This is a genomic window from Tardiphaga sp. 172_B4_N1_3 (assembly GCF_052076035.1).
Classification (GTDB): Bacteria; Pseudomonadota; Alphaproteobacteria; order Rhizobiales; family Xanthobacteraceae; genus Tardiphaga; species Tardiphaga robiniae.
In genome coordinates this window covers 401,812-459,482 of the sequence record NZ_CP197238.1, presented here as the reverse complement: position 1 = coordinate 459,482, position 57,671 = coordinate 401,812, and the positions used below count along the sequence as shown (strand labels likewise).

General features: G+C 61.6%; 51 protein-coding genes, 2 tRNA genes and 1 pseudogene (2 of these 54 only partly in view). 32 read left to right on the top strand and 22 right to left on the bottom strand.

Annotated elements, in window-relative coordinates:
- The 5 genes in view from treS to treY are tightly spaced (at most 3 nt apart) and all read left to right on the top strand, a layout consistent with a single transcriptional unit that may run on beyond the window.
- Window positions 1–675, top strand: partial view of a maltose alpha-D-glucosyltransferase gene (gene treS / locus AB7783_RS02020; protein ID WP_089267454.1) — the 3' end only. The gene continues 2,625 nt to the left of window position 1, outside the view; the window shows 675 of its 3,300 coding nt (coding positions 2,626–3,300); its start codon lies off the left edge, out of view; it ends in the stop codon at window positions 673–675.
- Window positions 672–2,813: a 1,4-alpha-glucan branching protein GlgB gene (gene glgB, locus AB7783_RS02015; protein ID WP_441276670.1), complete on the top strand. Its 2,142-nt coding sequence runs from the start codon at window positions 672–674 to the stop codon at window positions 2,811–2,813. Before treS ends, glgB begins: the two co-directional genes overlap by 4 nt.
- Window positions 2,814–2,816: 3 nt before the next feature.
- Entirely contained in the window at window positions 2,817–4,895 is a 2,079-nt protein-coding gene (gene glgX, locus AB7783_RS02010; RefSeq protein WP_093760720.1) for a glycogen debranching protein GlgX, read from the top strand.
- Window positions 4,892–6,658 (top strand): malto-oligosyltrehalose trehalohydrolase, encoded by a 1,767-nt coding sequence (gene treZ, locus AB7783_RS02005; RefSeq protein ID WP_441276669.1) that lies wholly within the window; start codon window positions 4,892–4,894, stop codon window positions 6,656–6,658. Before glgX ends, treZ begins: the two co-directional genes overlap by 4 nt.
- A complete protein-coding gene (treY, locus tag AB7783_RS02000) occupies window positions 6,658–9,450 on the top strand; it encodes a malto-oligosyltrehalose synthase (protein WP_441276668.1) in 2,793 nt (930 codons plus the stop codon). Before treZ ends, treY begins: the two co-directional genes overlap by 1 nt.
- A gap of 324 nt (window positions 9,451–9,774) precedes the next feature.
- Here treY and AB7783_RS01995 read toward each other — a convergent pair whose 3' ends face one another.
- A complete protein-coding gene (locus AB7783_RS01995) occupies window positions 9,775–10,086 on the bottom strand; it encodes a polyhydroxyalkanoic acid system family protein (protein WP_441232141.1) in 312 nt (103 codons plus the stop codon).
- 155 nt (window positions 10,087–10,241) lie between these two features.
- Between AB7783_RS01995 and AB7783_RS01990 the strand changes: the two genes are divergently transcribed.
- Window positions 10,242–10,406 carry a DUF3309 family protein gene (locus AB7783_RS01990; protein ID WP_081422059.1) on the top strand — a complete coding sequence of 55 codons (165 nt, stop codon included), beginning with the start codon at window positions 10,242–10,244 and terminating at the stop codon, window positions 10,404–10,406.
- 107 nt (window positions 10,407–10,513) lie between these two features.
- On the opposite strand, the gene ligD is transcribed toward AB7783_RS01990, so the two are convergent.
- On the bottom strand, window positions 10,514–13,237 hold the full coding sequence (gene ligD, locus AB7783_RS01985) for a DNA ligase D (protein ID WP_441276667.1): 2,724 nt from the start codon (window positions 13,235–13,237) through the stop codon (window positions 10,514–10,516).
- A gap of 144 nt (window positions 13,238–13,381) precedes the next feature.
- Here ligD and ku point away from each other — a divergent pair, with 144 nt between their 5' ends.
- Both ku and AB7783_RS01975 read left to right on the top strand, forming a co-directional pair.
- Window positions 13,382–14,269 carry a non-homologous end joining protein Ku gene (gene ku, locus AB7783_RS01980; RefSeq protein ID WP_441276666.1) on the top strand — a complete coding sequence of 296 codons (888 nt, stop codon included), beginning with the start codon at window positions 13,382–13,384 and terminating at the stop codon, window positions 14,267–14,269.
- 19 nt (window positions 14,270–14,288) lie between these two features.
- Window positions 14,289–14,525, top strand: coding sequence for a hypothetical protein (locus AB7783_RS01975; RefSeq protein WP_441276665.1), 237 nt, complete (start codon window positions 14,289–14,291; stop codon window positions 14,523–14,525).
- 139 nt (window positions 14,526–14,664) lie between these two features.
- Here AB7783_RS01975 and AB7783_RS01970 read toward each other — a convergent pair.
- Window positions 14,665–14,919, bottom strand: a pseudogene (locus AB7783_RS01970) (DUF6496 domain-containing protein); the annotation flags it as partial.
- Between the two features lie 166 nt (window positions 14,920–15,085).
- On the opposite strand from AB7783_RS01970, the gene AB7783_RS01965 reads away from it, so the two are divergent.
- Window positions 15,086–15,373 (top strand): hypothetical protein, encoded by a 288-nt coding sequence (locus tag AB7783_RS01965; protein ID WP_441276664.1) that lies wholly within the window; start codon window positions 15,086–15,088, stop codon window positions 15,371–15,373.
- A 10-nt stretch (window positions 15,374–15,383) separates the two neighbouring features.
- Window positions 15,384–16,358 carry a 4-hydroxy-tetrahydrodipicolinate synthase gene (gene dapA / locus AB7783_RS01960; RefSeq protein WP_441276663.1) on the top strand — a complete coding sequence of 325 codons (975 nt, stop codon included), beginning with the start codon at window positions 15,384–15,386 and terminating at the stop codon, window positions 16,356–16,358.
- A 175-nt stretch (window positions 16,359–16,533) separates the two neighbouring features.
- Here dapA and AB7783_RS01955 read toward each other — a convergent pair whose 3' ends face one another.
- From AB7783_RS01955 to AB7783_RS01940, 4 genes are all read right to left on the bottom strand, one after another.
- Entirely contained in the window at window positions 16,534–16,836 is a 303-nt protein-coding gene (locus AB7783_RS01955) for a hypothetical protein (RefSeq protein ID WP_441276662.1), read from the bottom strand.
- 153 nt (window positions 16,837–16,989) lie between these two features.
- Entirely contained in the window at window positions 16,990–17,253 is a 264-nt protein-coding gene (locus AB7783_RS01950) for a hypothetical protein (protein WP_441232136.1), read from the bottom strand.
- An 87-nt stretch (window positions 17,254–17,340) separates the two neighbouring features.
- Window positions 17,341–18,999: an OFA family MFS transporter gene (locus AB7783_RS01945; protein WP_439063252.1), complete on the bottom strand. Its 1,659-nt coding sequence runs from the start codon at window positions 18,997–18,999 to the stop codon at window positions 17,341–17,343.
- A gap of 200 nt (window positions 19,000–19,199) precedes the next feature.
- Complete coding sequence (locus AB7783_RS01940) at window positions 19,200–19,448, bottom strand: sulfurtransferase TusA family protein (protein WP_093760742.1); 249 nt, start codon at window positions 19,446–19,448, stop codon at window positions 19,200–19,202.
- 70 nt (window positions 19,449–19,518) lie between these two features.
- On the opposite strand from AB7783_RS01940, the gene mobA reads away from it, so the two are divergent.
- Window positions 19,519–20,151, top strand: coding sequence for a molybdenum cofactor guanylyltransferase MobA (mobA, locus tag AB7783_RS01935; protein ID WP_441276661.1), 633 nt, complete (start codon window positions 19,519–19,521; stop codon window positions 20,149–20,151).
- A gap of 54 nt (window positions 20,152–20,205) precedes the next feature.
- Window positions 20,206–21,414, top strand: a complete 1,209-nt coding sequence (locus tag AB7783_RS01930; RefSeq protein WP_441276660.1) for an ABC transporter substrate-binding protein — start codon at window positions 20,206–20,208, stop codon at window positions 21,412–21,414.
- A gap of 98 nt (window positions 21,415–21,512) precedes the next feature.
- Here the strand turns inward: AB7783_RS01930 and AB7783_RS01925 are convergent, their stop codons facing one another.
- A complete protein-coding gene (locus tag AB7783_RS01925; RefSeq protein ID WP_441276659.1) occupies window positions 21,513–22,484 on the bottom strand; it encodes a TAXI family TRAP transporter solute-binding subunit in 972 nt (323 codons plus the stop codon).
- 148 nt (window positions 22,485–22,632) lie between these two features.
- Here AB7783_RS01925 and AB7783_RS01920 point away from each other — a divergent pair, with 148 nt between their 5' ends.
- Complete coding sequence (locus AB7783_RS01920; protein ID WP_170849793.1) at window positions 22,633–23,610, top strand: Bug family tripartite tricarboxylate transporter substrate binding protein; 978 nt, start codon at window positions 22,633–22,635, stop codon at window positions 23,608–23,610.
- A gap of 31 nt (window positions 23,611–23,641) precedes the next feature.
- Here AB7783_RS01920 and AB7783_RS01915 read toward each other — a convergent pair whose 3' ends face one another.
- The gene (locus tag AB7783_RS01915; RefSeq protein ID WP_441276658.1) at window positions 23,642–23,854 is read right to left on the bottom strand and encodes a DUF1328 domain-containing protein; all 213 of its coding nucleotides are present in this window, start codon (window positions 23,852–23,854) and stop codon (window positions 23,642–23,644) included.
- Window positions 23,855–24,005: 151 nt separating this feature from the next.
- Between AB7783_RS01915 and AB7783_RS01910 the strand changes: the two genes are divergently transcribed.
- From AB7783_RS01910 to AB7783_RS01890, 5 genes are all read left to right on the top strand, one after another.
- Window positions 24,006–24,081 (top strand) — tRNA-Ile (locus AB7783_RS01910).
- 487 nt (window positions 24,082–24,568) lie between these two features.
- A complete protein-coding gene (locus AB7783_RS01905; protein ID WP_441276657.1) occupies window positions 24,569–24,871 on the top strand; it encodes a hypothetical protein in 303 nt (100 codons plus the stop codon).
- An 89-nt stretch (window positions 24,872–24,960) separates the two neighbouring features.
- Window positions 24,961–26,286: an amidohydrolase family protein gene (locus AB7783_RS01900; protein ID WP_441276656.1), complete on the top strand. Its 1,326-nt coding sequence runs from the start codon at window positions 24,961–24,963 to the stop codon at window positions 26,284–26,286.
- A gap of 4 nt (window positions 26,287–26,290) precedes the next feature.
- The gene (locus AB7783_RS01895; protein ID WP_441276655.1) at window positions 26,291–26,698 is read left to right on the top strand and encodes a DUF4864 domain-containing protein; all 408 of its coding nucleotides are present in this window, start codon (window positions 26,291–26,293) and stop codon (window positions 26,696–26,698) included.
- A gap of 170 nt (window positions 26,699–26,868) precedes the next feature.
- Entirely contained in the window at window positions 26,869–27,246 is a 378-nt protein-coding gene (locus AB7783_RS01890) for a hypothetical protein (protein WP_175367293.1), read from the top strand.
- On the opposite strand, the gene AB7783_RS01885 is transcribed toward AB7783_RS01890, so the two are convergent.
- A complete protein-coding gene (locus AB7783_RS01885; protein ID WP_231081174.1) occupies window positions 27,243–28,487 on the bottom strand; it encodes an MFS transporter in 1,245 nt (414 codons plus the stop codon). The two genes, AB7783_RS01890 and AB7783_RS01885, sit on opposite strands and share 4 nt — an antisense overlap.
- Before the next feature lie 218 nt (window positions 28,488–28,705).
- On the opposite strand from AB7783_RS01885, the gene flhA reads away from it, so the two are divergent.
- The gene (gene flhA / locus AB7783_RS01880; protein ID WP_441276654.1) at window positions 28,706–30,943 is read left to right on the top strand and encodes a flagellar biosynthesis protein FlhA; all 2,238 of its coding nucleotides are present in this window, start codon (window positions 28,706–28,708) and stop codon (window positions 30,941–30,943) included.
- 329 nt (window positions 30,944–31,272) lie between these two features.
- The gene (locus tag AB7783_RS01875; RefSeq protein ID WP_068737106.1) at window positions 31,273–31,479 is read left to right on the top strand and encodes a hypothetical protein; all 207 of its coding nucleotides are present in this window, start codon (window positions 31,273–31,275) and stop codon (window positions 31,477–31,479) included.
- 970 nt (window positions 31,480–32,449) lie between these two features.
- Here the strand turns inward: AB7783_RS01875 and AB7783_RS01870 are convergent.
- From AB7783_RS01870 to fliI, 4 genes are all read right to left on the bottom strand, one after another.
- Window positions 32,450–33,340, bottom strand: a complete 891-nt coding sequence (locus tag AB7783_RS01870) for an anti-sigma factor (protein ID WP_441279623.1) — start codon at window positions 33,338–33,340, stop codon at window positions 32,450–32,452.
- On the bottom strand, window positions 33,340–33,888 hold the full coding sequence (locus tag AB7783_RS01865; RefSeq protein ID WP_089267514.1) for a sigma-70 family RNA polymerase sigma factor: 549 nt from the start codon (window positions 33,886–33,888) through the stop codon (window positions 33,340–33,342). The genes AB7783_RS01870 and AB7783_RS01865 overlap by 1 nt, the downstream gene beginning before the upstream one ends.
- Before the next feature lie 199 nt (window positions 33,889–34,087).
- Window positions 34,088–34,507: a flagellar export protein FliJ gene (gene fliJ / locus AB7783_RS01860; protein ID WP_068737112.1), complete on the bottom strand. Its 420-nt coding sequence runs from the start codon at window positions 34,505–34,507 to the stop codon at window positions 34,088–34,090.
- A gap of 109 nt (window positions 34,508–34,616) precedes the next feature.
- Window positions 34,617–35,942, bottom strand: coding sequence for a flagellar protein export ATPase FliI (fliI, locus tag AB7783_RS01855; RefSeq protein WP_089267515.1), 1,326 nt, complete (start codon window positions 35,940–35,942; stop codon window positions 34,617–34,619).
- Between the two features lie 372 nt (window positions 35,943–36,314).
- Between fliI and ctrA the strand changes: the two genes are divergently transcribed.
- The 4 genes from ctrA to AB7783_RS01835 all read left to right on the top strand — a co-directional run bounded on the left by ctrA (window position 36,315) and on the right by AB7783_RS01835 (window position 39,146).
- Window positions 36,315–37,016 (top strand): response regulator transcription factor CtrA, encoded by a 702-nt coding sequence (gene ctrA / locus AB7783_RS01850; RefSeq protein ID WP_068737116.1) that lies wholly within the window; start codon window positions 36,315–36,317, stop codon window positions 37,014–37,016.
- A 160-nt stretch (window positions 37,017–37,176) separates the two neighbouring features.
- The gene (locus AB7783_RS01845; RefSeq protein ID WP_068737118.1) at window positions 37,177–37,587 is read left to right on the top strand and encodes a DUF350 domain-containing protein; all 411 of its coding nucleotides are present in this window, start codon (window positions 37,177–37,179) and stop codon (window positions 37,585–37,587) included.
- A complete protein-coding gene (locus tag AB7783_RS01840) occupies window positions 37,584–37,982 on the top strand; it encodes a hypothetical protein (protein ID WP_441276653.1) in 399 nt (132 codons plus the stop codon). Before AB7783_RS01845 ends, AB7783_RS01840 begins: the two co-directional genes overlap by 4 nt.
- A gap of 6 nt (window positions 37,983–37,988) precedes the next feature.
- On the top strand, window positions 37,989–39,146 hold the full coding sequence (locus AB7783_RS01835) for a glutathionylspermidine synthase family protein (RefSeq protein ID WP_441276652.1): 1,158 nt from the start codon (window positions 37,989–37,991) through the stop codon (window positions 39,144–39,146).
- A 6-nt stretch (window positions 39,147–39,152) separates the two neighbouring features.
- On the opposite strand, the gene AB7783_RS01830 is transcribed toward AB7783_RS01835, so the two are convergent.
- From AB7783_RS01830 to chpT, 6 genes are all read right to left on the bottom strand, one after another.
- Entirely contained in the window at window positions 39,153–40,034 is an 882-nt protein-coding gene (locus AB7783_RS01830) for a CheR family methyltransferase (RefSeq protein ID WP_441276651.1), read from the bottom strand.
- Entirely contained in the window at window positions 40,031–41,197 is a 1,167-nt protein-coding gene (locus AB7783_RS01825) for a protein-glutamate methylesterase/protein-glutamine glutaminase (protein ID WP_093760980.1), read from the bottom strand. Before AB7783_RS01825 ends, AB7783_RS01830 begins: the two co-directional genes overlap by 4 nt.
- A gap of 103 nt (window positions 41,198–41,300) precedes the next feature.
- Window positions 41,301–41,666 carry a response regulator gene (locus AB7783_RS01820; RefSeq protein WP_068737128.1) on the bottom strand — a complete coding sequence of 122 codons (366 nt, stop codon included), beginning with the start codon at window positions 41,664–41,666 and terminating at the stop codon, window positions 41,301–41,303.
- 45 nt (window positions 41,667–41,711) lie between these two features.
- Complete coding sequence (locus AB7783_RS01815) at window positions 41,712–42,206, bottom strand: chemotaxis protein CheW (RefSeq protein ID WP_093760982.1); 495 nt, start codon at window positions 42,204–42,206, stop codon at window positions 41,712–41,714.
- Window positions 42,207–42,217: 11 nt separating this feature from the next.
- Entirely contained in the window at window positions 42,218–44,947 is a 2,730-nt protein-coding gene (locus tag AB7783_RS01810) for a hybrid sensor histidine kinase/response regulator (protein ID WP_441276650.1), read from the bottom strand.
- A gap of 200 nt (window positions 44,948–45,147) precedes the next feature.
- A complete protein-coding gene (gene chpT / locus AB7783_RS01805) occupies window positions 45,148–45,795 on the bottom strand; it encodes a histidine phosphotransferase ChpT (protein ID WP_068737134.1) in 648 nt (215 codons plus the stop codon).
- A gap of 170 nt (window positions 45,796–45,965) precedes the next feature.
- Here chpT and cysQ point away from each other — a divergent pair, with 170 nt between their 5' ends.
- Window positions 45,966–46,802, top strand: coding sequence for a 3'(2'),5'-bisphosphate nucleotidase CysQ (gene cysQ / locus AB7783_RS01800; protein WP_441276649.1), 837 nt, complete (start codon window positions 45,966–45,968; stop codon window positions 46,800–46,802).
- 7 nt (window positions 46,803–46,809) lie between these two features.
- Here the strand turns inward: cysQ and AB7783_RS01795 are convergent, their stop codons facing one another.
- Window positions 46,810–47,304: a YHS domain-containing (seleno)protein gene (locus tag AB7783_RS01795; protein WP_176454721.1), complete on the bottom strand. Its 495-nt coding sequence runs from the start codon at window positions 47,302–47,304 to the stop codon at window positions 46,810–46,812.
- A gap of 113 nt (window positions 47,305–47,417) precedes the next feature.
- Between AB7783_RS01795 and AB7783_RS01790 the strand changes: the two genes are divergently transcribed.
- The 7 genes from AB7783_RS01790 to nadC all read left to right on the top strand — a co-directional run bounded on the left by AB7783_RS01790 (window position 47,418) and on the right by nadC (window position 54,405).
- Window positions 47,418–48,002 carry a DUF1134 domain-containing protein gene (locus AB7783_RS01790; protein WP_089267524.1) on the top strand — a complete coding sequence of 195 codons (585 nt, stop codon included), beginning with the start codon at window positions 47,418–47,420 and terminating at the stop codon, window positions 48,000–48,002.
- Between the two features lie 134 nt (window positions 48,003–48,136).
- A complete protein-coding gene (locus tag AB7783_RS01785; protein ID WP_441276648.1) occupies window positions 48,137–49,399 on the top strand; it encodes a hypothetical protein in 1,263 nt (420 codons plus the stop codon).
- Window positions 49,400–49,569: 170 nt separating this feature from the next.
- Window positions 49,570–49,644: transfer RNA gene (locus AB7783_RS01780), tRNA-Val, on the top strand.
- A gap of 322 nt (window positions 49,645–49,966) precedes the next feature.
- Entirely contained in the window at window positions 49,967–50,962 is a 996-nt protein-coding gene (locus tag AB7783_RS01775) for an NUDIX hydrolase (protein WP_441276647.1), read from the top strand.
- A 52-nt stretch (window positions 50,963–51,014) separates the two neighbouring features.
- On the top strand, window positions 51,015–51,998 hold the full coding sequence (nadA, locus tag AB7783_RS01770; RefSeq protein ID WP_441279622.1) for a quinolinate synthase NadA: 984 nt from the start codon (window positions 51,015–51,017) through the stop codon (window positions 51,996–51,998).
- A complete protein-coding gene (locus AB7783_RS01765; RefSeq protein WP_441276646.1) occupies window positions 51,995–53,524 on the top strand; it encodes an L-aspartate oxidase in 1,530 nt (509 codons plus the stop codon). The genes nadA and AB7783_RS01765 overlap by 4 nt, the downstream gene beginning before the upstream one ends.
- A 14-nt stretch (window positions 53,525–53,538) precedes the next feature.
- Window positions 53,539–54,405: a carboxylating nicotinate-nucleotide diphosphorylase gene (gene nadC, locus AB7783_RS01760; protein ID WP_441276645.1), complete on the top strand. Its 867-nt coding sequence runs from the start codon at window positions 53,539–53,541 to the stop codon at window positions 54,403–54,405.
- A gap of 234 nt (window positions 54,406–54,639) precedes the next feature.
- Here the strand turns inward: nadC and AB7783_RS01755 are convergent, their stop codons facing one another.
- Window positions 54,640–57,671, bottom strand: the 3' end of a protein-coding gene (locus AB7783_RS01755; RefSeq protein WP_441276644.1) for a filamentous haemagglutinin family protein. It continues 8,380 nt past the right edge of the window; the window shows 3,032 of its 11,412 coding nt (coding positions 8,381–11,412); the start codon falls outside the window, past its right edge; the stop codon is at window positions 54,640–54,642.

Here is a 57,671-nt window from a genome sequence, read left to right as displayed (position 1 = left end):
CCGGAGCCGACGTCACCTGACGATATCAGGCTCTGGATCAATGAAATCGTCACGCGTGCGGAGCCGGTATTTAGCGCGCTCGCCCAACGTCGTAATGCCGCCAAGGATTCGGATCGCGCGCTGATCGATCAGGTGCTGGAACTGCGCCACGGCTTGCGGGGGTGGCTGACCGAACTGCTGCCGGAAAATATCGACGGACTGAAGATCCGCCACCACGGAGATTTCCATCTCGGCCAGATGCTGATCGTCAAGGATGATATCTTCATCATCGACTTCGAAGGTGAACCGCGCAGGTCAATCGATGAGCGCCGCCGCAAGGCGCCCGCTGCACGTGATATCGCCGGGCTCATTCGCTCGATCGATTATTCGGCAACGGCAGCGCTGGAACGCGCGCTCAAGGTCACTTCGGACGACACCGGCAAGCTGGCTGCGGCACTGGACGCCTGGCGGGAACGTGCCACCACGGCTTTCGTTGACGCCTATCGCGAGACCATGACTGATGCGCGGCTGTGGCCGGCAGACGCGGGAGCCACCAAGGAAATGCTGAACTTCTTCCTTCTGGAAAAGGCGCTCTACGAAATCGAATACGAACTTGCGCATCGGCCAGATTGGCTGCGGGTGCCACTGACTGGCATTCTGCGCATTCTGAACCAGTATTCTGAGGAAGCCGTATGACAAATTTGCCCGCCGAGGCTTACGCAATCGTCGAAGGCCGCCACTCCGATCCATTTCACTATCTCGGCCCCCACAAGGAAGCCGATAAGACGGTCGTGCGCGCTTTCCTGCCGGAAGCCGTGAAGGTCGATGCCATTGATGATCACGGTGCGACGACCGCGTTGGAGCGCGTGCATGACGCCGGGCTATTTGTCGGCGCGCTGGCCAATGGCTCGACCAAGTATCAACTGCGGGCGCGCTATGGCGACAGATCCGTCGATCTTGACGATCCTTATCGCTTTCCGCCGATCCTCACCGAATTCGATCTCTATCTGCTCGGCGAAGGTACCCATCAGCGGCTCTATGACAAGCTCGGCGCCCATCCGATGGTGCTTGAAGGCGTCAGCGGCGTCGGATTTGTGGTGCTCGCGCCCAATGCGAAGCGTGTCAGCGTGGTCGGCGATTTCAATTTCTGGGACGCGCGGCGTCATCCCATGCGCGTGCGCGGCCCCGGCTACTGGGAGCTGTTCATCCCGGGCGCGATGCCCGGCGATCACTACAAGTTCGACATCATCGGCCCGCATGGACAGTTGACGCAAAAATCCGACCCGATGGCCTTCGCCGCCGAACTGCGGCCGTCAACAGCGTCCATCGTGCTCGACGAAACCAGGATTCCGCATCCGCGCCCTGCCCCAGATCACATCAATGCGCTGAACAAGCCGATGTCGATCTATGAGGTGCATCTGGGCTCATGGCGTCGCAAGGGTGACAATGAATGGCTGACCTATCGTGACCTCGCGGAGACGCTGCCGCGCTATGCTCGCGATCTTGGCTTCACCCATGTCGAATTCCTGCCGGTCAACGAGCATCCGTTTGACGGCTCCTGGGGCTATCAGCCGACCGGCATGTTTGCGCCGACGAGCCGCTTCGGCACGCCGGCAGAATTCGCATTGCTGATCGACGCTTGCCACGCCGAAGGGCTCGGCGTGCTGCTCGACTGGGTGCCCGGGCACTTCCCGGATGATCCGCATGGCCTCGGCAATTTCGACGGCACGGCCCTCTATGAACATGCCAACCCGCTGCAGGGCCGGCACATGGACTGGGGCACGCTGATCTACAATTACGGCCGCACCGAAGTCGTGAACTTCCTCGTCTCCAACGCGCTGTTCTGGCTCGAGCGTTACAATGTGGATGGGCTGCGCGTCGATGCCGTCGCCTCGATGCTGTATCTCGATTACAGCCGCGAAGCCGGCGCCTGGATTCCGAACAAATATGGCGGTCGCGAGAATATCGAGGCCGTTAGCTTCCTGCGCCGCTTCAACACCGAAGTCTTCGCCAAATTTCCGAATGCGACCACGGCGGCGGAGGAATCCACTGCATGGCCGCAAGTATCGCGTCCCGTGGAATTCGGCGGACTGGGCTTCGGCTACAAGTGGAACATGGGCTGGATGCATGACACGCTGAATTACATCAGCAAGGATCCGATCTATCGCCGCTTCCAGCACGGCGACATTCTATTCGGGCTGCAATACGCCTTCTCGGAAAATTTCGTGTTGCCGCTCTCCCACGACGAAGTGGTGCACGGCAAGCGCTCGATCCTTGGCCGCATGCCCGGCGACGACTGGCAGCGCTTTGCGAACCTGCGCGCGTATTATTCCTTCATGTTCGGCCACCCCGGCAAGAAGCTGATGTTCATGGGCTGCGAGTTCGCCCAGGAGCGCGAATGGAATCATGACACATCGCTGGACTGGCACCTGCTCGAGCAGGACAAGCATGCCGGCATCCACTCGCTGATCCGCGATCTCAACGAGCTGTATCGCAACCAGCCGGCACTGCATGAACTCGATTGCGATCCGGCCGGCTTCGAATGGATGATCACCGACGATGCCGGCAAGAACGTCTTCGCCTGGCTGCGCAAGGGCGCCAACCCGCGCACGCAGTGCCTCGTGGTCGTGAACTTCTCGCCAAACGTCTATCACGATTACCGCGTCCGCGTGCCGTTCACCGGCACCTGGCGCGAGGTGTTGAATTCCGACGCCGCGCATTATGGCGGCAGCAATGTCGGCAATTCGGGCGAAGTCATTGCCAAGGGGCTTGTCCCCGAACTCAGTCTAACCCTTCCACCGCTGGCCGCACTCTTTCTCGTACCGGAATTCTAGAGCATGAGACTATCTGCCGGCATGCCCTCCCGCCTCGGCGCAAGCTGGGACGGACGGGGGACCAACTTTGCCTTGTTCTCTGCGAACGCCACCAAGGTCGAACTGTGTCTGTTCGACAGCCAGGGGCGGCGCGAGCTCGAGCGCATCGAACTGCCGGAGTATAACGAGCACGTCTTTCACGGCTATCTCAACGATGTCTCACCGGGCCAACTCTATGGCTATCGCGTGCACGGGCCCTATGAACCGGAGCATGGGCATCGCTTCAATGCGCACAAGCTGCTGCTCGACCCCTATGCCAAGAAACTGGCCGGGCGTCTCGTCTGGAGCGATGCACATTTCGGCTATCGCACTGGCTCATCGCGCGAGGACCTGTCCTTCGATCGCCGCGACAATGCGCGCGGCATGCCGAAGGCCGTGGTGGTCGACGAAACCTTCAACTGGGGCCGCAAGGAAGCACGTCCCAGCGTACCCTGGGAAGACACCATCATTTATGAGGCGCATGTCAAAGGCCTGACGCAGACCCGCAAGGACGTGCCGCCAGGGCTGCGCGGGACCTATCGCGGCCTGTCGTCGCCGTCGATGATCGAGCATCTCAAACGGCTTGGCGTTACCACCATCGAGCTGCTGCCGGTGCACAGCTTTGTCGATGACCGCCGGCTGGTGGAAATGAAGCTGGTGAATTACTGGGGTTACAATACCCTCTCCTTCTTCGCCCCGGAAGCGCGCTACGGCACCGACAATCCGCTCGATGCGTTCCGCACGACGGTCGCCCGGCTGCATGATGCGGGCATCGAGGTGATGCTCGACGTGGTCTATAACCACACCGCCGAAGGCAATCATCTCGGCCCGACGCTGAGCTATCGCGGCATCGACAACGCCTCCTATTACTGGCTGATGCCGGACAATCCGCGATTCTATGACGACTTCACGGGCTGTGGCAGCTCGATGAACCTTACGCATCCGCGCGTGTTGCAGATGGTGATGGATTCATTGCGCTACTGGGTCGAGGTGTGTCACGTGGATGGTTTTCGTTTCGACCTTGCAACCACGCTGGCGCGCGGGCCGAATGGCTTCGATCGCAATAGCGGTTTCCTCACGGCCATCCGGCAGGACCCTGTGCTCGCGAACGTCAAAATGGTCGCCGAGCCCTGGGATCTCGGCATGGGCGGTTATCAAGTTGGCGCGTTTCCGTCGCAGTGGTCGGAATGGAACGACAAATATCGCAGCGCCATGCGCCGCTACTGGAGCGGCGAGGGTTCGCTGATCGGCGAAGTCTCCAGCCGCATGACCGGCTCGTCAGACGTGTTCAATCATGACGGCCGCAAGCAGCGCGCCGGGATCAACCACGTCACCGTGCATGACGGTTTCCCGCTGGCCGATCTGTTTGCCTATAACGAGAAGCACAACGAGGCCAATGGCGAGGACAATCGCGACGGCTCCAGCGACAATCTGAGCAACAATTTCGGCGTCGAGGGCCCGACCGACGATCCCGAGCTGCTGGCGCTGCGCCGACAGCTGCGCAAGAACCAGCTCGCCTGTCTGTTCCTCGCGCAGGGCGTGCCGCTGCTGCTGGCCGGCGATGAGGTCGGCAATACCCAGGGCGGTAACAACAATGCCTATTGCCAGGACAACGAGATCGGCTGGGTCGGCTGGGACAATCTCGGCGACAAGGACGACGATCTCACCGACTTCATCGGCCATATGGCGCAGCTGCGACAGCGCTTTCCGCAGATCACCACGCAACGCTGGCTCGACGGCCGCCGTGCCGACGGCAGCTATGGGGTACTGTGGCTGACGCCCTCGGCCGACGAGATGACCGAGACGGACTGGGCTTTTCCAGACGGGCGCTTCCTGTCCTATGTGCTTAGCGCTTCCGGCGACAACACCAATCCGATCTTCATCGTGCTGAATGCGGCGCCTGAGGGCATTCCTTTCAAGCTGCCGAAGATGCTGGAATACAAGAACTGGCGGCAGGTGCTGAACACCGCCGACGAGAAGCTCTCCATCGCGATCCTGCCCCCCGGTAGCGATATCGATGCGCCACCGCGCTCGGTACTGGCCTTTGCGGGGACGCCAGCATGAGCGCGCATTCGTTCGGACCACGGCTGACTGAGAAAGGCGCGATCTTCCGCCTCTGGGCGCCGGCTGCGCAACGCGTCGACGTGGTGCTTAACGATCAATCCCATCCCTTGAAGCGCGGCGATGACGGCTGGTTTACCGCGGAGGTCGCAGGTGTCGAGGCTGGCGACACCTATCGCTTCAGGATCGACGGCAAGACCGACGTGCCCGACCCCGGCTCACGCTTTCAGCCGAACGATATCGCCGGCCCCTCCGAAGTGATCAACCACAAGGCCTATCCGTGGCGCGCGACCGACTGGCGCGGGCGGCCGTGGGAAGAGACCGTGCTGATTGAAACCCATGTCGGTACCTTTACGCCGCAGGGCACCTATCGCGCGATGATCGACAAGCTCGATCATCTCGTCGCCATCGGGATCACCGCACTCGAGCTGATGCCGCTCGCCGATTTCGCCGGCAAGCGCAACTGGGGCTATGACGGCGTATTGTGGTACGCGCCGGATGCGATGTTCGGCCGCCCGGACGATCTGAAGGCGCTGATCGACGAGGCGCATCTGCGTGGGCTGACGGTGTTTCTGGACGTCGTCTATAACCACTTCGGCCCGGAAGGGAATTACATCGGGCAATATGCGCCGTCCTTCTTCGGCGATGCGCATACGCCGTGGGGCTCGGCGATCAACTATCACCTGCCGGAGGTGCGGGCCTACGCGATCGAGAATGCCGTGGCGTGGCTGCGCGACTATCGCTTCGATGGGCTCAGGCTCGATGCCGTGCATGCGATCCCCGAACAGGGCGAGATCCCGATGCTGCACGAGCTGAGCCGCGAGGTCGGCAAGCTAGCCGCCGACACCGGCCGACTGATCCATCTGGTGCTCGAGAACGACGACAACCGCGCCACTCTGCTCGATCCCGCCACCAACCCGCCGCGCGGCAAATATCGCGCGCAGTGGAACGACGACTATCACCATGCCTGGCACGTGCTGCTCACCGGCGAGGACAAGGGCTATTACAGCGACTACGCACCGAAACCGCTCGATCATATCGTACGGGCGCTGGGCTCGGGCTTCGCCTATCAGGGCCAGTCGTCGGCGCATCGCGACGGCGCACCGCGCGGCGAACCATCAGGCGAACTCGCACCGGCCGCCTTCGTGAATTTCCTGCAAAACCACGACCAGATCGGTAATCGTGCGCTTGGCGATCGGCTGGAGACCTTGGCCAAGCCCGAGGCCATCGAAGCTGCGCTGGCCGTTACATTGCTGGCGCCGATGGTGCCGATGCTGTTTCAGGGCGAGGAATGGGGCTCGAAAGTACCGTTTCCGTTCTTCTGCGATTTCGAGGGCGATCTCGCCAATGCCGTGCGCAATGGCCGCAAGAAGGAATTCGCCAGCGCGTACGAAAAGTATGGCGACGAGATCCCCGACCCGCTGGACGAGAGCTCGTTCCGCTCGGCCTTCGTCGATTGGGACAATCGCGAAACGACCACGGGCAAGACGCGGCTGACGCTGGTTCGCGAGCTGCTCGCATTGCGCAATCAGCACATCGTGCCGCGCCTTGCTGGCGCACGGTTCGGCCAGGCTGAGGCGAGCGACGACGGTTTGCTCACGGCCTTCTGGACAATGGGTGACGGCAGCAGGCTGCATCTCACGGCCAATCTTTCCGACAAGACCGTCAACGCGGCATCGCCGAGCACAGGTACAACAATTTGGGGCAACACTACCACCGGCGTGGGGACGCCGTGGTCCGTCGTTTGGCGGATCGGAGATAGATAATGGCTCCTGCGATTCCCGTCGCGACCTACCGTATTCAACTCACCAAGGATTTCGATTTCGATGCCACCGCGGGCATCGTCCCCTATCTGAAGGCGCTTGGCATCACCCATCTCTATGCCTCACCGTTCATGAAATCGCGCGCCGGCTCGACCCATGGCTATGACATTGTCGATCACACCAAGCTCAATCCAGAACTGGGCGGCGACGAAGGTTTCGAGCGCCTGAGTGCCGCGCTGAAGGCCAACGATATCGGCCTGATCCTCGACTTTGTGCCCAATCATGTGGGCGTGCATTTCGCAGACAATCCGTGGTGGCTCGACGTGCTGGAATGGGGACAGGCCTCGCCGCACGCCGTCTCCTTCGACATCGACTGGGACACCCTGCCCTATCGCGCACGCGGCGGCCTGCTGCTACCGATCATCGGTAGCTCTTATGGCCAGGCACTGGACAACGGCGAGATCGAGCTGAAATACGACGCCGAGGAAGGCAGCTTCTCGGCCTGGTATTTCGAGCATAGGCTGCCGATCGCGCCGGAGCGCTACAGCGAGATGCTGCGCACCATCGTCAAGGAAGCCGACGCCGGCAACACGCCAGCCGGCCGCGCAATCCTGACACTGGCGGCCAAGCACAAGGGCCTCCGCCATCCCAACCGGCGGGAAGCGCCGGCTTTCAAGCAGCAGCTGGCGTCGATCGACGGCGCTGCCGAGGTTATCACGCGCGGCCTCGACGCCTATCGCGCCGGGCTGGATCGGCCCGCCCAGATTCAGGCCATGCACATGCTGCTGGAGCGCCAGCACTATAAGCTCGGTCAGTGGCGCCTGGCATCGAGCGAGATCAATTACCGCCGCTTCTTCGACGTCAATACGCTGGCTGGTCTACGTATCGAGGACGCCGATACGTTCGAGGCGATCCATTCGCTCGTCAAACGGCTGATTACCGAAGACAAGCTGCAGGGGTTGCGGCTGGACCACATCGACGGCCTTCACGATCCCTCGCAATATTTCCAACGGCTGCGCCGGCTGATCCGCGAGGCGCATGGCAACAGCACCAAACCGTTCTATGTCGTGGTCGAGAAGATTCTCGGCGAGCACGAGAAGCTGGTGCCCTTCGCCGGCGTACATGGCACCACCGGCTATGAATGGCTCAATGTGATCACGCAGGTACTGGTCGAAGAAAAAGGCCTGGAACCACTGGGCGAAACCTGGCGTCAGGTGAGCAACGTCTCGCCGAAATTCGAACCGCAACTGGTGGAAGCCAAGCGCCGCGTGCTCGATACGCTGCTGCTCAGCGAATTCACCGTGCTGACGCGTCTGCTGGCACGGATCGCCAACGGGCATTATTCGACGCGCGACTTCTCCGCCGACACGCTGCGTCAGGCTTTCGAACTTTACGTGCTGCATTTCCCGGTCTATCGCACCTATCTCTCCACCGCCAGTCCATCTGCCCTCGACCGGCAACTGATCGCCACGACCATCGAGAAAGCTCGCGCCGACTGGTTCGGCGCCGATGAAGGCTTGTTCGACTTCTTGCGCGACGCTCTGACGCTGGACCTGCTGAAGCCTGGCCGCCCCGCACATAGCAAGCCGCGGGTGCGACGCTTTGCATTGAAGGTGCAGCAGTTCACCGGGCCGACGATGGCGAAGTCGCTCGAAGACACCGCCTTCTATCGCTATCATCGCCTGCTGGCGTTCAACGAAGTTGGCGGCGAGCCGGCAGCGGAAGCGATACCTGTCGCCACGTTCCACGAGATAATGATCACACGCGCGCTCGAGCGGCCGCATGGCATGACTTCGACCGCCACCCACGATACCAAGCGCGGCGAGGATGCCCGCGCGCGTTTGCTGGCGCTGGCCGAAATGCCCGGTGAATGGGCCAGTGCTGTCAGCCGCTGGAAGTTGCTGAACGCGCCGCATCTGGTTGTTGACGGCGAGATGCGCGCGCCCTCCGCAGCGTTCGAGTATATGTTGTATCAGGCGCTTATCGGCGCCTGGCCGCTCGGCGGGCAGGACAATTCCTTCCTCGAGCGGATGCAGGCCTATGCGCTGAAGGCGGCGCGCGAGGGCAAGCAGGAAACGAGCTGGCTCAACCCCAACGACACCTATGAGAAGGGTCTGCGCACGTTTCTGGAGCGCATTCTCGACCCGGCCCAGTCGCCGGAATTTCTTGCAGCGCTTGAGACCTTTGCCAAACGCACATCGCTGATCGGCGCGTTGAATTCACTCAGCCAGATCACGCTGAAGGCGACCATTCCCGGCATGCCGGACTTCTATCAGGGCACCGAATTCTGGGATTTCTCACTGGTCGATCCCGATAACCGCCGCCCGGTGGATTTCGCCGAACGCGCGAAAGTGCTGAAGGCACTGCAGCAACCGGATTGGGCGGCACTGGCGCAGCACTGGGATGATGGCCACATCAAGCTCGCCTGGACGCGCGAGCTTTTGAAACGCCGCACCGAGATGGCAGCCGTCTTCACCGATGGCGATTACGAACCACTTGAAGTGACCGGACCTCATGCCGCGCACATCATCGCCTTTGCTCGGCGGCATCAGCGCGACGCGGCAATCGTCGTGATCCCACGCGCTTTTTCCGAAGCGACACAAGGCGGGCGGCATTGGCCGGAGGCGACGGCCTTCGACGCGACAGTGATCGCGCCCGGCTACCTCGTTGAAGGTTCTGCGCAGAAGAACGGCGCGATCCAGCTCTCCGTTGCCAAGCTCTTCAGGCAGATTCCGATGGCGATCGTGAAGGCACATGCCGCGCCGAAACGCATTCGCTCGACGCGTTTGCGATAGCACACACGACAAGGCCGCCCGGGATCAACGGCCGGACGGCCTGGCGGATGTCGTGCCGACTCGAGAAAGGTCGGTTCCCTTCCTCCGCGTGCTTAAAGCTTTTCATCAAATTGTTTGCGAGTGGTTTACGGGATGCGGAGTGTGCAACGCACGCACAATTGCTGCTTATTATGCTGCGAAGCACCATTCGCTGAGGCGTCATTGCCAGCGCAGCAAAGCAATCCAGTCCTTCTTCGTCGCGACCGCTGGATTGCCGCGTCACTTCGCTAAGGGGAAAGCCGAAGGCTTTCCCTGACCTCGCAATGACAAATGAAAGAGCGTCGCCTAGCTCTTTTTCGTGAGCAGCAGATTTCCGCGCGATTTGATCGCTGCCTGCGCCACCTCGGCGAAGCGCTGCAGCAGCCAGGGCAGCACCACTTCGACGGTGACATGATCCTCGGCAACATCGACATGACCGGACGCCGCCTGCCCCATGGCACGGACGCGGAAGATCATCCGATCGCCGTCCCAGCGCTCCTCGTCAACTTTCAACATTGGTACATTCGTTGCTGCGCGTGTCAGTCCTGTCTTGAGCCGGCGCGCAGCTTCCTCGCGGCCGAGACTGTGCGGAATGGAAACGACGAGCGGTGCAGACATCTCATGATCCTTTGTTAGCTCACACGGATGTAAGCGCGATTTCGCCCGACGGTAGTCGTAATCGAAGTTTCACTCATGGAACCTTGGGGATGCCGGCGCGTTTTTATCGCATGAAGGCAGCAGGCTTGTCCGTCTGCCAGGCTGAGGAGAAATCCATGTCCATTGGTACTATCATTCTGATCATTCTGATTATCGCCTTGCTTGGTGGTTTCAGCGGTATCGGCGGCGGTCCGTTCTACGGCACCGGCTATTACGGCGGCGGCGGTCTTGGCCTCATCGTGGTAATTCTGCTGATCCTCCTGCTGCTTGGTAAGCTGTAAGAGCGGATATTGATTTCAAGGCGCGCGATCCGGAAGGATCGCGCGCTTTTCCATGTGCGTACGCTCTCACCGTCATCACCCGCGAAGGCAAGTAATGACGGTGAGAGTCATTTCATTTTCCCGATCGCCGACTTGATCGACGACGCAGCATCCTCGTAACCCGCCCACGCCTTGCTCTTCGCCATTAGCGACGGGACGCTGCGCACAGTGAAATTCTTCGGATCCAGATCTTTGCGCAGCTGTGGCCATGTCAGCGGCATCGACACCGTGGCCCCCTTTCGCGCCCGCGGCGACAACACCGAGACCGCAGTCGACATCCGGTCGTTGCGCAGATAATCGAGAAAAATCTTTCCACCACGCAGCTTCTTCGACATGTTGAGCAGATAGCGCTCGGGGTCGTCACTGGCCATGTGCTGGCACACGGCCTGCGCAAATGTCTTCGCCGTTTTCCAGTCGACCTTGTCCTTCGCGCCGTGCAGCAGCGGTGCCACCACATGCAGGCCCTTGCCGCCGGTCGTCTTGCAGAAACTCTCCATGCCGAGGCGCGCGAGCCGTTCGCGCATCTCGCGTGCCGCATCCATGACGGCAATGAACTCCACATCAGGCGCCGGATCGAGATCGAACACTAAACGTCCCGGTGTATCCGGCGCATCAGGCGCACAATTCCACGGATGCAGTTCGAGCCCGCCGATCTGCGCGACGGCCGCGAGACCCTCGACGCGATCGATCTGCAGGTAAGGCTTGCGGTCACCGGAGACTTTCACGAGTTCGAGCAGGTTCGATGTCCCCGGCATTGCGTGGCGCTGGAAGAACTGCTGCCCGTCGATGCCGTCGGGTGCGCGCACGATCGAACATGGGCGACCCTTGAGATAATCCATCATCCAGTCGCCGACGGCTTCGAAATACGCCGCGAGATCGCGTTTGGTGACCGGCTCGCCATCGCCGGCATCCGGCCACAGCTCCTTGTCGGGTTTGGAGATCGATACGCCCATGACAACGGCATTGCCGGCCGCAGCTTTTGCGGGCGCGGCTTTTCTTGCGGAGCTTTTGGCAGTCTTCTTCGCGCTGCGCTTCGGCGTCGGCTCGGCAAGTTCGGTCTTCTTGGGAGTTTCGGCCTCGACCTCATCGGCCGGCTTGTCCTGCCGCAGCCCCTTGAACGACGCCTGACGCACCATGCCGGCGCCGGTAAAGCCTGCGAATTCAATCTCGGCCACCAGCTCCGGCTTGAGCCAGTGCACATCCCGGCCACCCGGCGGCGTCTCCTTGCCGCCGAACGGGCTGGTCTTCGCCGCCGCTTTCTTCAATGCCGGCATGATGCGCGTGACCTTGTCCTGGCCGAAGCCGGTGCCGACGATCCCGACATAGGTTAGATGATCGCCCCTGTTGACGCCGACCATCAGCGAACGGAATTTCCCCGCATTGCTCTTCCATCCGCCGATCACGACCTCATGGCCGGCCCGGCACTTGGCCTTGGTCCAGTTTTGCGAGCGGCCGGACACATAGGGCTCCGACAGCTTTTTGGAGACGATGCCTTCCAGTGACAGTTTGCAGGCCGACTGCAGAATGGTGTCACCACCAGTCTCGAAATGATCGACATAGCGAATGAGGCTTTCCTTGCGACGGCCGCGGGCTTTGTCGAGTAGCACCTTCAATCGCTCCTTGCGCTCGCCGAGCGGCAGCTTCCGCAGATCTTCGCCTTCAGCGAACAGAAGGTCGAACACGAAAAAAATAAGCGTATCGGTCTCGCCATCCGACAACGCCGCCTGCAGCGCCGCGAAATCCGGCGCGCCATGGGCATCGAGGCCGACAATCTCGCCATCGATGATCGCGTCCGGCAGGCCGGTGGCTTCCTTGGCGATGGCCTGAAACTTATCGGTCCAGTCGAGCCCCTTGCGTGTCTTCAGCGTGGCCTCGCCGTCTTCGACGCGGAGTTGCACGCGGTAGCCGTCGAACTTGATTTCATGCGCCCAGCCATCCGCGGAGGGCGGCCGATCCACGATGGTACAAAGTTGAGGCACGACGAAGCCAGGCATCTTTGCGACCTTGACCGGCTTCACGGAGGTTTTGGCCGCCTTCCTTGTCACGGCTTTTTTGCCTGCAGCTTTCTCGGTCCTCGTCTCCCCTACATCAGCCTTGGTCTTGCCGCCCTTCTTCGCACGCGCGTCAGCAGCACTGCCCTCGCTGGAATCCCAGATAGCATCGGGTTTGATCTTCGCCGTTTTGGCTATCATGAACGGTTTCGGCGCTTTCCCTTTTCCTGAGGCGATGGCGCTCATGGTCCGGCCGGACGCCACTGACTTGTCATCATCGAGAATCTTGTTGGCCTTGCCCTCCATCACGAAGTCGTCGCGATGCTTGATCAGCAGCCAGTTGGTGCGCTTGCCGCCATTGCGGTCATGCTTCATGCGCACCAGCACGAAGCCGCCATGCAGCTTCTCGCCGTCCAGCGTGAATTTCAGGTCGCCCTTCTTGAGGCCCTTGTCCGGATCGTCGCTCTCCCAATAACCACGGTCCCAGAGCTGCACGGTGCCGCCGCCATATTGTCCCCGGGGAATCGTACCTTCGAAATCGCCATAGTCGAGCGGATGGTCCTCGACCTCGACAGCGAGGCGCTTGTCGGCGGGGTCCATCGACGGCCCGCGCGTGACGGCCCAAGACTTGAACACCCCGTCCATCTCCAGCCGCAGATCGTAATGAAGCCGCGTGGCATCGTGTTTCTGGATCACGAAGCGGCGGCGCTTCGCCGGCGCGACCACGATCTGGCCGGAGGGCTCCTTGGTGAGCGCGAAATCGCGTTTCCGGCGGTAGATCTGAAGCTGCTTGTCGGCCACACCGTCCCCCACTCACCGCATTGGGCGCATGATTCGGCCCGGAACCAAAACCGGCAACTGCCGTTGAAGTTCCTGGAAATTCACGCCAGCGCAATACTTTGCGGCCTGTGCGCTTCATTCTGTAGATCGAGTTGGAGGACGAGTATGGCCCCGCCCCGCGCCTATTGGAAAGGCTCTCTCAAGCTGTCGCTCGTCACCTGCCCGGTGGTGCTGTATCCGGCCGCGACCTCGGTGGAGAAAACCAAATTCCACATGATCAACCGTGAGACCGGCAACCGGCTGAAGCAGCAGATGGTGGACGTCGAGACCGGCGATGTCGTGGAGAAGGAACAGAAGGGCCGCGGCTACGAGATCAGCAAGGGCGAATATGTCGAGATCGAGAAGGAAGAACTCGAGGCCGTGCAGATCGAGAGCAATCACACCATAGATATCGACAACTTCGTGCCGCGCGACGAGATCGATCGGCGCTATCTGAACAATCCCTATTACATCGCGCCCGACGGCAAGGCCGGCGCCGATGCGTTCGCCGTGATCCGCGATGCCATGAAGGACAAGGACCGCGTGGCGCTGGCGCGCATCGTGCTCACCAATCGCGAGCACATCATCGCCATCGAGCCGCTCGGCAAGGGCCTGCTCGGCACCACGCTGCGCTTCCCCTATGAAGTGCGCGACCAGGAGGACTATTTCGACGATATCAAGTCGCCGAAGATCTCGAAGGACATGATCGACCTTGCAGTGCATATCCTCGATAGCAAAGCGTCGCATTTCGATCCCAGCAAGTTCAAGGATGAATATGAGACCGCGCTGAAGACGCTGGTGAAGCGCAAGGCCGCAGGCAAGCCGGTGAAGGTCGTCGAGAAGGAGGAGAAGCCGGACAACGTCATCAACCTGATGGATGCGCTGAAGGCGAGCCTCAAGGGTGGCAAGGGCAAGTCGACCAAACGCGCTTCGTCGTCACGACCACATGTAGCACGCAAGCGTCCGGCCAAGAAGGCCGCGCGGTCATCGGCGCGGCACCGCAAGGCAAGCTGAGCGCATGAAGATTTTGGGAATGATCATAGGCATCGCGGTGATGCCAACCATGGCAGCGCAGGCCCAGCAACTGCAGACACGGGAATGCAACGCCTCGAATATCGCCTTCGTCGCCGAAGCCATCGCCAAGATGGCCGAAGGCAAGCAAAAGAAGACCGCTTCCGACGAGATCGGCCTGGCCAGCGAAGCAATGGCAGAGGGCAAGGACGATGAATGCAAGGACCACCTGCTGAAGGCGACGCTGCAGACTAAGTGAGCAGATACAGTCATGGCCGGGCTTGTCCCGGCCATCTACGTCTTTTCTCCCGCCAAGACGTGGATGCCCGGGACAAGCCCGGGCATGACGAAGATTGGTTCATATGCGTCGATCAACGTACATCGGCGCAGCCTCAGGCCTTCGTCGACTTCCGGGATTTTTTGGCCGCTTTCTTTTTCCCCGCCGTCTTCTTGCTGGCTTTCTTCACCGTCTTTTTCTTCGGCGCCTTCGGCACCTTCTTGCCCTCGGCGCGAGCTTCCGACAAGCCGATGGCGATCGCTTGTTTGCGGCTGGTCACCTTCTTTTTCGAACGACCACTTCTCAGCGTGCCGGCCTTCGCCTTCTTCACCGCTCGCGCGACCTTCGCTGCCGCCTTCTTGGAATATTTCGCCATTCCATGCTCCCGTTGTGATCGAAACGATCAATCGCCGCTGCGGGTGATGGTTCCACGCGGACGATTGGCGAACGAACGCACTTATGAAATCCCTATAACGCGGCACCGCCGCTCATCTCGTTTTCAAACGGGCAGCCGATCATCTTGCAGCCATTCGCTCAAGCGAATGAACTGGAGACTGCAAGTGATCACCATCGAACCTCCCTCGTGTAGCTCATCCCTCGTTTTCATCGGCAAGAACGGCCGCGGCCAGTGGGTCGCGCAGGAACAAAACGGCCTATTCGGCGGATTTTTTGTCAGCCGCGCGAATGCCGTGCGTTATGCACTGTTCGAGAACGGCCATCGCCCCGAAGCTATCATCGAGACGGCGGGCCTCATCGAACTCGATATGAACGCCCTGCCTTTCACGGCAGCAACCTCTGTCGAACGGTTACAACAACGGCGCGTCGCCTGAGCTTCCCGCCATGTCCACAGTCGCTCTTCGGGCTCCCGCCCTCCCGCAAGCTCATGCCTCCCATCACGCCAACGACTGGCTGCACGGCATCATCGCCGACGTGCCGACGCCGTTCGACACGCATGGCGCGCTCGATCTCCTCACTTTCGCGCGGTTGTGCGAGCGTCAGGTCTGTGCCGGCGCCAGTGCCATCGTCGTCGGCGCGACCACCGGCGAAGCCGACACGCTCGCCTCGAACGAGCGCGCCATGCTGATCCGCACTGCCGCCGGCGTCGCCCGCGGGCGCATCCACGTCATTGCCGGCGCGGGATCGAACTGCACCAGCCGCGCCATTGAATCGACGCGGCTGGCATGGGCCGCCGGCGCCGATGCCGTGATCTCGGTCGTGCCGTATTACAACCGCCCGACGGCAGATGGCATCGCAGCGCATTTCCGTGCGATCCTGGAGGCGACATTGCTGCCGGTCATTGTGCATGACGCACCGTCGCGTTGTGCCCGTGCGCTGACCGACGAGACGCTCATCGGTCTCGCCGCCTCGCCACGATTGATCGGCCTGCGCGACGACACCGGCGACGCCGGCCGGCTGGCGCGATTGCGGCCGCTGCTGCCGGCGAGTTTCCGGATGCTGACGGGACAGGACACGGCAGCCCTGCCCTATCTGCTGCTCGGCGGAGACGGCGTTGTCTCCGCGATGGCCAATGTGGCGCCGCAGCTCTGCCGCGGCATGTATTACGCGGCCCGCCAGGGATGCCCGCGCTATGCGACGACCATCTCCGACATGCTGGCGCCGCTCGCAGCAGCTCTGCCGCCGGACCAGGTTACATCGGCAGTGAAATATGCATTGACCTTGCGGGGCCTGGGGAGTGCCGCCGTGCGCCTTCCGCTGATCGAGCTTACAGATGCCGAGCAGCAGCAGGTACACACCGCGATGGACGCGATCTGGGCACAGCCCGACGACGCGCCGCCCCTGTGCCGCGCCCGCTAGGCTTGCGGGCGCTCGTTCTTCTCACGACATTTCGGGCCGGGTCCGCGCATATAATGCGCAGCCGGCCGATAGACAGCAGGTCCTATGACGAAACGCCATAGCCGGGCGAGAACGCCCGGCATGATGGTCGCATAGGAGCCAATGCGCGCAAATAGCGCTGCAGAACGGTCCTCCCTCATGGCACGCTCCGGCGATCCGGAAGCACCGGCGTATCGGCGGCGCGCACACGGACGCGCGCCAGTTCACGCCGCGCGCGGCGCATCTTGTCGGCCACCAGGGCCATGTGGATGGCGGCGAAGAAGCCCTTGATGTGGTTACGCGTCAGCCTGATGGCTACGCAAAGCCGTTTCCATTGGATATCGCCTGAGTGATGGACGATCGGCGGCTGATTGCGGCTGATGAGGTAGCTGCGATAGGCGCTGTCGGCCGAGAAATCGTGCAGCTGCGTATCGCGATTGTAGAACATCGTCATGGTCATTGTCCGTCTTCTCAAATCCCTGGCGCATGAGCGCGTCGGGATGATGAGAAGATGCGGACATCGCCATATGAAATCGAGACGGGCAGCCGCGCCTGTTCATAGGCGCGGCATAAAGATCAGGAGGCTGGAACTGCCGGAAAGACCAGCGCTCGCTCAGCTCTTGGCCATGCAATCTTCGATGTAGAACCAGCGGTCGTCGCCGGCGAGGCCCTTGACCTTGACGTCCTTGCGGCAGGCCTTGAGCTTGCCCTTGTTGGCGCTCCACTTCGCCTTCATGTCCTTCAGACTCTGCTTATTCAGCTTCATCTTGGCGGGCGCAGCAGGGGTTGCCGGCGTCGCAGGCGCCTGTGCCGAAGCAGCGCCCATTGAAGTCGCAACGAACAGTGCAGCCAAGAGGCCCGTAGTGATGCGTGTCATCGTTATCCCCGAATGTGCTTGTTTTGAAGATTGTTCGTCAGATGTGAAATGGGACCGGAAGCTTTCGCTGCCGGTCCCGCGCAGGTTTTACTGGAAGATGCGCGCGGCGCTCTGTAGCGTCAGCCAGACGCCCCAGCACAGCGGGACACCGACAAAAGCCCAGAAGGCAATGGCGGCGCCGTCGAAACCGCCCTTGCCGATACCATAGGAGCCTCCACCGGCCGACGCCGCCTCGGCGCCCTTGGCCTGCAACTTCGCGACTTCCTCCGGCTTCATGAACCAGTGCGGCGCCAGTGGCTTCACCAGCATGTTGCAGATCAGTCCCAGCACCAGCATGCCGGCGAGGATATACATCGTGAAGTCATAGACCTGCGCCCGCGGCACGCCGGCAGCGATCTGGAATTCACGAATGTAGTTCACCACCACCGGACCGACGATGCCCGCAGTCGCCCAGGCCGTCAGCAACCGGCCGTGGATCGCACCCACGAACTGGGTGCCGAAGATATCGGCGAGATAGGCCGGGATGGTCGCGAAGCCGCCGCCATACATCGAGAGGATGATGCCGAAGGCCAGCACGAACAGAACCTTGCTGCCCATCGCCGCGAAGGTCGGCACCAGTGCATAGAGCACGATGCCGAGAATAAAGAACGTGTAGTAGGTGTTCTTGCGGCCGAGCTTGTCCGACAAAGACGCCCAGAAGAAGCGGCCGCCGATGTTGAACAGCGAGATCAGACCCGCGAAGCCGGCGGCGATGCCGGCAATCGCCGTCTTCTGCGCTGCCGAGAGCTGGCTGAAGGAGAGATCCGGCGCGCCGATCAGCTTGCCCGCGAAGATTTCCTGCAGCATCGGCGAGGCCATGCCGATGACGCCGATGCCGGCGGACACGTTCAAGCAGAGCACGCCCCAGATCAGCCAGAACTGCTTGGTCTTGTGCGCATTGTCGAGATGCACGTGGCCGGTGGTGATCATCGCATTCGCCGTAGCCGGCGGGGTCCAGCCTTCCGGCTTCCAGTTCGGGGGCGTGATGCGATAGGAGAACGCGCCAATGGTCATGAACACGAAGTAGATGACGCCCATGGCGAGGAAGGTCTGCCAGACGCCGACATCGGTCGGGGTCTTGAAATAATTCATCAAGAGGTTAGCCAGCGGCGAGCCGATCATCGCGCCGCCGCCGAAGCCCATGATCGCCATGCCCGTCGCCATGCCGCGACGATCCGGGAACCACTTCACCAGCGTCGACACCGGCGAGATGTAGCCGAGACCGAGACCGATGCCGCCGATCACGCCGGAGCCAATCCACAGCAGCCAGAGCTGATGCGTGTAGACGCCGATCGAACCGAGCACGAGACCGCCGCACCAGCACATCGCCGAGACGAAGCCGGCCTTGCGCGGCCCGACGCGCTCGAGCCAGCCGCCCCAGATGGCAGCGGAAACGCCCAGCAACACGAAGAACAGCGTGTACATCCAGCCGAGGCTGGCGACCTTCCAATTACAGGTGGTGGTGAACAGCTCGGTGGCGAGGCTCATGCCCTCGCACACTTCCTTCGAGGCAGGTGTCGTGATCGCTTGCGACAGCGGCAGCCAGAACACGCTGAAGCCGTAGGCCATGCCGATACAGAGATGAATACAGAGTGCAGCAGGTGGAACCAGCCACCGGTTGAAGCCGGCGGTCGCAATGATGCGTTCGCGTTCCAGCAATCCTGGCTTGGTGCCAGACAGTGTTCCGGCGTTGCCCACACTTGTCATGAAAGTTCTCCCCTGCAGCCGACCCTTCTGAGCCGGTCTGCGATTTGAAAAAGTCGCTTCGTCAATTCCCCTGCGGCGCGCGGACAAAGATTCACGCACGCTCGCACTTTAGAACAGGGCCAGAAGCGACTGCGGGAGTCGATAGTCCAAAGGTATCAGGAGCGAAAATTTATCAATGATTTCCACTGCATCGCAGCAATTCAATCGCGATTTGCAATCGCAGCATTTCGTTTTTCGATGAAGAAAACGATCACATCGCCACTGCGTTCGGAGGCTTCGATCTGATCGCCGCTTTGCTGAATCAACGCAGGGATGTCGATCACCGCGAGGGGGTCCGTGCAGTGGACTTCAAGTCGATCGCCCACCGACAGTGCCTTCATCGCCTTGCGCGTCATCAGCGCCGGCAACGGGCATTTCAATCCGGTCAGGTCGAGCTTGGTCACAGGCATCGCGCGGTTCCACTTGGTGCAACTGCGTTATATCGGGCTGGCGTCAAATGTCATATGCAGCGGTATGACGATGACGAACACATATCCGGCCACGCTGGGCGTGCTTCTCGCGGGCGGTCTCGCGCGCCGGATGGGCGGCGGCGACAAGCCGATGCGCGAAATCGGCGGCCGCAGCATCCTGGCCCGCGTGATCGCGCGCATCGCGCCGCAATGCGACGGGCTGGTGCTGAACGCCAATGGTGATCCCGCGCGATTTGCGTCCTTCGGTCTGCCGGTGATTGCCGACGACGTCGCGGATTTTCCCGGCCCCCTCGCCGGCATCCTTGCGGGTCTGGAATGGACAGCTGCCAACCGACCGGACGTCACATGGATGCTCAGCGTCGCCGGCGACTGCCCGTTCCTGCCGCGCGATCTCGTCTCGCGTTTGCATCACGCCCGCAGCGCGGAGAATGCGCAGCTTGCTGTCGCGTCATCGGCCGGACAGTCGCACCCCGTCGTCGGACTGTGGGACGTCGCCCTCCGCCATGAGTTACGGCACGGACTCGTCAACGAGGACATCCGCAAGGTCGGCCGCTGGACGTCCCGCTACGGGCTCGCAACCGTGGAATGGCCGACCGATCCTATTGATCCGTTCTTCAATGCCAATACGATGGACGACATCGCCGAAGCCGAACGGCTTGCATTGCTCGACGACAAAGCCTGACCTAAGCTTCTCCCAACACGCGACCGAAGTGTCGCGACAAATGGGAGGACCTTCATGCGCGGCACATCTTTGTCCGTGATCTCAAGCATTGCACTTGCTCTCCTCGCCTCAACCGCCTCGGCCCAGGTCTCCGACGACGTCGTCAAGATCGGCGTGCTCACCGATATGAACGGCCCAGCCTCGACGCCATCCGGCCAGGGTTCGGTGACGGCCGCGCAAATGGCCGTGGACGATTTCGGCGGGACCGTGCTGGGCAAGCCTATCAGCATCATCATTGGCGATCATCAGTTGAAGCCCGATGTCGGCGCCAGTCTCGCGCGGCGCTGGTACGATGTCGATCAGGTCGATCTCATCGTCGACGTGCCGGTGTCTGCCGTCGGCCTCGCGGTGCAGAACGTCGCCAACGATCGCAAGCGGCTGTTCATCACCCATTCGACCGGCGCCGCGGACTTCCACGGCAAATTCTGTTCGCCCTATACGATGCAATGGGTGTTCGACACCCGTGCGCTCGCCGTCGGCACCGCGCAGGAAGTCGTGAAGCGCGGCGGCGACACGTGGTTCTTCATCACCGACGATTTCGCCTTCGGCCATGCGCTGGAGCGCGACGCTGCAGCTGTGGTCACGAAAACGGGCGGTAAGGTGATCGGCTCGGTGCGCCCGCCGTTCGGCGCATCGGACCTGTCGTCCTTCGTGCTGCAGGCGCAGGCCTCGAAAGCCAAGATCATTGGCATCGCCGGCGGGCCGCCGAACAACATCAACGAGATCAAGACCGCCGGCGAATTCGGCGTGTTCAAGGGCGGCCAGCAGATGGCGGCGCTGCTGGCGCTGATCACCGACATCGACTCGCTGGGGCTACAGACCGCACAGGGTCTGCTGCTGACCACCGCCTTCTACTGGGACATGGACGACAAAACTCGCGCCTGGTCGAAGCGCTTCTTCGAGAAGACCAAGCGGATGCCCACCATGTGGCAGGCTGGCGTCTATTCCTCCACCATGGTCTATCTCAATGCCATCAAGGAAGCCGGCACCGACGAGCCGCTGAAAGTCGCCGCCAAGATGCGCGAGAAGCCCATCGAGGATTTCTTCGCCCGCAACGGCAAACTACGCGAGGATGGGTTGATGGTGCACGACCTGATGCTGGTACAGGTCAAGTCGCCCGAAGATTCCAAGTATCCGTGGGACTACTACAAGATCCTCGCGAAGATTTCCGGTGAGGAAGCATTCGGGCCGCCGGACCCGGCTTGTGCATTGGGGAAAAAGTAGCAGAAGAAAAACTATCGGTGGCGCTCCACCTTCCCTCTCCCGCCCAGCGAAGCTGCGCTTCGCCTGGGGGAGAGGGGAAGCAAGAGCGATCCACTACGCTACTTCACCACCCCAATCTCTCTGAAATACTTCAGCACCCCGGGATGGATCAGCGCCACATCGGGCGCTGACGCCACCGTATTCGATGCTGTCGTCTCCTTCGCCTGTGCGAGCCGCGCGCCGAGCGTGGCCTCGGCGCCGTGCAGCGTCTTCGCCAGCCGATAGGCGACATCATCCGGCAGCGTTTCGCGCGCGAGGATGTAGCTCCACGAGCCCACCGACGCGATCGGCATCGGCTGGTTCGGATAGCTGTTGGCGCCCACCAGCATCGGCTTGAGGAATGCATGCTTGGCGCGGATCTGCGCGATCTCCGCCGCATCGGGCGCAATGAAGCGCGCGCCGCCGGGGCTTTCGCTCATGGCCTTGAAGCCGGGCCAGCCCAGGCCTGCGCCCCACAATGCGGCCACGCGGCCGCTCTGCACCATCGCCGGACCGTCACCGGCGCGGTCGAGATAGACCGCCTGAAAATCCTTGTCCTGATCGAGGCCGATCCCGTCCAGTACATAGCGCGACAGGAACACGAGGCCGGAGCCCTTGGCACCGAAGGCGATCGGCTTGCCGACAAGATCGCGGATCGTTTTGTAAGGACTGTCGGCGCGCACCACGAACATGCCCGGATTGGAATACAGCGCGGTGATGATCTTGAGCTTCGTCGGCGCCCGGCCGATGCCCTTGAACGCTTCATAAGCGGGCTCGCCGGCTACCAGCGCGAGATCGAGCTGACCGGCCTCGAGCAACGGGATGTTCTCGGTCGAGCCTTTGGTGTTGCGCGTCGCCAGCGTCAGTGACGGATCGGCCTTGTTCATCACCTCGGCAAAGGCGTCGCCATAGAGCGGGAAGCCGCCGCCGGGCGTCGCCGTGCCGAGACTCAAGCTGAGAGGCATGGTGGTCGACATCGGTTTGGCTCCCTCCTGCGCAATGGCCGTCGTGACAGTCAGGAATGCTGCGCAAACAAGCGGCATCATTTTCATGGGGCACCTCGACGTCGATCGGCCTGCATCGTTCGACCAAGCTTGTAGGCAAAATCCGAATTCTATGAAAGCATGGAGGTAACGGGCGGCAAGCCCGATCGAACGACGTCGCGCATCAGCGCTGCGATTTTCATGTCTGGGAGGAACTATGATCGCGTTTCTGCGTGCTGCTGTGCTGTGTCTCGTCGGCTTCGCCAGCCTCGCCACGACAACCCTCCCCGCCTCCGCCGCCGGTTATCCCGATCGCCCCGTGCGCTGGCTGATCGGCTTCGCTGCCGGCGGCCCCGTCGATATCGTGGCGCGCATCATGGCCCAGTGGCTGTCGGATCATTTCGGCCAGCAATTCGTCGTCGAAAACCGCGCTGGATCGGGCGGCAATCTGGCCGCCGCCGCGGCCGTGACCTCGGCGCCGGACGGCTATACGCTGCTGTTCGTCGCACCGAACAACGCAATCTCGGCCTCGCTCTACAAGAAGCTGCCTTACGATTTCATCCGCGACACCGTGCCGGTCGCCAGCATCATGCAGCTCACCAATATGCTGGTGGTGTCGAATGGCATGCCCGTGAAAACGGTCCAGGAGTTCATCGACTACTGCAAGGCCAATCCGGGCAAGATCTCCTATGCGTCCTCGGGCAATGGCACCTCGGTGCATATGTCGGCCGAATTGTTCAAGGCAATGACCAAATGCGACATGATCCACGTGCCCTATCGCGGCTCGGCGATCGCCTTTCCCGACATCATCTCCAACAAGGTGCAGTTGATCTTCGACAACCTGCCCACGGCGCTCGAACAGTCGCGGGGCGGCACCGTCCGCGCGCTCGGCGTCACCTCGCCGCAACGCTGGCCCATCGTGCCGGATGTCCCGGCCATTGCCGAGACCGTGCCGGGCTTTGAATCCATCGGCTTCTACGGCATCTCCGCGCCGAAGGGCACGCCGCCGGAGGTCATTGCCACCCTCAACAAGGCTGTGGGCGAAGCGCTGAAGGATCCGAAGCTGATCGCGCGGCTCGCCGAGACCGGCGGCGTGCCCAAGCCCATGACGCCCGAGGAATTCGGCAAACTGGTTGCCGCCGAAACCGAGAAATGGCGCAAGGTGGTGGAATTCGCCGGCGTCTCGGTCGACTGAGCCAGGGGCGATTGATCCGGGAGCGATTGAGCTAGACGCTCACGGCGACCATGGCGGGCAGCAGCTCAGAACTGCTGACCGCCCCGGCCACGAGATAGGCGAAGCCCAGCAAAGCCAGGAAGCCGAGGAAGAACAGCGCAAAGAAGATCATCGAGAGCTTCTTGGCGAAAGCCGAGATGTTGGTGAGGCCGAGGCCGCCGGCAATCAGGGAAATGATCAGACAGATGACAGCCCAGCGAAACACCCGCGCCTCCCTACGTTGAAATTGCGCGGGCCAACGCCACCGCCCGGCCAAAGTTCCGCCCCCGGGAACGCGGCATTGCCCACAGGCGATGGCCGATATAAGGAATGCCTGCACCGCCGTCCCCGGCTCTCACGCCCGCTGGACGCCGGCGGGGCCTGTAGCTCAATGGTTAGAGCCGACCGCTCATAACGGTCTGGTTGCAGGTTCGAGTCCTGCCGGGCCCACCAATGATTTAGTGTTTTAGAGCCAGTCTGTGAGGGTCTGCTTTTTGCAGCCAAGCCATTCGGTACGCGTTCTGTCCTCTGAATCGCTTCCTGATCGCCGCATGAGCCAGACCTCAAGCCCGGTGAGACAATCGTCGTCGACGGCGACACTTTGGCGATGCCAATTCCGGAGATTTTCGTCAGTAGCGGAGAGGGTTGGATCGACGTGCCAAGACTTTGCGCCTGCAATCTCGCGGCCGGTCGAGATGAACCGGACCGTCACTTCCAAGTAGCCATAGCTAGTGCAGCATCATTGATTGACCGGTTCCAGAGCTGTCCCTAGTTCTGAAATCGCATCTCAGAGTCGGCCAGCGCATCCAGAACGATGATCGCGCGCTGGATCACGGCCTTCAGGGCGACGTGCAATTGCTGCGTGTCATGCCGGCACCCATTGCGTATTGCCGGCTCTGTGGCACGATAAAGCGAATTTCAGCAGTCGGTTTGTGTGCAAATGATCTTTGAACCAATTCGATTGATGCCAGAGGCGCCCGGGCAAACCCTGGCGAAGAACCGCACGATCTTTTCTCTCCTGGCGGCGATTAGATGGGTCCAGCGTTACGTTGACAGCGAAGCCAAGACAACGCCGCGGTGGACGAAGCTGATCGCTGTTCTTGATGAGGCGACTGTCGGGAAAATTGAGCCGCCCGAGGTTCGAACCGCGCTCCATGTCGCTTTGATGGCTGAGGGATGGGCGATGCCGGACGAGCTTGAGCAACCAGATATATTCACGTCCGGCCGAGCGGACTCCCCGTAACATCAGCCGGGGTCCACAGGTAGCGGCGCCACCTTCAAGTGGACGCCGGTATCTGCCATAGTGCAAGCTTTACTGCTCGGAGAACGCTCATGTTGTTCCCTGCCGGTAGTCGATGGCTAGCAATTCTCGCGCTGACATTTTGCACCAGCGCGAACGCCGGCGATGTGCTCTTCGAAAATGTTCGAATCTTCGACGGGAGAAGCGCCACTCTTTCCGCTCCGTCACATGTGCTGGTCAAGGGCAACCTCATCGAGCGTATTTCCACGGCACCGATAGCAGCCGCAGACGCTCAGCGTGTTGCAGGAAACGGGCATACGCTGATGCCTGGCCTGATCGACAATCATTGGCATGCGATGTTGATACGAGTGACGCCGGCACAAGCTTTCGGTGACGTCGGCTACAACAATCTGCTGGCCGGCAACGAAGCGACTGACACTCTGATGCGCGGCTTCACAACCGTTCGCGATGTTGGCGGGCCAGTGTTCGGCCTCAAGCATGCCATCGACGAGGGCATCGTCAAGGGCCCGCGCATCTATCCGTCCGGAGCCATGATCACTATCACGAGCGGGCATGGGGATTTCCGTCAGCTGACCGATCTCCCACGCACGATTGGTGGCATGCTCACTCGCATGGAGCAGGTCGGTGGCGCCATCGTCGCGGACAGCCCCGACGAGGTGCGCGTACGCACGCGAGAACAACTCATGCAGGGCGCCTCCCAGATCAAGTTGACGGCGGGCGGCGGAGTGTCATCCCCCTTCAGTCCGGTCGACGTGACCACTTTCACCGAGGCCGAACTACGCGCCGCCGTTGAAGCGGCCGAGAATTGGGGCACATATGTCGTCGCGCACGCCTTCACTCCGGCTGCGATCCAGAGAGCCGTCGCCGCTGGCGTGAAGTGCATCGAACACGGCATGCTGATGGACGAGGCAACCGCCAGGCTGCTTGCCGAGAAGAACATCTGGTTGAGCTTGCAGCCCCTCCCCGAGGGCTTGAGGCTTGGCTTTCCGGAGGGGTCCGTCCAGCGAGCCAAGGCGGATGAGGTCTGGCCCGGCATAGCCAGGTCCTACGAGTTTGCAAGGAAGTACAAGATCAAGACGGCGTGGGGCACCGACGTGCTGTTCTCGCGCGCGCTCGCGCAGCAACAGGGCGCAATTCTGGCCTCGCTCACGCGCTGGTACACGCCCGCCGAAGCGCTGGTCATGGCGACATCGACAAACGCCGAACTGCTGGCGCTGTCCGGCAAGCGCAATCCCTATCCCGGCAAGCTCGGTGTCGTGGAACAGGGCGCGCTCGCGGATTTATTGCTTGTCGACGGCAATCCGCTGGACAACATCAACCTGATTGCCGATCCCGCGAATAACTTCAAAATCATCATGAAAGACGGCGTCATCTACAAGAACACTTTGAGCAAGTGAGCCTATGCGCAGCCTCCTCTTTCTTGTCGTCATAATGATCGGCCTCGCATCGCCTGTCCGTGCTGCGGAGGATGTAGCGGCGGCGCAGAAGATCATCAGCTCCCAAGCCGATGCGCTGGCGCGCGACGACGCTGTGACTACCTATGGATTCGCGGCCCCCGGCATCCAGAGCATTTTCACCGATCCCGACAGCTTCATGGACATGGTGCGCAACGCCTATGCACCCATCTATCGCCATCGCAGCTTCGAATTCACCGAGAGCAATACGTCCGGTGGCACCATCGAGCAGAAGGTCCATATCGTCGATGCCGATGGTGTGCCGTGGGATGCGCTCTATACGCTGGAGCCGCAGCCGGATGGCACCCTGAAGATCAGCGGCTGCATGCTGCTGAAAGTCGGCCAGGCTGTGTGACACCTCACAGCGGCATTCACATTCGCACCTCACATCATCTATAATAGGTCCTGCACGTCTCTCGTCCTACGGTTGCTTCCCGGGTGAATTTGTTGCGGTACCTGTCCCTCAGCACACTGTCTCCCATTGTCCTGGGCAGCCTGTTGGCGTGCGGGGTGTCGACCATCGCGATGGCAGACACGCGTCGCCTATCCCTGATGCCCGATCCGCGCGGCGAGTTCATCCGGCTTTGCGCGCCCTTCATGGTGTCGCGCTATGCGCATCCCGAAGCGATCTGCGACTGCGTCCGCACCGCGCTGATCGGCGAGATCGGCGATCGCGATATCCTCGACGCTATCCTCTACGGAGTCACCGAGCGCGGCGTCCCCACGCTGAACGAGAACTGGCTGCCGCCGGACAAACGAAGCTTGATCCCGCGGACCATGACGGCGATTGCGGAGCCGACGCTTGATTGCATGTTCGGTAGCGGCCCGGCCAAACGCGCGCTCGAAAACGTGCCGATCGATGGATTTCCGGCGATGCCGCCGGTGCAGGATCTGACGCCTTAGGCGACTGACGTCCCCGACGAGAAAATCAACCTGCGGCGCGCCCGCAGCATCAGCGCCGTGATGATCGTGACGTTGAGTGCATTCCAGGCGAGGCCGTTCATGAACGCTGCCGCGTAGGAGCCCGTAGCGTCGAAGATGACGCCCGACATCCAGCCGCCAAGTGACATGCCTCCTACCGTGCCCAATATGACAATACCGACACGCGTAGCCGCCTGCGATGCCGGCATCGCCTCGCGGATGATGATGGCATAGGCCGGCACCAGACCGCCCTGGAACAGGCCGAACATCGCCGAGATGATGTAAAGCGAGGCCAGGCTGTCGAAGAACAAATAGAACAGCAGTGCGAATCCCTGCAGCAATGAGCCAATCAGCAGTGTGCGAATGCCACCAATACGATCGGCCAGAAAACCCGAGCCAACACGGCTGACAATCCCGCAGGCCAGCATCAGCGACAACATCTCGGCGCCGCGCGTCACGCCGTAGCCGAGATCTCCGCAATAAGCGACGATATGCACCTGCGGCATCGCCATGGCGACACAGCAACCAATGCCGGCCACAAAGAGAAGCGTCGTCAGCGTGTTGTTGCTAAGCTGGAGATCGACCTTGGGCGGCGGCGCATTGACGTGACTACGTCGTGTGACCGTGCCCATCTGCGCGCGCAGAACCACAAGCATCAGGAGCATCAGGACGGTTGTGACGACCCCGACACTGATATGCGTCGAGCGCCAACCAAAAGTCAGAATGCCCCAGCTGACAATCGGCGGCCAGAGCGTGCCGCCGATATAGCTGCCGGTTGCAGCGACAGTCACCGCGATGCCGCGCCGGCGTTCGAACCAGTGCGACGCCTCCGCCATCAGCGGCCCGAAGGTTGCCGACGATCCTGCCCCGATCACCACGTGAATAAGATTGAACTGCCAGAGCGCCGTGGACTGCGACGCGAGAAGATAACCGGCCCCCATCAGGACGGTCGCAAGCGCAATCGTGGCCACGATGCCAAACCGGTCCGTGAGCCTGCCGGCCACCACGCCGCCGAGACCGAAGCCGACCATGGTCAGGGTAAAGGCCAGCGACGCCGCGCCGCGGCTGGCGGCGAAATCGGCCTGCACGGCCGGGAGCGCCACCACCACCGACCACATGCCCACTGACCCCAGTGAGCCGATGATCAAGGCAAGCGACAGCCTGATCCAGGCCTGACGGGAGTCAGGCAGGAACGGCGTCGAATCTGAAATGGGGGTCGCGATGGTCACGGCGGCAACATCCTCGGCGTGTGCCCACGGGTCAAGCGATATGCCGAAGGATTAGGCATGCAGAAACAGTGCAACAGACCGTTTCGGCCAAAACTGGCTCCGGGCTTGTGGCAAAGCCGCGCAGTAACGCCTCGTTAACCCTTTGCTAACCATACACACGGCAAAAATTGCCGAGTGGAGTCGCGTCTCGTCAGCTGACCGGGGGAATGCCCGTGGATGCCAGTGCGGTGCCTCACTTGCGGATCGGCGGCCCTTCGGCCGCCGCGCAGACGTTCGGCAGTCGCGAACGACATTCGCGCGGGGAAGCGGCATCGATGACGGATTTGATCGCGGGTCAGGGTCTGGGCGCACCCAAGAGCGGCGGTTTCGACTTCGCCAGCATCAGGACGAACGTCTTGCGCGGCGATATCGGCCTCGCATTCGGCGTTCTGATCATCCTTGTCGTCCTGATCATGCCGTTGCCAGCCATCGTGATGGATTTGTTCCTCGCGATCTCGATCACCATGTCGGTGTTGATCCTGATGACGGCGCTGTTCACCCAGACGCCGCTGGAATTCTCGTCATTCCCCACCGTGCTGCTGATCTCGACCATGTTGCGGTTGTCGCTGAACCTGGCCTCGACCCGCCTGATCCTGTCGCATGGCCACGAAGGCACCGCCGCCGCCGGCCACGTCATCGAGGCGTTCGGCAATTTCGTGATGGGCGGCAATTTCGTCATCGGCATCGTCGTGTTCGCGATCCTGGTGATCGTGAACTTCATCGTCATCACCAAGGGTTCGGGCCGTATCGCCGAAGTCGCGGCGCGCTTCCAGCTGGACTCGATGCCCGGCAAGCAGATGGCGATCGACGCCGATCTGTCGGCTGGCCTGATCGACGAGGCCACCGCCAAGGCGCGCCGCAAGGATCTCGAAGACGAAAGTGGCTTCTTCGGCGCCATGGACGGTGCTTCCAAGTTCGTCCGCGGCGATGCCATTGCCGGCCTGCTCATCACCGCCATCAACGTCATCGGCGGGATCATCATCGGCGTCGCGCAGCAGGACCTGTCGTTCTCGGAAGCCGGCCGCACTTATACGCTGCTGACCGTCGGCGACGGCCTGGTCACCCAGGTTCCGGCGCTGATCGTCTCGACCGCCGCAGGCCTGCTCGTCTCGAAGGCGGGCATTACCGGCGCCGCCGACAAGACGCTGATCAAGCAATTCTCTGGCTATCCGCAGGCGCTGGGCATGTCGGCCGGCGTCATGCTGACGCTGGCGCTGCTGCCGGGCATTCCGATGCTGCCGTTCCTCGCACTCGGCGGCGGCGCAGCCTATCTCGCCGTCACCGCCAACAAGCGCAACAAGGTTGCGCGTGCCGAAGTCGCGCATCAGGCTGCAGCGCCCGCCGCCGCCGCAGCAGCACAAGCTGCCGCCGCGGACGAGCCGATCTCCGCATCGCTGAAGATCGACGATCTCAAGATCGAACTCGGCTACGCGCTGCTGCCACTGGTCAACGGGCCGGACGGCACCGATCGCCTCACCGAGCAGATCAAGGCGCTGCGCAAATCGCTCGCCGTCGAAATGGGTTTCGTGATGCCGTCGGTCAGAATCCTGGACAACGTGCAGCTCGAAGCCAATACCTACATCATCAAGATCAAGGAAGTGGACGCCGGCACCGGCCGCATCTGGCCGAACCAGTTCATGGTCATGGATCCCGGTGGTAATCAGGTCAACGTCCCGGGCATTCACACGACAGAGCCGACCTTCGGCCTGCCCGCGACCTGGGTCGATGCCGGCCTGAAGGAAGAAGCCTCGCTCAAGGGCTACACCGTGGTCGATGCCGCCACGGTCTTGTCGACGCATCTGACAGAGCTGCTGAAGGGCAATATGTCGGACCTGTTGTCCTACGGCGAAGTGCAGAAGCTGCTGAAGGACCTGCCGAAAGAACAAGGCGAACTGGTCAAGGATATCGTCCCGTCGCTCATCACCGTGTCGGGCATCCAGCGCGTACTGCAATTGCTGCTCACCGAACGTATTTCGGTGCGCGATCTCTCGACCATCCTCGAAGGCATTGCCGACGCCCTCGCCTTCTCGCGCAACCCGTCGACCATCGTCGAGCATGTACGTGCGCGCCTCGCGCGACAGATCTGCGCGCAGAACACGTCCTACAACGGCTACCTGCCGCTCATTGCACTGTCGGCGCAGTGGGAGCAGGCCTTCGCGGAATCGATCATCGGCACCGGCGAAGAACGCAGTCTCGCGATGCAGCCGTCGAAGCTGTCGGAGTTCATGACCACCGTGCGCGATCGTTTCGAACAGGCCGCGCGCGAAGGCGAAGCGCCGGTGCTGGTCACCTCGGCCTCGATCCGGCCGTTCGTGCGCTCGCTGGTGGAACGGTTCCGTGCGCAAACCACCGTGCTGTCCCAGGCGGAAATCCACCCCCGTGCGCGCCTGAAGACCGTCGGAAGCGTCTGATTCGGCGGCAAGAGGCTAGCAACCTTGCCCGAAACCGATGTAAATTCATCACAGACAAGAGATTTGCCAGAATGTCGCATCCCGACGACATTTCGGGGCGACAACGCGAATCACACCCAACACTCTGAGAATAAATAATAATTTGTGAATTCCAGGGCCAAACCGGGTGCTTCAATCGCGCCGGATCACGTCTTATCACTGCCTTGTGATCGACTATTTGGAACGGAACGACCCAACACCACGTTTCCTATGCGTGATGAGTTGAACCTGCCGACGCGGACACGACACAAACGGTCGTAGGCAGAGTAAGACGGCAGGGAGCGTTTCCAATGAACCACTCGATTTACAGCGCGGATCGCATGACCCACCTCAAGGTGGTGATCGTTGCTCTGGTCGCCGGTATCTTCGTGGCAGGCTTCGGAATCTCGGCCCGCATGAATGCTGACGAAGGCTACAGCCAGACCGCCAGCGCTCGTGTGATCAAAGCAGGCCAGCCGGTTGCTGTCACCACTTCGAATGCCAGCATGGTCCGCTAAGGAATTCAAGAATTCGCGTGGCGATGTCCCCCAAGGTCGTCAGGTGAATACATAGAAGCTCCACTTCCCCCCGAGTGGACTTCTGAATGGAAAACGCCCGCTCCCCACGGGCGTTTTTCTTTTGTGGGGTGCTTTTTTGCTTCTCCCTCCCTCAAGCAGCGCAGCTGCGCAGTGGGAGGGATACTCTGCGCCCCAGCGCGCCATCACAGATTCAAATTTCAAACAGCCACGCTCTCGCAGTCTCGCGGCGCTTGCGCGTCCGAGGTGTGAGCAGTGCCCCTCGAAAATATGAGGGGTGGCAGCGCGCCGTGAGGCGCAAAGGGTGGTTTTATCGCGATCCGCTCCACCGGAACGCCGGCAAGCTGCAACCGCGCAACGCCTCACGGCGCGCCACCGCGGCGATTTCTGTCCCCGGGACCGTTCTTCCGGGCAAAGGCGCAGAGCTCCGCACTCCGCCGATCCCGACGGTTTCCCGCCGTTCACCAATGCCACGTCCAGCCAGCATGAGTGGCAGACCCCCGTAGTGGGGCCGGACGGTGACCCAAGGCCTCCCGAGTGCGCGGGGTACGTCACCCCACACCCGCAGGCGCCGCATCCAGTCCCACTTCAAGACGCCTCATGAAGCGCCCCTCGCGAACCGGATGAGCGGAGGATAATCCTGTTGGGGATATTGTCAAGAACAATAGGAAAAAATGTTTAAAGCCTTCCTCTTCCCATTGTCATTCCGGGGCGCGGCCGGCACTTTGCCGGACGCAACCCCGGAATCTCGACATGTTCAGCGCAAAACATGTCGGGATTCCGGGTTCACGTGCGCGAAGGCGCGCCCGCGCCCTGGAATGACAGTGGGAGCAACACACATCGAGATTCCACGTCACTCCCCACGGAGTGACTGAGGTTCGCACTTCAGCGGCTTTGCCGCTTTCATGCACCCCGGAATGACGAACATAGGACCAATGCCGGAGCCAAACGATCACCGTGCCGGCGGCACCGTTTCGATCAGCTTGCCGGTGAACACGATCGGGCCGGTGGCTGCACCGGTCGGCGAACCGCCTTCCGGCTCCACGGTCACGGCATAGGTGGCCTGATTGACGACATCGGGATCATAGGCAGCGAGTGCAGCGCGCGATGTGAAGTCGTTGCTGCCGATCACGCCGAGCGAACGCGGGCGTTGCAGCTTGTCGGACACGATCCAGAGCTCGTAGCTTTTGCCGGCCTGCGGTTCGGCGCCAACCTTGCGCACTGTAAAGTTTTTGGTCGCCGCATCGACAGTGAGGATGAATGCGGGTGACGCAGCGTCGGTCTGCAGCAAGGCGACGTATTGCGACTGAGCTGCTGCGGGCGGCGCGACCGGCGCTGGCGCCTGCACCACCTGTTGCGCTGCCTTCGGGCGTAAACCTGCCGGCAGCAATTCGGGGCGATAGGCCTGCACGGCAATCAGCGCAACAAGCATGGCGGCAATCGCGGTCATGCCGGTGGCCACACCGCGCCAGCGTTTTGCCTGGACCGAGAAATCAATCACGTTCGAACGATCGAGCGTCGGACGGTCAACTGTCGAACTATCAATGGAAGATGGTTCAGCGACAGTTGCAACGGCGGGCTGCGGCGCTTCCGGATGCACGATCGCTTCTTGCGTACCGGCCAGACCGATCGCAACGCGGATTTTCTCCCAGACTTCGGGACGCGGCTCGACAAGGCCGACCATCTGATTCAAAACGCCGAGCTTGCGCTCCCACGCCTCGACCACAGCGGCAAAATCCTTGTCGACGGACATCATGGTCTCGACCTGCACGCGCTCTTCGGCACTGAGCGTGCCAAGCGCATATTCCGCGGCAAGCGCGATATGGTCTTCGCTATAGGCCATCATGTCAGTCCCAGACACTCCCGGATGTCCATCATACTGCGGCGCAGCCACGTCTTCACTGTATTGACCGGCGCTTCGAACTTCGTCGCGAGTTGTTCGCGGCTCCAGCCATTGTAGTAAGCAAGCAGCACCAGTTTCTGCCGGTCCGGCTCAAGCCGGCCCACGCACTCCAACAAGCGCTTCAATTCTTCGGTCATTTCCTGTCGCGCGAGCGGGTCAGGTGTATCGGCTGCCACTTCCATTGCAGCCGGCTCTTCCTCGATAGACGTTTCGCTTCTCTTGCGAACGACATCGATAGCCCGGTTACGAGCGATCGACGCCATCCACGTGATCGGCGAGGCAACACCGGGATTGAATTGCCCGGCGCTGTTCCAGATCTTGACATAGGCCTCCTGGATGACTTCCTCGGCGAGATCCTGTCTGCGCAAGATACGGATCACGACGCCAAAGAGTTTCGCGCGCGTCGCTGCATAGAGTCGCTCGAAGGCGGCTTCATCCCCTTTGGCAACTGCGGCAAGAAGCCAGACCAGCTCAGCCGGCGTCAGCATTACGTCTCCCCAACCTCAATATACCTTTCGCCTTACGGAGGTGCCGCCCGGCGGTATTCCCTGTCGTAACATAGATTATAGCAAGCGGGCCATGTCGCTGTTTATGCTGTGGATAGACCACAAACAGCAAACCCGGACCTCACGGCCCGGGCTTGATGACTTCAATCTTTGAGGCTCGTTGGCTCGCCGCTTCTGCGGATCAGGCCACTGCGCCGATGCGGGCACGCATCAGGCCAATGCTGTCGAGGTCGGCCTGTTCGCGTGCGTTCTCTTCGTCGCGTGCACGGGCCTGGTCGCGCTCGTCGAGCAGTTCGACCTTCTTGAGTTCTTCGAAAGCTTCACTCAGCAATGCCTTCGCGTCTTCGAGCTGCACGCGCAGCTCATCGGCCGAGCGCGTCAGATTCTCGCGACGCTGGATCGCGGCCTTGGCGTAGGTGGGATAGGCAAAGTGGGTGGGGTCCTGAATACCGGCGCGATCCTGTTCGGTCTGGATCTCGCGCTCGAGATCGACCGACATGCGCTGGAAATCCGCGATCATGCCTTCGATCTGATTGACCCGGCGGCGCTTCTCATCGACCTGGAACTTCTTCAGGCGGATCAGGGTGTCACGTGACTTCATCGACTCATACTCCCCAGAAGTCCCAGTCTCAACGCGGGACACAACCGGACAACCGCAAGGGGCTGACCGGCCGAAATTCGTCTCTGAGGGTCATGATGGCCTGACAAAGTTAGCGTTCCGTTTCCAAACCACCAACGATTTGTTGCAGTTGCTGATAGCCTTGGGCCAGTCCGCAGACTTCGTCCTTCCGTTGCCGCAGGAATGCCTCAAGCGGCTCATGGAGCCGGATCGCCTCGTCCACTTCCGGACTGGAACCGGCGCGATAGGCACCCAGCCGGATCAGCTCTTCCATATCCGAATAGGTCGCCATGATCTGCCGGGCCCGCGTAATCGTCGGCAAATAGGCAGGATCGCAGGACCGCGGCATGGTTCGCGACACCGACTTCAGGATATTGATAGCAGGATAGCGGCCACGCTCGGCGATACCGCGTTGCATCACGATATGGCCATCGAGAATGCCGCGCACGGCGTCAGCAACGGGTTCGTTGTGATCGTCGCCGTCGACCAGCACCGTGAAGATGCCCGTGATGGAGCCTTCATCAGTGCCCGGCCCTGCCCGCTCCAGCAGCTTCGGCAGTTCGGTGAACACCGTCGGCGTATAGCCTTTAGCGGTCGGCGGCTCGCCGACGGACAGGCCGATCTCACGCTGCGCCATGGCGAAACGCGTGACGGAGTCCATCATGCACATGACGTCCTTGCCCTCATCGCGGAAGAACTCCGAGATCGACAGCGTCAGATAGGCCGCCTGGCGCCGCATCAGTGCAGGCTCGTCCGAAGTAGCCACGACTACGACGGCGCGTGCGAGACCTTCTTCGCCCAAGTCCTCCTGCAAGAACTCCTGCACTTCACGGCCACGTTCGCCGATCAGGCCGATGACCGACACGTCGGCATCGACATTGCGTGCCAACATGGACAGCAAGACCGACTTGCCGACGCCGGAGCCCGCAAAGATGCCCATGCGCTGGCCGCGGCAACAGGTCAGAAAAGTATTGAGCGAGCGCACCCCGAGATCGAGCGGCGCGCCGACGCGTTTGCGAGAATGCGCCGGTGGCGGAGACGCGCGATATGGCATCGGTGCCGGCCCCTGCAACAACGGCCCCTTACCGTCGATCGGCTCGCCCATCGCATTCACGACGCGGCCGAGCCAGGCAATCGAGGGCCGCACCTGGCTGGCAGCATTGGCGATCACCGCCCGGCAGCCGCGACGTACGCCTTCCAGTCCGGCAAAGGGCATCACCACGGCGTTGTCGCCACTGAAACCGATCACCTCGGCGGGGATGGAACGGCTTGTGCCGGTCTCGATGGTAATTCGGGCACCGACCGACATCGCGTGGATCGGCCCGGCTACCTCAACCATTAACCCGCGAACACCGACCACCCGGCCGTAAATATTGACGCCATCGAGGTCAGTAATCTGTTCCGCAAGGGCTTTCATTGCAAAACCCTTAAGTTTCGCTTCATTGCCGGCTCGGCCTTAACCCCGTGTTTACCCGCATCGTTAATCATTACGTCACTGTCTTGGATGACTGAGAGCATTCGCGCCATCAGAATGAAGGGGCGAGTCGATGGAGTCGGTTAGGTCCGGCTCTTAATGTGGAGCTTGAGCGGGTACGGGTACAAAAAGAGTCTTTGCTGCAACATCTTATGGCGATTCGACAAAAATTGCACGATTAGAGCTTGCGCTGAAGAATCAGGTTTTGTTAACCATATCCAGTCAGGATCCGAATCAGTTGTTCGTAGGCGTTTTTTGGTGCCGCAAGTATGGCGGCCGACCTGACGCCCGGAGCGGCGACTAAAGGGGACTGGCATGCGCGTTTTGCTAATTGAAGATGATAGCGCCGTTGCGCAGTCGATTGAGCTGATGCTCAAATCCGAGAGTTTCAACGTCTATACGACGGATCTCGGAGAAGAGGGCGTCGATCTCGGCAAGCTCTACGACTACGATATTATCCTGCTCGATCTCAATCTGCCGGACATGTCCGGTTACGATGTGCTCAAGCAGCTGCGGGTGTCCAAGATCAAGACCCCGATCCTCATTCTCTCGGGCCTCGCCGGCATCGAGGACAAGGTCAAGGGTCTCGGCGTCGGCGCCGACGACTACATGACCAAGCCCTTCCACAAGGATGAGCTGGTTGCCCGCATTCATGCGATCGTGCGCCGCTCCAAGGGCCACGCCCAGTCGGTCATCCAGACCGGCGACCTGGTGGTCAATCTCGATACCAAGACGGTGGAAGTCGGCGGTCAGCGCGTCCATCTGACGGGCAAGGAATACCAGATGCTGGAGCTGCTCTCGCTCCGCAAGGGCACCACCCTCACCAAGGAAATGTTCCTCAACCACCTCTATGGCGGTATGGACGAGCCCGAACTGAAGATCATCGACGTTTTCATCTGCAAGCTGCGCAAGAAGCTGGCGAATGCTTCCGAAGGCCGCAACTTCATCGAAACCGTCTGGGGCCGTGGCTACGTGCTCCGCGAGCCGCATGAAGAAGAGATCCGCATCCCGGCCTGAGTTTCAAGCCGGCTTAAGCGTCACTCCCCGAAAGTTCTCACGAAACCCCGCCGAAAGGCGGGGTTTTTGTTTGCGTGGATGAACCCACCCTTTGCTTACAGCGACGAATGCCATAGGCGAATACCAAGCGATCATGTTTGGCGCACATTTCGGGGGCGGAATGGTTCTGCAATCTCTGGTCGGGCTGCCGGCCTTTCTCGTTTACTTCTGCACCGGCATCGTCGCCGTAATGCTGTATCTGTTCGTCTATCTGCGCGTGACCGCACATGACGAGTTCGCACTGATCCGCAAGGATTGCGCGCCGGCTGCAATCGCGCTCGGGCTCAGCCTGCTCGGCTTTGTGCTGCCGGTGGCCAGCGCCATCGTCCACTCCGCCAATGTGGTCGATTGTCTGATCTGGGCGATCATCGCGCTGATCGTGCAGATCGCCGTCTATTTCATTCTCCGCATTCCGGTGCCGCAATTGTCGGATCGCATAGCCAATGGCGAGATGGCCCCGGCCCTCTGGCTCGGCCTCGCCTCCCTTGCGGCCGGCGTGCTGAACGCTGCCTCCATGGTGTATTCGCCATGACAAGCGAGCCCGCAAAGAACTTCGGCAAGCGCCAACCCGTGCAGCCGATGCATGAGGAAGCCCCGTCGCGCAAACGCTCCAACCGCGTGGCGCTCTTGCTCATGGGCACCATGGCCCTGGGCGGCGGCGCCTATGCGCTGATGCCGAGCGAACATTGCGACCCGAACCGCGCTGCTATCGCCGGCCAGCAGCAAGAGTGTCAGCAGCGCAGTTCGTCGTCATCCTCCGGCGGCCATGGCTATTCAGGGGGCAGCAGCAGTTCCTCCGGACGCAGCAACTTCGCCAGCACCGGATCGTCATCCACCGGCGGATATGACAGCTCGTCATCCAGCAGCAGCCACGTCACCCATGGTGGCTTCGGCTCCTTCGCCTCGCATTTCTCCGGCGGCGGCTAGTTTTTCATGCAACGCATCGCATGTTCCGAGCGTGACGATTGGCAGGCCACAGCGGCCGCGACGGGCTTCGTATTTCATACCGAGGCCGGCGATCGCTATTGGGACGAGCGCGCCTACTACGCTTTCACGCTGGATGAGATCGAGCGTCAGATCGAGGCCCCGACCGCCGAACTCAACGCGATGTGCCGCGAGCTGGTGAGCCGTGCGGTCAAGGATGAGCGCTATCTGCGGCTGCTGAAGATCCCGCAGGCCTACTGGACCTTCATCGCCGCAAGCTGGCAACGGAGCGATCCCAGCCTCTACGGCCGCTTCGATTTCCAGTTCGACGGCAAAGGTCCGGCAAAGCTGCTCGAATACAATGCGGACACGCCAACCTCACTGTTCGAGGCCGCGGTGTTTCAATGGACCTGGCTCGAACAGGCGATCGAGCGCCATATCATCCCGAAGCGGGCCGATCAATACAACTCGCTGCATGAGCGGCTCATCGAGGCCTGGCGCAAGATCGGTGCCGACAAAGCCATTCATCTCGCAGCCGCCATGGACAATGCCGAGGACCGCGGCACAGTGCAGTATCTCGCCGATGTCGCGCAGCAAGGCGGGCTCACACCGGCGCTGATCGACATCAAGGACATCGGTTATGCCGACAGCGGGCACTTCGTCGATCTCGAGGACCAGCCGATCGACCTGATGTTCAAGCTTTATCCGTGGGAGTGGATGTTCCGCGAGGCATTCGGCGGCCGTCTGAAAGGCGCATCGACGCGCTGGATCGAGCCACCGTGGAAAGCCATTCTGTCTAACAAGGGCATCCTGCCGCTGCTATGGGCGATGTTTCCGAACCACCCGAACCTGCTGCCGGCCTATTTCGACGATGATGCCGCAGCGGCTGAGCTCGGCATATCCTATGTGCGTAAGCCGCTCTATTCGCGCGAAGGCGCCAATGTCACGCTGGTGAGCGGCGGCAGCGCCATCGATGCGCAGCCCGGCCCCTATGGCGAGGAAGGTTTTATTCGGCAGATGCTGATGCCGCTGCCGAACTTTGCGGATCAGTATCCGGTGCTGGGCAGCTGGCTGGTCGATGAGGTGCCATGCGGGCTCTCAATCCGCGAGGATGAGAATCCGATCACCGGCAACATGTCGCGCTTTATTCCGCACGCGATCCTGTGACGGCGCTCAGCGTGCCGGCGAAGCAGCGGCCTTCAGACCCACAGGCGTCATGCTCGGCACGATCGACGGTGCGGCACGGACGACGTTCGGACGGTACAGGCCACGCTTGTCGGCATGCGGCTTGAACGTGTCGGTCAGACCGACAACGGTCTCTGCGGCGCCCAGTGCCAGGAAGCCATCAGGCTCCGTGCACTTGGCAAGGCGGCCAAAGATCTGCGTCTTCATGTCCTGATCGAAATAGATCAGCACATTGCGGCAGAAGACGATGTCGAACTTGCCCATGCTGGAGAAGTCCTGCAGCAGATTGAGCGGCTTGTACTGGATCATCGACCGGATCTCCGGATTGATCTGCCACATCTCGCCGGTCTGCTTGAAGTATTTGACCAGCAGCTGGATCGGCAATCCGCGCTGCACTTCGAACTGGGTGTAGATGCCCGACTTCGACTTCTCGAGCACCTGCTGCGAGATATCGGTGCCGATGATCTCGATCCGCCATCCGGCGAGCTGGGCGCTCATTTCCTTGATGGTCATCGCGATCGAATACGGCTCCTGACCGGTGGAGGCAGCCGCACACCAGATCCGCAGGCTCTTGCGGGCGGCACGTGCCTGGATCATCTCCGGCAGCACGACGTCACGCAGATGGTCGAACGGGACCTTGTCGCGGAAGAAGAAGGTTTCGTTGGTGGTCATCGCCTCGACCACGTCGGACGCAACCGTGGACGAGCCGTTCTTGATCTTCTGGACCAGCTCTTCAATGCCCGACAGGTTGGCCTTGCGCGCGAGCGGCATCAGCCGGCTTTCGACCAGATACTGCTTGTCAGCAGACAGATCGAGACCCGAGCGCTCCTTCAGGAACTTGCGCAGGAAATCATAGTCTGCCGGTGTCATGACCGATCTCCCGAGAAAAGACGAACCACTTTCGAACCGATTTGATTGAGCGGCAGGATAGCCGAGCAGATGCCCGCATTGGCAGCAGCGCCGGGCATACCCCACACCACGCTCGATGCTTCGTCCTGCGCGATGACATTGCCGCCAGCCGCGACGATATCCTTGCCGCCGCGCATGCCGTCCGAACCCATGCCTGTCAACACAACGGCGAGAATGGCGCCGTGCCAGACGTCGATGGCAGACGTGAACAGCGGATCGACAGCAGGCTTGCAGAAATTCACCGGCGGACCGTCATCAAGCGCGATGGCGATGTTGGCACCCTGCTTGACGGCGCGCATATGCTTGCCACCCGGTGCGAGGTAGATCTGACCGGCCTTGACGATTTCGCCATCGACACCTTCGCGAGCCGGACGCTTGCTGGCCCGGGCAAGATGTTCGGCAAGAATGGTCGTAAAGGTCGGCGGCATATGCTGCGTGATCAGAACAGGCACCTTGTCGATCACGGCGCCGATTTCGGCAACCAGCGTCATCAGGGCCTGCGGCCCGCCAGTGGACGAACCGATCAGCAGCGCGCGTGGCATCGTGGCGCTGAAAGGACGCTTCACGAGCTGCGCCTGCGCGGCGACTGATGTCACGGACTTGAAAGACGGTGCAGCCTCACGCGCCGCGGGAGCTGGCACGATCGACGGCGTCGTCGCCGACTTCAGGCGGCGAACCTTCGCGCCAAGATGACGGATCTTCTGCAACAGGTCGTGCTTGAAGATGTCGGCTGCGGAAATCTCCCGGGTGCTCTCCGGTTTCGGAATGTAGTCGGCGGCGCCGAGCGACATCGCCTTGAAGCTGATCTCCGCGTTGCGGCGGGTCAGCGTCGACGCCATGATGATAATGAGATTCCGCTTCTTCGCCAGCAGCTGCGGCAGCGCCGAAATGCCATCGAGCTCAGGCATTTCAATATCAAGAATCGCAACGTCGGGATTGATGCGCTCGATCTGGTTGACGGCATCGAGACCGGTGCGGAGCGACGCCGCGACGGCCATGTCAGGCTCGGCCTCGATCCAGCGCGAGATCAGGCCGCGAATGACGACGGAGTCGTCCACCACCATGACCCGCAGTGGCTCATACCGCGAATCGACAACAGGAGGACTTATCACATCAACACTCATGAACTCACCGGACGCAACACAACGCGACAAATGCACTGACAAAACAAATGCACAAACAAAAAGGCGGGCGCCGGAAGTGGAATACGCAATTCCGGCGTAGAACTTAGATCAGGCCGACTTCCTGAAACTTCGCCGACACGATTTCCTTGTCGAACGGTTTCATGATGTATTCGTTCGCGCCGGCGTGCAGAGCGCGCGCGATGTGGGCCACGTCGTTCTCCGTCGTACAGAACACGACCTTCGGAACGTCACCGCCCGGCATGCGGCGCAGGTTACGCAGGAACTCGTAGCCATCCATCACCGGCATGTTCCAATCAAGCAGAACAGCGTCCGGCAGGTTCTGCTTGCAGATTTCGAGCGCTTTCTCGCCGTCTTCAGCTTCGGTAATCTCGAAATCGAGACCTTCGAGAATCCGACGGGCGACCTTACGGATGACACTGGAGTCATCGACAACCAGACATGTCTTCATGTGAGCCTCATTTTCACCGCGGACAAAATTGTCCAAGTGCTGGTCTTAGGCGGCCAGCTTGTCAGGCGAGATTTCAAGGATGCGATCAACGTCGAGTACGACCATCAGTTGCCCATCGAGACGATGGACGCCATCGGCCATCTTGGCCATGCGCGGATCCAGATTGACCGGATTCACCTCACGGCTCTCATCGGCGAGCTTCAGGACTTCACCGATCGAATCGATCAGCAGGCCATAAGATTCACCGCGGAGATCGACGCCCACAGCCATCGGCGGCTTGCCGTCATCGTTCTTCGGCAGGCCAAGGCGCGAACGCATGTCGATCGCGGTCACAATTCGACCGCGCAGATTGAGCACGCCGGCGACGTCGCTGGAGGACAGCGGCACGCGGGTCAGGCGCTCGGGCATGAACACGTCCTGCACGCGCGAGATCGGCATGCCGAACAGTTGTCCACCGATCATGGTGGTCACGTATTCGGTGATCGCACCGTCAGCGCTCGGAGCCTTGGTGGTGGTGGTGGTCGTAGTGGTGGTGGTCATTGCGATTTCCCTCACGCAGCCTGGCGAACTTCAGTGGTCTGTTCTTTGAGCGCCGCAATCAGGCCGGGGCGATCGAACTTGGCGACGTAATCATGGAAACCTGCGAGGCGACCGCGCTCGATGGCCGCCGGGGAGATCATCGCCGAGAGAGCAATGATCGGCGTGTGGCTGAGTTTCTGATCCGCACGGATGGTCTCGGCGAATTCGAAGCCGTTCATATCCGGCATTTCGATGTCGGTGAGGATTACGTCGACCTCCTGACCCGAGCGCAGGAATGACAAACCTTCCTGCGCGTTGGTGGCGACGCGTACCTTGTAGCCGGCAGCCTTGAGCACGGGCGAGAGCATGTTGCGGAAGAACGCGGAGTCGTCGACCAGCAGCACCGATTGGGCGGTTGCCGAGACACGCATTTCCTTACGCGAGAACCAATCGGCGAAAGCCATCGGCAGGAAGTGACCGACGTCGATCACTTCGGTCGCGAGACCCTTGATGACAGCGGAGCCCAAGATCCCCTCGCGACCGCTGGCCACTTCGATATGCAGGCGCTCTTCGACGATATCGACGATTTCGTCGACGACGAGACCCATCGAGCGACCGTCGTCTGCGAAAACGAGGATTGGCTGGGTACCCGACGTACGGACGGTCACGCCTTCCATCTGCACCAGCGGCATCAGCTGATCGCGATACTGGACCATGTAACGGCCGTTCGACAATTCGACCTTGTCAACGCCCACTTCTTCGAGACGCGTGACGAGACCGAGCGGCACCGCCTTGGGCTGCGCGGAGCCGGCGCGGAACACCAGCAGCGACGTCAGCTGTTCTGCATTCATCGCGCGCATTGCGGCGTTCTCGTCGGCGATCTCGTGAGCGTTGGATGCCAGAGCACCAAGCTCCTGCGCGATGCCGTTCGGATCGACGATCATGATCACCGCGCCATCGCCCAGGATGGTGTTGCCGGAGAACATGCCGATGTGACGGAGCTTGGTGGACATCGGCTTGACGACGATTTCTTCGGTGTGGAAGACACCATCGACGACGATGCCGAAGGTCTGGTTGCCCACCTGGGTCACGACGATGAAGCCGTTCTCCGGATCGGCCGACGAGCCGTCATCGATCTGCAGCAGCTTCTTCAGATGCATCAGCGGCAGCAGCTTGTTGCGCAGACGGAGCACCGGGGTGTCCTTGATGCGCTCGATGCGATGTTCGGAATTGGCGCGTGCACGCACCAGTTCGACGACCGCGAGCTGTGGGATCGCGAAGCGATCACCACCGGCTTCGACGATCAGCGCCGACACGATGGCCAGCGTGAGCGGGATCTTGATGGTGACACTGGAGCCCTCGCCGGCGACCGACTTGATGTCGATGGTGCCGCCGATCTGATCGATATTGGTGCGCACCACGTCCATGCCGACGCCGCGGCCGGAGACGCTGGTAACTGCAGCTGCAGTCGAGAAGCCCGGCGCGAAGATGAACTTGTGAATCTGGGCTTCCGACATCTTCTCGATATCGGCTTCGGTGGCCAGACCGTTCGAGATCGCCTTCGCCTTGATCCGCTCGGTGTTGAGACCGCGGCCGTTGTCGGCGATGCAGATCAGGATGTGGCCGCCTTCATGATAGGCGGACAGACGGATGGTGCCCTGCTCCGGCTTGCCTTCGGCAGCGCGCTCAGCCGGCGTTTCGAGGCCGTGATCCGCCGAGTTGCGCACCATGTGGGTGAGCGGATCCTTGATAAGGTCGAGCACCTGGCGATCGAGTTCGGTATCGGCGCCGTGCATCTCGAGTTCGATCTGCTTGCCGAGTTCGCCGGCCAGATCGCGCACGATACGCGGCAGCTTCTGCCAGGCATTGCCGATCGGCTGCATGCGGGTCTTCATGACGCCGTCCTGCAGTTCGGCCGTCACGGTGGACAGGCGCTGCAGCGGCACCTTGAATTCGGTGTCTTCATGACGACGGCTGATTTCCAGCAGCTGGTTGCGGGTCAGCACCAGCTCGGAGACCATGGTCATCAGATGTTCGAGCGTGTCGACATTCACGCGGATCGACTGGTTCGCGACCTTGTCAGCTTCTGGCTGGTCGACCTCGACTGCAGTCTTCTTGGCAGCGGGCTTCGGAGCAGCAGCCTTCGGCGCGGCGGGCTTTTCAGCAACCGGAGCCGGCGGCGCGACGGGCGCTGCAGGCGCAGGCGCGGCAGCTGCCGGCGGTGCGACTTCGATGGCGGTTTCCTGGAAGGCGCGCTCAAGCTCTTCGAGCGAGACTTCACCGGGACGCAGCTCACGCTCGAGGGTCGGAACGATCAGGGGGGCCGGCTCCGCAGCGACAGGCGCTTCCGGTGCGATCGGAGGTGCGGACTCAGTCATCGATTCCATGCCTTTTTCGACCATGTGATGCAGTTCGCCAATCAGATCTTCGTCGACGCCTTCCGGCTCCACTTCCGTGGCTTCGAGCTGACTGAGAATTTCCTTGATGCGATCGATCGTGGTCAGGATGAGCGTAACCGCCTCTCCGGTAACCGGCATTCCATCGCGGAATTTGCCCATCAATGTCTCGGCGGCATGGGCCAGGGCTTCGAGACGGGGCAGTCCGAGAAATCCGCACGTGCCTTTGATGGTGTGAACCAGGCGAAAAATATTATCGAGAATTTTCGCGTTATTCGGGTCCTGTTCGAAGCGGACCAGCTGATTGTCAACCGTATCCAGGCTCTCGTTGGTTTCCGTCAAAAACTCGCGGAGAAGATCATCCATGAAAATAGGCCTTCACACTCCAGGCTCGCGACTTTCGCTACGCCTTTCGAAGTCTGGCTACTTTCCCCGCAAAGCGTTTAATATTAGTTGAGCATTCCCAAAAACAATGAATGCGACATTTAGCTATATGCTCGCACACGTACGAGCCCGCCAAACGGCGGACTCGTAAAGAGTTCATTAAGAGTTGAATGAGTTTGCGATCAGATCGCGGTGACGACGATGGCGTCGCCTTCGGGCACCAAGGTCACCTTGAGGCCGCAAGCCTGCGCCAGGAGCCGCGTGTAGTAAGGCTGCACGGCATGGGCATCGATGCTGCCAACTTGTTCCGAGGCCAGCATATCGACGATGGCCTGCGGCAGGCGCGCGTTGAGGCCTGCAGCGGTGATCTTGAAACCCTGCGGCTCACCTTCGCCGATGCCATCGATCTTGAGCACGCCGCCGCGCGGAATCGTCTGCTGTGCGATTACCAGCATGTTGAGCAGCAGCTTGACCTTGTTCTTCGGCAGCAGAAGCCGCGGCAGATTCCATTCGATCTTGGTCTTGGCGTCTTCAAGGTGGCCGCGCGACATGGTCTGCGCGTCACCGAGATCGATCTGCGCGCCGGCCGAGCCGGCGGCACCGAAGGCGAGCCGGCAGAACTGCAGGCGGGCCGATGCGGTCTTGGCGCTCTTCCGGATCAGATCGAGCGCGAATTCCTTGTCTTCCGGCTTGGGATTGTCGTCGAGCACTTCGAGCCCGTTAACGATGGCGCCCACGGGGCTGATCAGGTCGTGGCAGACCCGCGAACAGAGCAATGCCGCGAGTTCAAGGGCATCGGGGGCCGGACCTGGCGTGGGAGTGTCGGACATGAAATGCGCTCCTGGGGCCACACAGAATGAACGGCGAATCAAGCATTTGCTTTACGGTTAGATACACCGCAGATGGTGGCGCGACCACAACAAGGCTGGCACAGTCCACCGGTGCAACAGGCGCGTGTAGAAATGAACGGGGATGACATGCAGGGGATGAAGGCTAGTCGATGACGGATGATTCGCGACCTCGCATGGATGCCGCGCGGGCTGCCGTCCTGATGGAGCCGCTGACCGAGCTCGCCGCGCAGGCCGGCGCCGCCATCCTCAAGGTCAACCGCACTGTCATGACCGTGGATGGCAAGGCCGACGGCTCGCCCGTGACCGAAGCCGATCTCGCGGCCGACCATGTCATCGGCGAAGGACTGGCCCGGCTGTTTCCGGGGATCCCGTCGCTGTCCGAAGAGCGCCTGCATCTCGCCACGCCCCCCTATGCCGGCACGCTGTTCCTGATCGACCCGCTCGACGGCACCAAGGAATTCGTCGCCGGCCGCCAGGAGTTCACTGTCAACATCGCCCTGATCGTCGATGGCGCACCATTGCTCGGCATCGTCGGCGCCCCCGCCCTCGGGCTGATCTGGCGCGGGCTGGTCGGCCGCGGCGCCGAACGTGTCGAACTCGCACCAGACCTGTCCATCCGCAAGGTCACACCGATCCAGACCCGCGCTGCGCCTGCTCCGGGCGCGGTATGGACCGCAGCGGTCAGCCGCTCCCATGGCGACCAGCGAACCGAGGCTTTCATCGCCAGTCGCCCCGGTGCTGTCAGACAGGAGTTCGGCTCGGCGCTGAAATTCTGCCGCGTGGCCGAGGGCCAGGCCGACATCTATCCGCGGCTGGCGCCGACCTGCGAATGGGATGTGGCCGCCGGCCATGCCGTGGTGGTGGCCGCTGGCGGCAAGGTGACCGACACCTTTGGCAAGGCGGTTCGCTTCGGCGGCAACCGGGAAGACTTCATCGTGCCGGAATTCATCGCCTGGGGTGATCCCACCGCGAGCGCGCGCGGCTGAACCCGCATTATTTCGCCAGGATATCCTGCACGCCCGGCCAGCGCTTGCGCGCGCCGGGCAGATATTTGGCCGGTGCCGCAGCAAAGGCGTCGCGGGTTTCCTCCCGGCCAAACAGGTAAAGGCGTTCGCCCGTAATGAGCCACAAACGCGGATTGCCGGCGAAGGCGACCCCGCGGGCGACGTCGACAGGATCATAGCCACCGAATTGCGGACCGTAGATGTCCGGATGCGCCGCGAAAGAGGCGCGGTTGCCCTCATTGCGGAAGCGCCAGACGGTGCCCTCTTCCGACATTTCGAAGTCCGGCTGCCCCAGCGTCGGGCGGCCTTCGGTGAAATAGGCCACCGGATCGAACCCGCTGATTGCGAGACCCGTGTATCGGTCAGTGACCACGCGCTCACTGGTCGCAGCCTGCGCGCCCGCCGGGACCAGAGCGGCCGCTAGCAGCAGAATCAAGGCAATTCCACGGCTCCAGCCTGACAATTCCCGCCGTTGTGCCGTCATAGTTGATACCGATAGTATAGGGAGTCGGGGACAATGACTGCAGAGTTAAACCGTGCTTCTCAGCATCCGGTTAAGGCCGCGGTCGCAAATTTGAAATACCAGGGGTTCTTTTCATGACCTTCGCATCACGCCTGGCAGCGGTCGCGCTAGCCACGTTCACGCTCGCCTTCTCGCCGGCTTCTGCGCAGCAACCACCGCGCGGCCAGGCCGCACCGGACACCTACCGGTCCGAAGAACTCATGACGGCCGGACACCGGTTTTTCGGCAATGTCTCGCGCGGCCTCGCCTCGGTGATCGAAAAGGCCGTCAGCCAGTGGGGGCTGCCGAACGGCTATATCCTCGGCGAGGAAGGCAGCGGCGCGATTGTGGCGGGCCTGCGTTACGGCGAAGGTACGCTCTATACGAAGAATGCCGGCGATCTGCGCGTCTACTGGCAGGGCCCTTCGGTCGGCTTCGACTGGGGCGGCGACGGCGCCCGCACCATGACGCTGGTCTATAACCTGCCGGCCACCCAGGCGATCTATCAGCGCTTCGCCGGTATCGACGGCTCCGCCTACATCATCGGCGGCTTCGGCATGACGGCACTGACTGCCAACAACGTCGTGCTGGTGCCGATCCGTTCGGGTCTCGGCCTGCGGCTCGGCGCCAATATCGGCTATCTCAAATATACCCCCAGCGCGACCTGGAACCCGTTCTAAGCCCTCGATCCCGCGGTCGTGCGATCAAGCGCTTCTGAACGGGCGAATAAAGGTTAACGAGGCGTTACGCTGTCTTTGCGGGCGGTGCCATGGCATGGTAACCGCTGCATTTTGAGAGCGTGGGAGCATTCGTCATGGTTGAACCGATCATGTATCTGGCGATCGGTTTTCTGATCTCGATGCTGTGCGGCCTGATGATCATGCCGCTGGTGCATAACCGCGCCGTCCGCCTCACCACCCGCCGGCTCGAAGCCGCGACGCCGCTGTCGATGGCAGAAATCCAGGCTGACAAGGACCAACTGCGCGCGGAATTCGCGATGGCGGCACGCCGGCTGGAAATGAGCGTCGACCAGCTCAAGAACAAGACCACCAGCCAGCTCGCCGAACTCGGCAAGAAGTCCGACGCCATCAACCGCATGAAGCTTGAGCTCGGCGAAAAGAACGCCACGATCTTCGCGCTGGAAGCCCGTGAAGCCGCCGTGAAGGAAAAGCTCGGCCTCACCGAGGCCGACTTCACCAGCAAGACGGAAGCGTTGCGCGCCGCCGAACAGGCCTTGAGCGACAAGCAGAGTGAACTCGCCAAGCTGAACCACGACCTCTCGGACCGCTCCATGGTGGCCGACACCCGCCAGGTCGAGCTCATTGCGGTGCGCGCGCAGGTCGAGGAATTGAAGGGCCGCGTCGGCGATGCCGAAAAGGATTTCGCCAATACGCAGCACCGGCTGGAGCTGCAGCGCGGCGAATCCGACACCGCTACGCGTGAACTCACCGAGGCGCGCGCGCGCGTCGAGAATCTCAGCCAGCGCGTGACTGACCTCGATCAGCAGCTCACCATCCAGGTGCGCGAAGCCGAACAGCTCGGCGCCCGCGTCACCGATCTCGAGAGCCAGCTCTCGACCCAGACCAAGATCCTGGCCGAGCGCGATTTCGAGAACAGCCAGTTGCGCCAAGCCAATGAAGCCGCCGAACAGATCGCGCGCGACCTGCGCGTCGAGCTCGCCGCCATGAACGGCGCCAAGGGATCGCCCGTCATCGAGAAGCTGCGCGCCGAGAAGGCCGCCGTGGAGACCGAGCTCGCCGCCGCCCGCGAGGAGCGCGCCAAGCTGCAGCGCGACCTCAACGGCGTCCATCAGCAGGCCGAGAGCGCATGGGCCACCGAGCGCATGGAAAACGCGCTGCTGCGCGAGCGCATCAACGACATCGCCGCCGAAGTGGCCAAAATGGCGATGACACTGGAAGGGCCGAATTCGCCCATCGAGGCAATTTTGGCCGCCGCTCCGGCGCCCGCGGCCCAGCCGCGCCCGGCCAATGACGCCGGTTTCGCCCCCAACAGCACCCTCGCCGACCGGATCCGGGCGCTGCAGTCCCACGCCTCCCGCGCCACGCAGCCGGGCTAAATCGCGGGCCAGGAACCCAAATCGCCCGCATGGCCGGATGGGGAGACTTATTGTGCGGATGTGCGGCAGGGTTCGCTTGACACCCCCGCCCCCTATTCCCTAAATCGCGCCATTGACGTCAGTCCCCGCCGGGCCATTACCGCCCGGCCTTTTGGTCTGTACGGCATCCCGGGCGCATAGCTCAGCGGGAGAGCGTTCCCTTCACACGGGAGAGGTCCAAGGTTCGATCCCTTGTGCGCCCACCATGTCTTCGTCGAATTCAATGACTTAACGGTCCAATTCCCTTGCGGTGTGCCCCAGAAGAGCGGGGGCACAGTGCGGCACATTGGTACGACACGGTTGCCAAAAATGACTCGGCCACCGCGCCCACCCAACTGCCGCTTTCGGGCTCAGGCAAGTCGGTGTTGTGGTCAGACTGCATTCCGACATGAATTAGCGAATGGTCAGCGTGAAGGGCGCCCGCCCTTGCCGTGCGCGTCGCGTTGCAGCCTCATGTTAAAATATCAACGTGGATTCGCGATGCAGCCTTTCACCCTGCCCCCTATGAACACTTAAGCAGACGAGCTCATGGACCCGCTTGACAGCCCCAATTCCAGGACAGACGCGCGTCTGGCAACGCAGTCATCACCGCAAGGAATTGCGGCTGATCTCGTTGCCGTGCTGGTATCCGTGACCTCGGGCGAGCCTCGCGTTCTAACGATCCAGGACCAGCGCGCCCTGCCCTCCGGGCCTTTCGAACTCGCCCATCGTTCGCTGCAATCGGGGCTACGGGCCTGGGTCGAACGGCAGACACGGCTGCCGCTCGGTTATGTCGAACAACTCTACACCTTTGCGGATCGTGATCGTGCTGGCGCCACCGGCCAGCATGTCATCTCGATCAGCTATCTTGGCCTGACACGAGAACAACCGGCATTCGGCGAACACGAGGCCAGATGGCGCGGCTGGTATGACTATTTCCCCTGGGAGGATCATCGTGACGGCCCACCGCCGCTGATGGAGAAGACCCTGCAGCCAGGGCTCAAAGCCTGGGCTTCCGCAGCTTCCGATCGGGCAGCACAGCGCGCGCGTCGGCAGCGCGCCGCCATGCTCTTCGGTTTCGAGGAGCACGGCTGGAACGAGGAACTGGTTCTGCAGCGGTACGAACTACTATATGAGGCGAAACTGATCCCCGAGGCGACACGCGGAAATTCCTCAGCATCCACGTCCACCCGTGCGACTCTATCGAACACGCCGGATCACCCCATGATCCTGGACCATCGCCGGATTCTGGCCACCGGAATTGCAAGACTTAGGGCCAAGATCAAATACCATCCTGTCGTGTTTGAATTGATGCCGGACACATTCACGTTGCTGCAATTGCAACGCTGTGTTGAGGCGCTGGCGGGACGGCAAGTGCACAAGCCGAATTTCCGCCGCCTGATCGAGCAGCAGGAACTTGTTGAGGAAACTGGCGAAACCAGCCAGGACACCGGCGGACGTCCGGCAAAGCTCTTCCGCTTTCGCCGTGCCGTCCTTACGGAACGCGCCATTGCCGGAACCAAACTTCCCGTCTCGGGGGCTTGACAAGCCTTATACTCGATTACAGTATAACATATGCTCAACGAGAGTATATATCATGCTGTCGATACCTGAACTGCGTCCTTCGGAACATATCTATGCGAAAGTGCGCCACGCGATCCCCGCGATCGAATGGTCGATGCTGTCAGAAGATATCGACGCGATCATCGCGTTGAAGAAGAGCCGCAACGCGGTCATCCTTGCCCACAATTATCAGACACCGGACATCTTCCACTGCGTCGCGGACATTGTCGGCGACAGCCTCGCGCTGGCGCGCGAAGCGATGCACGTGGAGGCCGACGTCATCATTCTCGCCGGTGTTCACTTCATGGCCGAGACGGCCAAATTACTCAATCCGTCGAAGACCGTGCTGATTCCCGATCGCGGTGCCGGCTGCTCGCTTGCCGACTCCATCACGCCCGAGGACGTGAGGCTGCTGCGGCAGAAGTATCCTGGCGTGCCGATCGTGACTTATGTGAACACCTCGGCAGCGGTGAAGGCAGAGTCGGATATCTGCTGCACCTCAGGCAATGCCAAGGCGGTGATCGAGTCGCTTGGCGTTGAACGCGTGATCATGCTGCCGGACGAATATCTGGCCAGGAACATCGCTGCCGAGACAGCAGTCAAAGTTATTACCTGGACCGGTCATTGCGAGGTGCACGAGCGCTTCAGCGCCGAAGAGGTGCGTCAATTGCGCGAGAACCACCCCGGTGTCGTCGTACTGGCGCACCCGGAATGCCCGCCAGACGTCCTGGCGGAGGCTGATTTCGCTGGCTCGACGGCCGCCATGTCGTCCTACGTCGCAAGCAAACGACCCCCGCGGGTCGTGCTTCTGACGGAATGCTCGATGAGTGACAATGTCGCCGTCCAGTACCCGGACCTCGAATTCATTCGTCCGTGCAATCTTTGTCCACACATGAAGACGATCACGCTCGGCAACATCCGTCACGCGTTGGAGACGATGCAGCACGAGGTCACGATCGACGACAGTGTCGCAGCGCGCGCACGCCTCGCGGTCGAACGAATGCTGGCCGTCACATGACAGCATTACACGATACAAACGGCGCTCCCGTCATCATCGGCGGTGGCATCGCTGGCCTCATGACAGCCCTGGCGCTCGCGCCGCAACCGGTGCTGCTCCTGACCGGCGCGCCGCTGGGCATGGAATCGTCGAGTGCGCTTGCGCAAGGCGGTATCGCTGCCAGTATCGGGGCAGATGATAGTACTTCGCTGCATCTGGCAGACACACTCGCCGCGGGTGACGGTTTGTGCGACGAAACCATCGCGGCCTCAATCGTCGCCGCAGCGCCCGCCGCGATCGAACAGTTGGCGCGGCTCGGCGTCCTTTTCGATCGGGATGCCAGCGGCAAGATCATCCTCGGCCTCGAGGCCGCGCATTCGCGCCGCCGGATCGTCCATGCCGGGGGTGACGCAACAGGCCGGGACGTTATGCGAGCCCTGGTCCGCAAGGTCCGCAAGACGCCTGCAATCACGGTGATCGAGGGAGCCACGACACAGCGCCTGGTCGTCGAAGACAATGCAGTGGTGGGTCTTCTCGGCCATACCGGCCGGGGACCCGTGCTCTTTGCCACCGACCGTGTCGTCATCGCGACCGGTGGCATCGGAGGTCTGTTTCTGCATGGGACAAATCCGGCTGGATCCTTTGGCCAGGGCCTCGCGCTCGCAGCACGCGCCGGCGCCGTCATGGCCGATCTTGAATTTATCCAATTCCATCCGACAGCGCTCGACAGCAAGTCCTCTCCACTGAAGCTCATCAGTGAGGCCGTACGCGGAGAAGGCGCGATCCTGGTCGATGGGAATGGCGATCGCTTCATGGCCGGTGCCCTCGGCGCCGAGCTTGCGTCCCGCGATATCGTTGCACGTGCCGTCTGGCGGCACATGGCGGCGGGGCATCGGGTTTTTCTCGACGCAAGGGGCGTGAAGGGACTCGACTTTGTGCAGCGTTTCCCGGCCATCACGGCGCTGTGTCGCGACGCAGGAATCGATCCGGTTACGCAGCCGATCCCCGTCCGTCCCGCTGCGCACTACCACATGGGCGGCATACTGGTTGACCGGACCGGGCGGAGCTCCGTCGACGGTCTGTGGGCCTGCGGCGAAGCTGCCTGCACGGGCCTGCATGGCGCAAACCGGCTCGCCAGTAATTCACTCCTCGAGGCGGCCGTGTTTGGCGGCTGGGTTGCCCAGAATATTGCCGCAACGACCTCCATCCGGCGGCGTCAGCCAATGTTGCCCGGTGGAGTAACGGACAGCGACCCAAGTTCGGTGCGCCCTATTCTGTCGCGTGCCGCAGGCGTGTTGCGCGATGGCGAAGGCCTGCGTGCCGCCGCCCGCGCGCTCTATCCTCTCGCGATCTCGCAGCAAGCTGCAAGCGATCCCGCAATTGTCGGCCTGATGATCGTGATCGCTGCCTTGCGCCGCCAGGAAAGCCGCGGCGCGCATGCACGCACCGACTTCCCGAAGCACACGAGTCTGGCACAGCGTTCGACGCTGCGCCTTGATGACGCGCTTCAAGCCGCGCGAGACGACATCCCGGAACTCGTCGCCTAACCCAAAGGATCGCCATGACGCCCTCACCGCTCCCCCATGTCATGATCGAGCCATTGGTTCGCATGGCGTTGCTTGAAGATCTCGGACGAGCCGGCGATCTCACGACCGATGCAATCGTGCCAGCCGACCGACGCGCCACGACACTTCTTGTTGCGCGCCAGCCCGGCGTGGTGGCCGGGCTCGACCTCGCTCGACTCGCCTTTCAACTGATCGATCCCGCGATCGAGGTGCATGTCGAGCGCAACGACGGTGCAGCCCTGTCGCCCGGCGACGTGATCGCCACGATCACCGGCCCCGCGCGAGGTATTTTGACCGCCGAACGGGTTGCTTTGAATTTCCTGTGCCGCCTGAGCGGAATCGCGACGGCAACGGCGTCTGTGGTTGCAGCGGTCCGAGACTACCGGACGAAAATTGTTTGCACGCGCAAGACAACGCCAGGGCTGCGCGCCATCGAAAAATATGCGATCCGCGTTGGCGGTGGCAGCAATCACCGGTTCGGCCTCGACGATGCCGTGCTCATCAAGGACAATCACGTCGCCGTTGCCGGCAGCGTAACCGAGGCGTTGAAGCGGACAAAAGCCGGTGTCGGCCACCTGGTCAAGATCGAACTCGAAGTCGATACGCTCGATCAGTTGCGCGAGGCGCTCGATCACGGTGTAGACGCCGTGCTTCTCGACAATATGGCTCCAGCGACGCTCACGGAAGCTGTCGCGATGGTCGCAGGCCGGGCGCTCACCGAAGCCTCCGGCCGCATTACGCCCACGACAGCGCCACACATCGCTGCTACCGGAGTCGATCTGATCTCAATCGGCTGGCTCACCCATAGCGTCGGCGTTCTCGACATCGGGCTCGATTTCAAACGGGACGATTTGAAGATGTGAGTGAGGTTATTGATTTTGTTGCGGTCAAACTCAGTATCAATAGAAAGCCTCAGCAACTATCCCGATTACGACTTTGTACCAGTCTGTGGGCGAGCACAAACCACCTATACCGATATTCGCTGATGGTGGCGATCTGAAAAGCCTTCAGAGGGGTTACCGATCTATCAACGGCCTATTGGACGAGCGGCCCGATTGGGGACACTCGTCCAGGTCCGTTGCTCGCGAAGTGGGGCGTCATTCCTCGATCAGTTGTCGTCGCTGTTCGCCGTTCAGCGGGCCGGCTCCCACATACTGCACCGCGCTGTTCGGATTATAGCTTCGTCGATCCCGCAGCGCGCGGCCTCCGTCCTCTTCCTGGCGAGTTGAACCGCCGTCTCCCCCGTAGCCAAGCACCTCGACGATGATGACGGAAGTCTGCTGGGCTTTACCGGGCTGCGTTACATCCTTCGCCGCGTCGGTAGCTGCTTTGCTTGCGTCGCCGCCCTCGAGCTTCAAGGGAGTGATCGAACTTTCTTTCGGAGGCAAACCTTTGATCTCACCAGAGACCTGGAAGTTGTTTGCGTTCAGCACAAAGAGGGCCGCAATATTGAGGTTACCGCTAACCCGCACGCCGGCGTCGCCGGCATTGACCGTGCCCTGCGGCGCGATCAGGTTGACGTCACCTTCCTCGACGCCCGTGAAGCCGACGATCGTGCCGATGCCGCTGCCTGAAATATCGGCCTTCTCAAGCACTGTCGTCACCGCATTGACGTCGGTCTGGATCTCCGGCGCCGACGGCACGCGTGTCGTCTTGGCGCCGCGCCCGGCATCGATGTCACCCAGCGTCGACCAGATCGTCTCATCGCCGCCGGCGAAGGTCAGGATGCGCGAGCGGTTTACAACGACATTGTTGCGGGTGAAGATGTTGATGTCGCCATAGCCGAGAGTGACCAGGCCGTAGCCGGCGCCTGCGTCCGTCCCCAGCGCCGCAACCTGCAAACCGCCACCCGGCGTCAGCACCTCGATGTCGCCACCGGCCATGGTACGGAACAGCCCATTGCCGATCGTCACGTCACCCTTCCAGTCTTGGCCAGGAAACAATGTATCGATCGCCGCATAGCCGCGGTTATAACCTTGGTTGCGCGGCTGACCATCTTCGCCGGGCGATTTCTGGTCTGACCCCGCCTCCCGCAACTCCTGCATATAGACCTGACGCAGGAAGCGTTCTTGCGTGAATTGCGGCAGCGTCCGGAACCGCGTCCAGGCGCCGAGCGGTGTCAGCTTTTCACCAGTAATCTCCTCAACAAAGGAGGCGAGGCCATTGCGTACGGTCTTCACCGTACCGCTCTTGCGGGTCTCGGAGGCGTCGGTGAGATACAGCGGCACCACCGTGCCATCGGGCAGCGTCGTCTTGAGATAGTCCGGCATCGCGGCGACATTGGCCGGATCGAGGTAGGCCGCCATGAACGCTGCATAGGACGGCTGCTTGCCGTTCAATCCGGCCATCACCGTAATCGCCGCACCCTCGTCGGGAAGACCCGCGACCTTGGTACCGGGAATGACGCGGTTGTTGGTGTCGTAGCCCTGATTTCCACGGCTGTAGAGCGCAAGATCAGTGCCATAGACATCGCGTCCCGCCGAGAGCACGAGCGCGCCCGGCCCCAGGATCTCGGCCTGCCCGCCATAGCGCCCGCCGAGCATGGATGAGGTGTACGGATTGGTGCCGCCGATGATATCGTTGCCCGCTTCGAGCAAGGAGACGTCCGTCGCTCGAATATTGCGCAGCGCATAGTCGATGTTGCGGATATCCATGCCTGCCCGGAACCACGTTGCCTCGTTCGTTACGATGGCCGGCGGCGTCCCGCCCCCTTGCACAGGTCGCGGTGAGCCCATGATCGACCCGGACAGCGCATAGATGCGACTAGGTTCGTAGTCGTTCTCATTCGGCAGGTGTTCGGGATTACGCAGGCCGTAGAGATGCAACTGGTGACCGGACAGATTGCTTGGGGGAGCGATGATGTCGTTGTAGAGAACGGTGTGGAAATCATACCAGTTCGGTAACTGGATCAGTGAACCGTCGCCCCCTACCGGCTCAAACGGAGACGGGATCATGGCCGGCGTCGCCCGGGACATGAGGATTGCCCCTGGATAGACGTCGTTTCCAGCCAGGATTCGCAGCTCCGGGCGACTACCTGGTAGAGTGTAGATCACACCGGCGTTGGCGACAGAGCCATTCAGCGCCGTGATGCGAACCCTGGACGGATAGAGGTTTCCGGCGAGACTGTTCACCTTGGAATAGTAACGTGCGGCGGTCGGGGAGGCCACCCAGTCCACATCCTTCGACAGATAGTCGACCTGACCGACAATCATGACATCGCCGCCGGTCGAGGTGAGGCTCAGCGCGGTGCGATCAGTCTGGCCGCTCATATAGGCCAATTCGCTGGCCTCGCCCTTGCCGACCAGCAACGGATCGAGCAGGGTTTGCAATGTGAGATCCCCGGCCGTGTGCACATCAAGCGTTGCGTCGCCGAGAGACAGGATAGGTGCGATCGCATAGGTCGTCAGCTGGTTCTGCCCAATGCGGACGTTGACCGACCGGCCAAAATCGAATTCAGCCGCTTCGATCGTACCGGCGCCGCGCCCGACATAGTAATAGCCGGCGCGGATCGCCCCGCCTGCCTCGATTGACATCGATCCACCATTGCGCAGCTCTAGCAGCTTACGCTCGTCGACAGAGCGCCCGCCGCGCACGCGGCCGTTGGTCGGAAGCGCGACCGTCAGATTGACCAGATCGCCGCCGGCGCTGACCGCGACATTTCCGCCGCCAAGCGCCCCGACACCGCGCTCGAAATTGCCGTAGTCGATCCACCAGGCACTTTGCCTGGCCGGCTGGTTACCCAATGCAGAATGCCTGTAGGGCCCAAATACGTAGGATGCATCGGTGGCGCCCTGCTTCTTCAGCCACTCGGCGTAGTGCTGCATCTGGGTGTGGTCGGCCGGAAGCGTCACCTCGATACTGCCGCCAGCCACGACCTGAAGATGCCCGCCTCCGACGCCGAATGTCGCGCTGTCGGGTGCGGTCGTGAAATCGTCGAGCCGTGCGAGATCCCGCCGGCCGGCGGTATAGATCGACGCCACGCCGTTCAGCCTAATGTCGCCGTTTGCGGCAACCGTGATGTCACCCGTTCCGGTGCGCACGGCCGTGATGGGCGTCATCGCGATCGTGGTCGTGCTGGGCTGAACCGACGAATAAAGGAGCGCGATGGCGCGCAGGTTGGGGAGAATCT

Bases quoted from the DNA above. Each gene is read 5' to 3' on its own strand.
- AB7783_RS01830 (WP_441276651.1), bottom strand. From the start codon at position 40,034: ATGACACCGGCAGACTATGATTTCCTGCGCAAGTTCCTGAAGGAGCGC.
- chpT (WP_068737134.1), bottom strand. From the start codon at position 45,795: ATGTCCGACACTCCCACGCCAGGTCCGGCCCCCGATGCCCTTGAACTC.
- AB7783_RS01945 (WP_439063252.1), bottom strand. From the start codon at position 18,999: ATGACAAGTGTGGGCAACGCCGGAACACTGTCTGGCACCAAGCCAGGA.
- AB7783_RS01820 (WP_068737128.1), bottom strand. From the start codon at position 41,666: ATGAAGACATGTCTGGTTGTCGATGACTCCAGTGTCATCCGTAAGGTC.
- treZ (WP_441276669.1), top strand. From the start codon at position 4,892: ATGAGCGCGCATTCGTTCGGACCACGGCTGACTGAGAAAGGCGCGATC.
- fliJ (WP_068737112.1), bottom strand. From the start codon at position 34,507: ATGAAGTCACGTGACACCCTGATCCGCCTGAAGAAGTTCCAGGTCGAT.
- AB7783_RS01825 (WP_093760980.1), bottom strand. From the start codon at position 41,197: ATGAGTGTTGATGTGATAAGTCCTCCTGTTGTCGATTCGCGGTATGAG.
- AB7783_RS01870 (WP_441279623.1), bottom strand. From the start codon at position 33,340: ATGGCCTATAGCGAAGACCATATCGCGCTTGCCGCGGAATATGCGCTT.
- AB7783_RS01875 (WP_068737106.1), top strand. From the start codon at position 31,273: ATGAACCACTCGATTTACAGCGCGGATCGCATGACCCACCTCAAGGTG.
- AB7783_RS01835 (WP_441276652.1), top strand. From the start codon at position 37,989: ATGCAACGCATCGCATGTTCCGAGCGTGACGATTGGCAGGCCACAGCG.
- cysQ (WP_441276649.1), top strand. From the start codon at position 45,966: ATGACGGATGATTCGCGACCTCGCATGGATGCCGCGCGGGCTGCCGTC.
- nadC (WP_441276645.1), top strand. From the start codon at position 53,539: ATGACGCCCTCACCGCTCCCCCATGTCATGATCGAGCCATTGGTTCGC.
- AB7783_RS01890 (WP_175367293.1), top strand. From the start codon at position 26,869: ATGGCAGACACGCGTCGCCTATCCCTGATGCCCGATCCGCGCGGCGAG.
- AB7783_RS01955 (WP_441276662.1), bottom strand. From the start codon at position 16,836: ATGACCATGACGATGTTCTACAATCGCGATACGCAGCTGCACGATTTC.
- AB7783_RS01840 (WP_441276653.1), top strand. From the start codon at position 37,584: ATGACAAGCGAGCCCGCAAAGAACTTCGGCAAGCGCCAACCCGTGCAG.
- AB7783_RS01795 (WP_176454721.1), bottom strand. From the start codon at position 47,304: ATGACGGCACAACGGCGGGAATTGTCAGGCTGGAGCCGTGGAATTGCC.
- AB7783_RS01895 (WP_441276655.1), top strand. From the start codon at position 26,291: ATGCGCAGCCTCCTCTTTCTTGTCGTCATAATGATCGGCCTCGCATCG.
- glgB (WP_441276670.1), top strand. From the start codon at position 672: ATGACAAATTTGCCCGCCGAGGCTTACGCAATCGTCGAAGGCCGCCAC.
- AB7783_RS01940 (WP_093760742.1), bottom strand. From the start codon at position 19,448: ATGCCTGTGACCAAGCTCGACCTGACCGGATTGAAATGCCCGTTGCCG.
- AB7783_RS01765 (WP_441276646.1), top strand. From the start codon at position 51,995: ATGACAGCATTACACGATACAAACGGCGCTCCCGTCATCATCGGCGGT.
- mobA (WP_441276661.1), top strand. From the start codon at position 19,519: ATGACGAACACATATCCGGCCACGCTGGGCGTGCTTCTCGCGGGCGGT.
- AB7783_RS01775 (WP_441276647.1), top strand. From the start codon at position 49,967: ATGGACCCGCTTGACAGCCCCAATTCCAGGACAGACGCGCGTCTGGCA.
- AB7783_RS01975 (WP_441276665.1), top strand. From the start codon at position 14,289: ATGATCATAGGCATCGCGGTGATGCCAACCATGGCAGCGCAGGCCCAG.
- fliI (WP_089267515.1), bottom strand. From the start codon at position 35,942: ATGAAAGCCCTTGCGGAACAGATTACTGACCTCGATGGCGTCAATATT.
- AB7783_RS01785 (WP_441276648.1), top strand. From the start codon at position 48,137: ATGGTTGAACCGATCATGTATCTGGCGATCGGTTTTCTGATCTCGATG.
- AB7783_RS01845 (WP_068737118.1), top strand. From the start codon at position 37,177: ATGGTTCTGCAATCTCTGGTCGGGCTGCCGGCCTTTCTCGTTTACTTC.
- treY (WP_441276668.1), top strand. From the start codon at position 6,658: ATGGCTCCTGCGATTCCCGTCGCGACCTACCGTATTCAACTCACCAAG.
- ctrA (WP_068737116.1), top strand. From the start codon at position 36,315: ATGCGCGTTTTGCTAATTGAAGATGATAGCGCCGTTGCGCAGTCGATT.
- AB7783_RS01995 (WP_441232141.1), bottom strand. From the start codon at position 10,086: ATGTCTGCACCGCTCGTCGTTTCCATTCCGCACAGTCTCGGCCGCGAG.
- AB7783_RS01815 (WP_093760982.1), bottom strand. From the start codon at position 42,206: ATGACCACCACCACTACGACCACCACCACCACCAAGGCTCCGAGCGCT.
- AB7783_RS01905 (WP_441276657.1), top strand. From the start codon at position 24,569: ATGATCTTTGAACCAATTCGATTGATGCCAGAGGCGCCCGGGCAAACC.
- AB7783_RS01900 (WP_441276656.1), top strand. From the start codon at position 24,961: ATGTTGTTCCCTGCCGGTAGTCGATGGCTAGCAATTCTCGCGCTGACA.
- dapA (WP_441276663.1), top strand. From the start codon at position 15,384: ATGTCCACAGTCGCTCTTCGGGCTCCCGCCCTCCCGCAAGCTCATGCC.
- AB7783_RS01950 (WP_441232136.1), bottom strand. From the start codon at position 17,253: ATGACACGCATCACTACGGGCCTCTTGGCTGCACTGTTCGTTGCGACT.
- ku (WP_441276666.1), top strand. From the start codon at position 13,382: ATGGCCCCGCCCCGCGCCTATTGGAAAGGCTCTCTCAAGCTGTCGCTC.
- AB7783_RS01865 (WP_089267514.1), bottom strand. From the start codon at position 33,888: ATGCTGACGCCGGCTGAGCTGGTCTGGCTTCTTGCCGCAGTTGCCAAA.
- AB7783_RS01990 (WP_081422059.1), top strand. From the start codon at position 10,242: ATGTCCATTGGTACTATCATTCTGATCATTCTGATTATCGCCTTGCTT.
- AB7783_RS01965 (WP_441276664.1), top strand. From the start codon at position 15,086: ATGAACTGGAGACTGCAAGTGATCACCATCGAACCTCCCTCGTGTAGC.
- AB7783_RS01925 (WP_441276659.1), bottom strand. From the start codon at position 22,484: ATGAAAATGATGCCGCTTGTTTGCGCAGCATTCCTGACTGTCACGACG.
- glgX (WP_093760720.1), top strand. From the start codon at position 2,817: ATGAGACTATCTGCCGGCATGCCCTCCCGCCTCGGCGCAAGCTGGGAC.
- nadA (WP_441279622.1), top strand. From the start codon at position 51,015: ATGCTGTCGATACCTGAACTGCGTCCTTCGGAACATATCTATGCGAAA.
- AB7783_RS01810 (WP_441276650.1), bottom strand. From the start codon at position 44,947: ATGGATGATCTTCTCCGCGAGTTTTTGACGGAAACCAACGAGAGCCTG.
- AB7783_RS01930 (WP_441276660.1), top strand. From the start codon at position 20,206: ATGCGCGGCACATCTTTGTCCGTGATCTCAAGCATTGCACTTGCTCTC.
- AB7783_RS01920 (WP_170849793.1), top strand. From the start codon at position 22,633: ATGATCGCGTTTCTGCGTGCTGCTGTGCTGTGTCTCGTCGGCTTCGCC.
- AB7783_RS01790 (WP_089267524.1), top strand. From the start codon at position 47,418: ATGACCTTCGCATCACGCCTGGCAGCGGTCGCGCTAGCCACGTTCACG.